Below are 54,910 nucleotides of genomic sequence, written 5' to 3' on the forward strand. Positions count from 1 at the left end.
GATCAGACACCGCCCAGCAGCTGCGCTGCGTGCAGCAGGCCGGCATCGCCCCGGCGCTGCTGCAACAGGCGGGTGCCCGCGTCACTACTGGCCAGTTCGCCACGCTGTACCGCCTGCTGGCGCAGTTGCATGACGATGAAACCCCGGGCATGTTTGCGCGACCGCTGCGCGGCGGCACGCTCAAGTTCCTCTGCCTGAGCCTGATCGGCTCCCCCAGCCTGCTGACGGCGATGAACCGCTTTTGCCAGTATTTCCGCTTGCAGCTGGACGACCTGCACTTTGCGCTGCGGCCGCACGGCCCACTCGTGCAAATTGCGCTGCAGCCACGCACCGAAGCCGTACAGCAGAACCTGTTTGCGCAAAAGATGATGCTGAAGCTGGTGCACGGCATCGCCTCCTGGCTGGCCGGCCAGAAAATCCCGCTGGCACGGGTCGATTTCAGCCACTCGAGGCCGGAACAAGGCGCCGAATCGGTCTTCCTCTATCCCGGCCCGCAGCGCTTTGGCCAGCCGGAGATGGCGCTCTGGTTTGCCCTGCCGCAGCTGCAGATGCCAGTGCGCCAGAATGCGGCATCGATTCCCGGTTTTCTGGCACGCGCGCCGGGCGACTGGATGTTCGTCTCCTTCGCCGAGCACATCATCAGCCACCGTGTGCGCGAATACCTTCAGCCACGGCTGGAGCAGCCCTGCAGCCTGCCCGAAGTCGCCGCCGCCCTGCATTTTTCCAAGCGCACGCTGGCACGCAAGCTGCAGGCCGAGGGCAGCAGCTTCCAGGGCATCAAGGACGCGCTGCGGCGTGATGTGGCGATCCAGCAGCTGACGCAAGGCCGGCTGCCGGTGGCGGCGATTGGCCAGCTGGTCGGCTTTGGTGATCCGACCAGTTTTCAGCGGGCGTTCCGGGAGTGGACGGGGAGTGCGCCGGGGGCGTATCGGAGGCGGCCGGGGTAACCGGTCAGATCAAGCCTGAACCTCTACCGCTCATGCATCATCACTGGTGTCCGGTTCACCGGCAGCCAACTTTTTCACGATCTTGTCAAAGTCGCTTTCAAACAGGCCATCCTGCACCACCCTGTACTTTTCAAACTCACTTTCTGCATGCATCTGGGCCAGTTTTGCAGATATCTTGCCGCTGTCTTGCAGCACTTCCCGATCATCAAACTCAAGGAAAGCATCCAGACGCCGGGACCAGTCTTCCATGCTCATGGGGATCTTGCGACGGGCGCGCTCCTCTGCCAGCTCCAGATAGGCGTTGACGATACGGCCCAATGACTCCAGCTCGTCCTTGCTCAGGTAGTTCTTGGCCACTGCCACGTCAGTTTTCAGTATCTTGCCGTCAGGGGCACCCGCCCACGATGTCAGCCCCATATGCGGTTTGCTGCTATCAGCCCGCTGCTGGATCAGCTCTGCCGCGGTATGGCCGTGGATGGCGTAATGCAGCTTGTTCTGTACTTTGGCGAAGAATGCCTTGGTCGTCGGTGCATCCTTGTTGTAATCCACACTGGTGGCATAAATGTCGGTGATCTTCTGGTAAAAGCGTCGTTCGCTGAGACGGATTTCACGGATTTCTGCCAGCAATCGCTCAAAGTAATCCTCACCCAGGAAGCTGCCGTTTTCCATGCGCTGGCGATCCAGCACATAGCCCTTGATGGCGAACTCACGCAGGACGCCAGTGGCCCACTGGCGGAACTGCGTTGCGCGTATGGAGTTCACCCGATAGCCGACGGAAATGATGGCATCGAGGTTGTAGAACTGGGTCTGATAATTTTTGCCATCACTGGCAGTTATCCGGAATTTCCGGATAACTGCTTCCGCGGCCAGTTCTTCGCTGGCAAAGATGTTCTTCAGATGTTCGCTGATAGTGCGTACATCCACGCTGAACAACTCGGCCATCAGCTTTTGCGAGAGCCAAATAGTCTGATCTTCGTAACGCGCCTCGATGCTCTGCTCTCCCGCCTGGCCGGTGAAGATCAGAAATTCGGCAGTGCTGTTGCGGATCAATGGCTTGCTACTCATGATGGGCACTCACTTGCCAATACAAAACTTCCCAAAAATCTCCCCCAGCAAGTCATCCGGCGAAAACTCCCCGGTGATCTCGTTAAGCGCGTTCTGCCCCAGTCGCAGCTCCTCGGCCAGGATATCCAGCGCCGGCTGCGGGGTGTTGAGATGCGCATCGGCCAGTTCCACATGCGTGGCCACGCGCTCCAGCGCCTGCACATGGCGCTCGCGGGCGATGAACACGCCTTCGGGCGCGGACTGCCAGCCGACGATCTGCAGCAGGCGCTGGCGCAGCACATCCAGGCCTTCACCCGTCCTGGCCGAGATCGCCAGATGGGTTTCGTCCTGCTGGCCGGCAGCAGCCACCGCATCGGCCTTGTTGGCGATATGCAGCACCGGCACCTGCTCTGGCAGCTGTGTTCGTAGCCGTTCGGCGATCAGCGCATCGGCAGCCGCGTAATCCGGTTCGCCCACCCGCGTCAGGTCATGCAGGAACAGCACCGCATCGGCACGCGTGATCTCGCTCCAGGCGCGTTCGATGCCGATCGCTTCCACCTGGTCCACCTCGGCCAAGGCTGTATCGCGCAGGCCGGCAGTATCAATCACGTGCAGCGGCACGCCTTCGATCTGGATCGTCTGCGTCACCTTGTCACGCGTGGTGCCGGCAATCGGCGTCACGATCGCCAGCTCGGCCCCGGCCAGCGCATTCAGCAGCGAGCTCTTGCCGGCGTTGGGCTGGCCGGCAATCACCACCTGGATGCCCTCGCGCAGCAGTGCGCCCTGTTGCGCCTGGCGCCGGATCGCGTTCAGCTGCTGGCGGATACCGGCGAGCTGGCCGGCGGCATCGGCCTGCTGCAGGAAATCAATCTCTTCTTCGGGAAAATCCAATGTCGCCTCCACCAGCATGCGCAGGTGGATCAGCGCATCACGCAGCGTGTGGATTTCCTGGCTGAAGGCGCCACTGAGCGAACGGCTGGCGCTGCGCGCGGCGGTTTCGGTACTGGCGTCGATCAGGTCGGCCACCGCCTCGGCTTGCGCCAGGTCCAGCTTGCCGTTCAGGAAGGCGCGCTCGGTGAACTCGCCCGGTTGCGCCACGCGCATGCCCAGCGCCTGGCCGGCCTGCAGGCAGTGCGCCAGCAGCATCTGCAGCACCACGCTGCCGCCATGCGCCTGCAGCTCCAGCACGTCCTCGCCGGTATAGCTGTGCGGCGCCGGAAACCACAGCGCCAGGCCATGGTCCAGCGGCTGGCCATCGTCTCCCGGGAACGGCATATAGGTCGCCACGCGTGGTGCCAGCTCGCGCGCCAGCAACTGCTGCACCAGCGGCGCCAGGCCCTTGCCGGACAGGCGCACAATGCCCACGGCACCACGGCCGGGCGCGGTGGCAATGGCGGCAATCGGATCGTTATAGCGGCTCAGCATGGCAGACAGGCACCTGGAAAATCAGACATTCCGGCATTGTACGGAGTGCCCTGCACCCACGGGGAAACGCCGGTAGGCGCTGCAGCCGCCATCGGGCATGATTTCGGTAAACGGTCGTTCTTTTATGGGCGATCCCTGCAACCCTCTTGCCCAGATTCCGCCATGTCCAGTTCTTTCGATTCCCGCCCCTGCCTGTTCATCTCCGGTGCCGCTGTCGGCATCGGCCGCGCCACTGCGCGCCTGTTCGTACAGCAGGGCTGGTTTGTCGGCATTGGCGATATCGATCAGGACGGCATGGCGGCACTGGAGCAGGAGCTGGGCAGCCAGAACTGCCTGTGCTTCCGGCTCGACGTCTCGCGCCCTGAAGACTGGAGCGATGCGCTGGCGCACTTCCACGCCCACACCGGCCGGCTGGATCTGCTGGTGAATAACGCCGGCATCATGCTGTCCGGCCCGTTCGAGCAGACCAGTGTGGCGCAGCACCTGCGCCAGATCGGCATCAATGTGCATGGCGTGCTGCTCGGCTGCCACGCCGCCCACCCCTATCTGCGCGATACCCCCAGTGCTCGCGTGATCAATCTGGCGTCGAGTGCTGCCTTCTACGGCCAGGCAGCACTGGCCAGCTATTCGGCCAGCAAGTTCTTCGTACGCGGCCTGACCGAATCCCTCAACATCGAATGGCAGGCTCAGGATATCCGCGTGATGGACCTGATGCCGCTGTTCGTGCAGACCGGCCTGCTGGATGGCAACCAGCCGCTCAGCCTGCGCCGTCTGGGCGTGCACCTGCAGCCGGAAGATGTGGCGCAAGTGCTCTGGCAGGCGGCGCAATGCCCGCGCTGGAGCCGGGTACATTGGCCGGTTGGCCTGCATGCGCGTATGCTGTATAAGGTGATGGCGTTCACGCCCGATTGGCTGAACCGTTTTATTGCCCGCCAGATAGCGACCTGAGGAGACACGATGCCCACCAGTACCCTGCCCAGCAGCGCCGCCAGCGAGCGCAACAAGGATCCGATCCTGGACGCCCTGCGTCCCCTGTTGCCTGAACAGGGCAAGGCACTGGAAATCGGCAGTGGTACCGGCCAGCATGCCGCCTACTTTGCCGCGGCACTACCCGGCTGGCTGTGGCAACCGAGCGACATGGACAAGGAGCTGTTCGAGGCGATTGCCGCACACGCCCGCCTGCAGGAGGCCGCCAACGTGCAGCCGGCGATCGAACTGGATGTGCGTACCAATCCCTGGCCCTTGCCGGCCAAGGCGCAATTCGACCTGATCTTCAGCGCCAACATGCTGCACATCGCCTCCTGGATCTGCTGTCCCGGCCTGATGCAGGGCGCAGCTCGCCACCTGACAGCGGATGGCCTGCTGGTCACCTATGGCCCCTACCTGGAACAGGATGTGCCCACCGCCCCCAGCAACCTGGCCTTTGATGCCGACCTGCGCCAGCGCAATGCCAGCTGGGGCATCCGTCAGCTCGCCGATGTAGAGAAGGAAGCCGGCCGCGCCGGCCTGCAGCTGCGCCAGCGTATCAGCCTGCCGGCCAACAATCTGCTGCTGGTGTTCAGCCGCTGAACTGATTTTCTCCAGCCCCAAGACAACAAGGGCGCCTGCAAGCAGGCGCCCTTGTCATGTCAGGCCGTGATCGTCGGCAGCGGCATCAGCTGACGCCGAGCTTGCGGTTGATGAACCACTGCTGCGCGATCGACAGGATGTTGTTCGTCAGCCAGTACAGCACCAGGCCGGCCGGGAAGAAGAAGAACATCACGCTGAACAGCAGCGGCATGGCCCACATCATCTTGGCCTGCATCGGGTCCGGCGGCGTCGGGTTCAGCCACACCTGCAGCAGGCTGGAGGCCGTCATCAGGATCGGCAGGATGAAGTACGGGTCCGGCGTGGACAGGTCCTTCACCCACAGGATCCAGGGCGCGCCACGCATCTCGATGCTGGACAGCAGCACCCAGTACAGCGCGATGAACACCGGGATCTGGACCAGGATCGGCAGGCAGCCGCCCAGCGGGTTGACCTTTTCCTCGCGGTAGATGCGCATCATCTCCTGCTGCATCTTCTGCGGCTCGTCCTTGTAGCGCGTGCGCAGTTCCTGCACCTTGGGGTTGATCGCCTTCATCTTGGCCATGCTGGCGTAGGCCTTGTGGTTCAGCCAGAAGAAGGCCGCCTTCAGCAGTACCACCAGTGCCACGATCGCCCAGCCCCAGTTGTGCAGGAAGCCGTACAGGAAAGTCAGCAGCCAGTACAGCGGGCGTGCCAGGATCGTCAGCCAGCCGTAGTCCTTGACCAGGTCAAAGTTGGGCGACAGCGCCTGCATGATCTTTTCTTCCTGCGGGCCCACGTACAGCGTGCTGCCCAGGGTCTTGCTGGTGCCCGGCGCCACTTCGCCGACATTGAACAGCTGGCCGGCCGCATACAGGTTCTCGGCCTTGCGCACGTAGTTCTCGCGCGCCGTGCCTTCCGGCGGCAGCCAGGCGCTGGCAAAGTAGTGCTGCACCATGGCCACGTAACCGTCCGGCGCATGCTTCTGGTAATCGGCCTTGCCCTTGTCGATGGACGAGAAATCGACCTTCTGGAACTTGCCTTCATCGCTGTAGAAGGCCGGACCGGTAAAGGTGGAGTAGAAGAAGTTGCCACCCGGGCCCTTGGAGCCGTCACGTACCAGCTGCTGGTAGAGCTGCGGCGCCACCGGTACGCTACCTGTGTTGATCACCTCGTGCTGCACGTCGATGGCGTAGCTGCCACGCTTGAAGCTGTAGGTCTTGGCCAGCTGCACGCCACCCTGCGGTGCCGATTCGAAGCGCACCACCAGCGTGTCCTGGCCGTCGGCCAGGCTGCGCTCGGGCGTGACCAGCGTCATCGGCGTCACGTGGCTGGGCAGCGTACCGCCGCTCAGGCCGCTTTGCACCATGTACTGGTAGGACTGGTTGTTCTGCAGCAGATGGATCGGCGTGCTGGTCGGATCGTTCGACAGCTCGGGGTACTTCAACAGCTGGGCACCGATCAGGGAACCACCATTGCTGTCAAAGGTCAGCTGGTAGACATCGGTCGTCATGTCGATGCGCTGGCCTGCCACGGCGCCGGCCGGAGCCGCAGCACCTGCTGCACCGGCAACCGCCGTGCCCGCAACAGCGGAGGCGCTGCCGGCAGGTGCCGAAGCGGTAGCCGCCGGCGGCGTGCTGGTCGGGAAGAACGTGGCCTTGCGGCCGTTGTGGATCTGCCACTGGTCCCAGAGCAGGATCAGCGAGAAGGCAAAGATGATCCACAGAATGGAGCGACGGATATCGTTCATCATGGGCGTGAGGGGGTTGAAGTCGGGCTGTCGCCGCGAGTGGGGGAAGGCGCAGTCCCGGCACCCGTGAAACGGGTGAACAGGCGCGGCGGCTGCTCGGGTACCGGATCGCATCCGCCCTGGCACCAGGGCTGGCAGCGCGCCAGGCGCGCCACCATCAGGTAGCTGCCAGCGGCCGCACCATGCCGTTCCAGCGCCTGCATGGCATACGCGGAACAGGTCGGCTCGAACCGGCAGCCATTGCCCAGCCAGGGGCTGAGCAGCAGACGGTAGGCCTTGATGCAGGAGATGAGGATGCGCTTCATGGTGTGCCCTGCATTGTGCCAGATGGATGTTGCAGTGCGTCAGATGGCGCAAGCGGCACGGCAGGCGGCTGCGCTAGCGGCTGCAGGCGTCGCCAGTCGGTACGCGCAAACAGCTGCTGCAGCTCGGCACGCACCGCCTGTTTCAGGGCGTCGGAGCTGGCGCTGATGAACTGGCGCCGGTCAAAGCCGGCGCGCAGGCGCAGTACGATGGCTGTATGCAGGGGCAGCTCAGACGCCAGTTCGGCCGTGATGGCACGCATCTGGCGCTTGATCAGGTTGCGCGTGACGGCGCGCTTGGCCCAGCGCTTGGGTACCAGCACCCCCATAGCGATAGCGCCGTCTGCGAACAGGCGGCGCTGACACGGCTGCGCGCCCTGCGGCGCAGTCCCGGAAGCGGGACGCCACTGCAAGGCGTGCAACACGAAATGGGGCGTGCGATACAGCACAGTTCCCTGCATCACGGCCTGGAACTGGGCCGGTTGGCGCAGGCGCTGCATGCGTGCCGGAGTGCTCATGGCCGCAGGCGGCTAGTGCCGGCCAGCGTCCGTGCAGACTCAGACGGCCAGGCGCTTGCGGCCCTTGGCGCGACGTGCGTTGATCACGGCACGGCCGCCCTTGGTCTTCATGCGAACCAGGAAGCCATGGGTACGGGCGCGGCGGGTCTTGGAAGGCTGGTAAGTGCGTTTCATGGGGAAAATCCTCAGGTCATGTAGTTATTAGCAAGGCCAGACGACACGCGCCCCGGAGCACCAGGACCCGGCCTGCAACCGCCACAATGGCAACTGCCCAGCCTCTGTTCTCCCGTAAAATTTCGGGAAAGCCTGTGATTATCACAAAAAATCCGCATCTGATCAATCACTTATCCCGGTATGGCGGTGCACCGGGGCGAAAAAACCACCCCGGATTGCCTGCCCCGGCCTAAAATGCTGCTTCCGCGGCACAGATCAGGCTCCGCCCTGCCCCCTGTGCGCTGTCAGGCCAGACACAATGGCCCGACGGCAGGCTCGCTCCCGCGCCCTGCCGTATCCAGGCATGATTCCCACAACAAGATTTGCTCATTTGCCATTCCGACATGTCTGCAGAAGCCCTTCCCTCCGCCGGAGAATCCACTGACGCTGCCCTGTGGCACGCCTGCATGGACGTGCTGGCCCAGGAAGTGCCGCCGCAACAGTTCAACACCTGGCTCAAGCCGCTGCTGGCGCGCCCTGACGCCAACGGCAACGGGCTGGTGATCGAGGTCGCCAACCGCTTCAAGCTGGACTGGATCCGCAGCCAGTTCCTGCAGCGCATGGAAGTGGTGCTGGAACAGCTGGCCGACCGCCCGGTGCCGATCGAACTGACGATCGCCGCCCGCGCCCCGCGCCCGGCGGTGGCACGCGCCGCCGTGATCCAGGCCGCACGCCAACAGCAGCAGGGAGCCGCGGGCCATGCCGCCCCGGCACCGGTGCCGGACCTGGCCGTATCGATTCCGGTACTGGCAGCCGACCAGCTACCGGTCAGCCATGCCCCGCAATACGACTCCCGCCTGGATCGTGACCGCACTTTCGACAACCTGGTCGAAGGCAGCGCCAACCGCATGGCGCGCACCGCCGCGCTGCACGTGGCGAGCCAGCCCGGCATCAAGTACAACCCGCTGTTCATCTATGGCGGCGTCGGCTTGGGCAAGACGCACCTGCTGCAGGCAGTAGGCAACCAGCTGCTGCAACAGGATCCACAGGCACGCGTGCTCTACATCCACGCCGAACAGTTCGTGAACGACGTGGTCGCCGCCTCGCGCCGCAACTCCTTCGACGAGTTCAAGTCGCGCTACCACTCGCTCGACCTGCTGTTGATCGACGACGTGCAGTTCTTCGCCGGCAAGGAAAAGACGCAAGAAGAATTCTTCAACGCCTTCGAGGCGCTGCTGTCCAAAAAGAGCCACATCGTGATGACCAGCGACACCTATCCCAAGGGCCTGGCCAACATCACGCAGCGCCTGGTGTCGCGTTTCGATTCCGGCCTGAGCGTGGCGATGGAGCCGCCGGGCCTGGAAATGCGCGTCGCCATCCTGATGAACAAGGCGCAGGCCGAGGGCCAGGAGCTGTCCGAGGACGTCGCCTTCTTCGTCGCCAAGAACGTGCGCGCCAACGTGCGCGAACTCGAAGGCGCGCTGCAGAACATCCTCGCCTACTCGCGTTTCAGCGGCCGCGCCATCGACATCCAGCTGGTGCGCGAAGCGCTGCGCGACCTGCTGTCGATCAAGAACCGCCAGATCAGCGTCGAGAACATCCAGAAGACGGTGGCCGACTTCTACAAGATCAAGATCGCCGACATGCACAGCAAGAAGCGGCCGGCGCATATCGCGCGTCCGCGCCAGATCGCCATGTACCTGGCCAAGGAGTTGACGCAGAAGAGTCTGCCCGAGATTGGCGACATGTTTGGCGGGCGCGACCACACCACCGTGCTGCACGCGGTGCGCAAGATCGCCAAGGAACGCAGCAACGACCAGGACCTGAACCAGCAGCTGCACGTGCTGGAGCAGACCATCAAGGGCTGATTCCCGGCCCTGCCGCAGCCGCCCTCAGTGGCCGCCGATATCGTGCGAGAGCTTGTGGTGGATGCGCCGCGTCAGCCACCAGACCAGCAGCAGCACGAAGGGAATCGACACGCCAGCCACGGTTTCCGGTTGCCAGGGCAGCAGTCCGGCTCCCTTGGCCGCCTTGGCGGCATACAGCACCAGGCTCACCATGTAATACGAGATCGCCGCGATCGACAGGCCTTCCACCGTGGTCTGCAAGCGCGTCTGCAGTTCCTGGCCACGCGTCAGCTTGTGCAGCAGCTGCTGGCTTTGCTGTTCGGCCGAGATATCGATGCGCGTGCGCAGCAGGCCGCTGCTGCGGCTGATGCGTTCGGACAGCATGCTCAGGCGCTCTTCGGACGCGGCCACGGTCGCCATGGCCGGCGAGGTGCGGCGCTGGATGAAATCGCGCATGCTTTGCGTGCCGCGGATCGGCTTTTCGCGCAGTTCATCCATGCGGGCGCGCACCAGCGCAAAGTAGGCGCGGCTGGCCGAATAGCGCCAGGCATGTTCGGCCGTGGCACGTTCCACGCTGGCAGCCAGCGCAATCAGCCGGTCCAGCAGTTCTTCCTCGATCGCCTCGTCCTGCTTCATCTGGCCGGTGATGGTGACCAGCTCCTGCTCGGCCTGGTGCAGAAACGGACCGAGCTGCTTGGCCGTGGGCAGGCCACGCAAGGCCATCAGGCGGTAGGTTTCCAGCTCCAGCAGGCGCAGCGCGATCCGGCCGGCGCGTTCGGCACTGGTGGCCTGCGGCGCCAGTACCAGCATGCGCTCGAACCCATCCGGCCCAATCTGGAAGTCACTCAGGCCCCAGGAATGGCCCTGCCCCAGCTGCGCGCCAAACAGGCGCACTGGCTGCTGCGGGTCGCCATGCATGGCGGCAAACCAGCGGCGTGCGCGCTCCATGCGATCCTCCGTCTGCGCCGGATCCAGCTCGTCGTGCAGCATCCAGAGGTCGATGGCGGCAATCGTCTGGCCCGGAATACCGGCCAGCCAGCGCCGGATTTCCGGATCGATACCTGGCGGCTGCGGATCCAGTCCGGCACAGCAACCGGCCGGCAGCGGCAACAACAGCACATAGCGCGTAAATTCGGTATGGCGCTCCCACTGCAGCACCTGGCTGGCCTGGCCGCTGCTGGCCGCCGACAGGCGCATGCGCGCAAAGCTGCTGGCCAGGTCGGCCTGCGTCAGGCCTGACTGGCCCGGCAGGGTCTGCAAGTGCGCCAGCTCCTGTTCGCGGCTGTTGTCGGCCGCATGCCGCACCGCCACATACAGCACACGGGCTGGCAGCGTGATCAGCGGCATCGGGCGCGCATGCACCTCGTCGTGCACGACACGGCGCAAGGCATCATCGGGGGGCGGGCGCAGCATGTCCATGGCAGGGATCAGGATGGTGGCGAGGGGAAAATCCATTCTAGCGCCTGTTGTCCCGAGGCATCATCCGCACCGGGCCTGTCCGCAAGACCCGCCGGCCACGCACGGAATTGGCCAGCACCGTCGCAGGCACCCCTTTACAATAGCCGCCATGCTCCAAGTCAAACACGATCTGCTCGCCGCACTCGCGGCCGAGCTGGAAAAACTCAGCCCCGGCGCCGGTGCGCGCGCCGCCTTCGAACTGCCCAAGCAGGCTGCCCATGGCGACTGGGCGACCAACGCCGCCATGCAACTGGCCAAGCCGCTCAAGCAGAACCCGCGTGCGCTGGGCGAACAGCTCAAGGCCGCGCTCGAGGCTCAACCGGCCTACCAGCAGTGGGTCGCCGCGATCGAGATTGCCGGCCCCGGCTTCCTCAACATCCGCCTCAAGCCCGAAGCCAAGCAGCAGGTGGTGCGCGAAGTGCTGGCCGCTGGCAGCGCCTTCGGCAGCCAGCCGGCCCGCGCCGACCAGGTGCTGGTCGAATTCGTCAGCGCCAACCCGACCGGCCCGCTGCACGTCGGGCACGGCCGCCAGGCCGCACTCGGCGATGCCATCTGCAACCTGCTCGCCAGCCAGGGCCTGCAGGTCACGCGCGAGTTCTACTACAACGATGCCGGCGTGCAGATCGACACCCTGACCAAGAGCACGCAGCTGCGCGCCAAGGGCTTCAAGCCAGGCGACGACTGCTGGCCGACCGATGCCGACAACCCGCTGGCGAAAAACTTCTACAACGGCGACTACATCCACGATATCGCCCAGGCCTTCCTGAACCGCGAGACGGTCAAGGCCGATGACCGCGAGTTCACCGCCAACGGCGATGTCGAGGACTACGACAACATCCGCCAGTTTGCCGTTGCCTACCTGCGCAACGAGCAGGACAAGGACCTGCAGGCCTTCCGCCTGCGCTTTGACAACTACTACCTGGAAAGCAGCCTGTATAGCAGCGGCCGCGTGGCCGATGCGGTGCAGAAACTGATCGACAACGGCCATACCTACGAGCAGGATGGCGCACTGTGGCTGCGCAGCACCGACTTTGGCGACGACAAGGACCGCGTCATGCGCAAGAGTGATGGCGGCTACACCTATTTCGTGCCGGACGTTGCCTACCACATCGCCAAGTACCAGCGTGGCTTCCACCAGGCGATCAACATCCAGGGCACCGACCACCACGGCACCATCGCGCGCGTGCGCGCCGGCCTGCAGGCCGCCAACGTCGGCATTCCCCAGGGCTTCCCCGATTACGTGCTGCACACCATGGTGCGCGTGGTGCGTGGCGGCGAAGAGGTCAAGATCAGCAAGCGCGCCGGCAGCTATGTCACGCTGCGCGACCTGATCGAATGGACCAGTGCCGATGCCGTGCGCTTCTTCCTGCTGTCGCGCAAGCCGGATACCGAGTACACCTTCGACATTGACCTGGCGCTGAGCAAGAACAACGAAAACCCGGTCTACTACGTGCAATACGCACACGCCCGCATCAGCTCGGTGCTGGCGCAATGGGGCGGCGATGTCGCCACGCTGGCCCAGGCCAACCTGGCCGCGCTGGATACACCGGCGGCACAGGCGCTGCTGGTCAAGCTGTCCCAGTATCCCGACATGCTGCGTGCGGCCGCGACCGATTTTGCCCCGCATGACGTGACTTTCTACCTGCGCGAACTGGCCTCCAGCTACCATAGCTACTATGATGCCGAACGCATCCTGGTAGATGACGAAGCCACCCGCACGGCGCGACTTGCGCTGGTTGCCGCCACGCGTCAGGTGCTGGCCAACGGACTGGCAATGCTGGGCGTGAGCGCCCCTGAAAAAATGTGAGCCCCAACGCATGACCAAGGCAGTACAACACCGCATCCCCTCCCGCCCCCTGCGCCGCGCCCAGCGTGGCATCGGCCTGGTCGGCTTTATCGTCGGCCTGGTGGTCGGCCTGGCCGTCGCCCTGGGTGTCGCCGTCTATGTCACCAAGGTGCCCTCGCCCTTCAGCGACAAGAGCTCGGTGCGCACCACTGAACAACAGGCCGCCGAAGAAGAGGCGCTGAAAAAGTGGGACCCGAACGCCGGCCTGCAGCCGGGCAAGACCAAGCCGGCACCGGCTGAAGAGCCTGCCACCACGCAGGAAGAACCTGACACGGCAGCGCCGCAGGATGAGCCCGCCACCCCCGACGAACCGCCGGCAGCCGAACCCGAGCCGCGTAGCGAGCTGAAGCCCGACAGCAGCACCCCGCCGGCCGTGCTGGGTGATCGCGACCAGGAACTGGAGCAGGCACGCAAGGAAGCCGAAGCCAAGCTGGCCGCCGACAAGGCACGCGAGCAGGCCCGCGCCAAGGCGCGTGCCGAAGCAGAGGCGAAAGCCAAGGCTGACGCGGAAGCCAAGGCCAAGACCGATGCCAAGGCAAAAGCAGACGCCGCTGCCAAGGCCAAGGCTGACGCAGCCGCCAAAGCCAAGGCCGATGCTGCGGCCAAGGCCAACCAGTCCAACGATCCGATCGGTGCCCTGGTGGAATCCCGCACCAAGCCGGCAGCCACTCCGGCTCCGGCTCCGGCCCCCAAGCCGGCCCCGGCTCCGACCGCCAGCAACGAGCCTTTCGTCTATTTCGTGCAGGCCGGCGCCTTCCGCAATGCCTCCGAAGCCGATGCCCAGAAGGCACGCCTGTCGCTGCTGGGCATGAACCCGCGCGTCACCGAGCGTGATCAGGCTGGCCGTCCGATCTACCGCGTCCGCCTTGGCCCCTACAACAGCAAGGCCGATGCCGACAGCGCGCGCAACCGCCTGGAGAACGCCGGCGTGACCGCCGCCCTGGTGCGCGTGCAACGCTGATCCGCCCAGGCTGTTACACCCCCATACACCGGCAGCGGCACTTTCCGGACGGGAACCGATCAGAATCCAGGTTCCCGCCCGACCGCTTCCGGGCAAGACCCACTGGAGACCACCTCATGCAACGTCGCGAATTCACGCTTGCCGGCATCGCCGGTGCCACTGCCGCCGCTACCGGCCTGGCCACCCTGTCGCTGCCGGCGCAAGCCCAATCGGCCAGCGATTACACCGCTGGCAAGGACTACATGGTGCTGCGCAAACCGGCAGCCACCAGTGCCCCGGCCGGCAAGGTCGAGGTGATCGAGTTCTTCGGCTACTGGTGCCCGCACTGCAACAGCTTTGATCCCGAATTCAACGCCTGGATGAAGTCGGCCCCCTCCTTCATCCACTTCCGCCGCGTACCGGTCGCCTTCCGCCCGGAAATGGCACCGATGCAGCGCCTGTTCTATGCGCTGGAAGCCGTCGGCATGGTCGGCCGCATGCACGGCAAGGTGTTTGAGGCCTATCACAAGCAGCGCATCAACCTGACTACCGATGCCGCCATCCTGCAATGGGCCGCGCAGCAGCCCGAACTGAAGGACGGCCGCTTTGCCCAGGCCTACCAGTCCTTCGGCATGTCGGCCAAGCTGAACCAGGCCAACCAGCTGGTCGAGGCCTATGCCATCGACGGCGTGCCTTCGCTGGGCGTGGCCGGCAAGTACTACCTGGACGGCCAGACCGCCAAGGGCCTGACGCGCGGCATCCAGATCGCCACCGCCCTGGCGACGCAGGAACGCCGCTGATTGCCTTCCACAGCCGGGCTTGCCCGGCCCGGTCCGCACCAGATTACAATCGGTGCAGACTTTCTGCCCGATGCCCATGACACTCCTCACCAGTTCCCGGCTTCTTTCCCTGGCTGCAGCCTGCCTGCTGGCCGCGCCCGTGCTGGTGCAGGCCGAAACCGCCGACCGCTACAAGCCGCTGAACGTGGAAGCGGACGCCATGCAGTACAACGATGCCAGCAAGACCACCACCTTCACCGGTCGCGTGGTGGCCACCAAGGGCACCATCGTGCTGCGTGCCGGTACCGTGCGCGTGCAGCAGGATGCCCAGGGCAACCAGACCGTCACCCTGCTGGCCGGTCCGGGCGAACAGGCCCTGCTGCGCCAGAAGCGCGATGGCCTGAACGAGTACATCGAAGCGCAGGCCAACGAGATGGTGCGCAATGACCGCACGCTGCAGACGCAGCTGATCGGCAATGCCCGCATCCGCCGCCTGGTCGGCTCCACCGTGGCCGACGAGGTCGTTGGCCACCGCATCACCTACAACGAGCTGAACGAGACCTATAGCGTGACTGGCGGCGCCTCCACGGCTACCGGTGCCGCCAATGCCGTTCCGGCAGGCCGCGTGCGTGCCACGATCGTGCCGCTGAACCAGTCCGGGAGCCGTCGATGAGCCAGGCTGCGGCAAGTGCCGAGACCAGCAAGTTGCAGGTACGCCAGCTGCAGAAGACCTATGGCAGGCGCAAGGTCGTGACCGATGTCTCGCTGGACGTGAGCACCGGTGAAGTGGTCGGCCTGCTCGGCCCCAATGGTGCCGGCAAGACCACCTCCTTCTACATGATCGTCGGCCTGATCCGTGCCGACGGCGGCCGCATCGCGATTGGCAACAAGCAGGTCGAGAACCTGCCGATCCACGAGCGCTCGCGCATGGGCCTGAGCTACCTGCCGCAGGAAGCCTCGATCTTCCGCAAGCTCAACGTCGAGGACAATATCCGCGCCGTGCTGCAGCTGCAGGAAGACGAGCGCGGCAAGCCGCTGGACCGCAACGAGGTCGAGCAGCGCCTCAACGCACTGCTGGCCGACCTGAACATCGAGCGCCTGCGCAAGTCGCCGGCACTGGCGCTGTCCGGTGGCGAACGCCGCCGCGTCGAGATTGCGCGCGCCCTGGCCACGCAGCCGCGCTTCATCCTGCTCGATGAGCCCTTTGCCGGCATCGACCCGATTGCCGTGCTCGACATCCAGCGCATCATCCGCTTCCTCAAGCAGCGCGGTCTGGGGGTGCTGATCACCGACCACAACGTGCGCGAAACGCTGGGTATCTGCGACCACGCCTACATCATCAGCGAAGGCCGCGTGTTGGCCTCTGGCACGCCCAGCGATATCGTCGCCGATCCCGATGTGCGCCGCGTCTATCTGGGCGAGAACTTCAGCATGTGATGCGCATTTGCTGACAACTGCCTTTATCTGCATGCTATCTGTCCTGTTATCCGTCACCTGCCTCGCGTCAGGTGACATCGCAGGCAGCCACCCGGAAGCCGGCTGATGAAAGCCGGTCTGCAACTCCGTATCAGCCAGAACCTGGCGCTGACGCCACAGCTGCAGCACGCGATCCGCTTGCTGCAGGCTTCGACCCAGGAGCTGCAGCAAGAGCTGGAGCAGATGCTGGCCGAGAATCCGTTTCTGGAGCAGGCCGAGGAGGATACCGGTACGGACGACCAAGCCGATCCGCCAGCAGCAGCCACCAGTCATGCGGAAGACGCAGCCGAACGCCTTGACCGCGACGAGGACTGGTCTGGGCGCGATGCCTGGGACGACTGGTCTTCAGGCGCCAACGAACGCGATAGCGCAGACAGCCACGCATCCAGCCAGGCCAGCGAAGAGCAGCTCCATACCCGCTGGGCCAGCCACCAGCCTGATGATGACGAGTCGCCCTGGTCCGGCAAGCCGCAGCCCGACAAGCTGAGCACCCACTTGCACCAGCAGGCGCTGGCCTTGCGGCTGGATGCCCTGGACCGCGCTGCCCTGTATGCGCTGGTCGAATCCTTGAATGAAGACGGCTATCTGGAAGACAGCCTGGACGAGCTGGCGCTCGCGCTGCAGCAGCAGATTCCGGACAGCCTGCTGGATAGCGACCAGGAAACCCTGCACGACCACTTGCGCATCGCACTGGGTCTGCTGCAGTCGATGGAACCGCCTGGCGTTGGCGCGCGCGACCTGGCCGAATGCCTGCGACTGCAGCTGCTGGCGCTACCCGCCAGCCAGACCGATGCCGCCACGCGCCAGATTGCACTGGACCTGTGCGCGCAACCGCTGGAACTGCTGGCGCGACGCGACCTGCGCACGCTGGCACGCCTGACCGGCCATGGCCAGCCTGCGCTGCGCCAGGCACTGCAGCTGATTGCCCGCCTCGAGCCCAAGCCAGGCCGCCGCTTTGCCACTGCCGAGCAACAAGTGGTGATTCCCGATGTTCTGGTGCTGCGCGCTCCGGCAGGCCAGCAGTCTCCCTGGCTGGTGCGGCTCAATCCAGCGGTGCTGCCGCGCGTGCAGGTACAGGACAGGTATGCGGGCGTGCTGCGCCAGTACCAGGGCGAAGCGGTGCAGGCACTGCAACAGCAGCTGCAGGAGGCGCGCTGGATGGTCAAGAGCATCCAGCAGCGCTTTGACACCATCCTGCGCGTCAGCCAGGCGATCGTGGAGCGCCAGCAACGCTTTTTCGAGCAAGGTGTGCTGGCCATGGAGCCGCTGGTGCTGCGCGAGATTGCCGAGGCGCTGGCGCTACACGAATCCACTGTCAGCCGCGCCACCAGCGCCAAGTACATGCAGACACCCTGGGGCACTTTCGAACTCAAGTATTTCTTTGGTTCCGGCATCGGCACCGATGACGGTCAGGCCACCAGCAGCACCGCCGTGCGCGCCCTGATCGGCCAGCTGATTGCCGATGAAGAGGTACGCAAGCCGCTCAGTGACCAGCGCCTGGTCGACCTGCTGGCGGAGCGCGGCATCCAGTGTGCCCGCCGCACCGTGGCCAAGTACCGTGAACAGCTCAAGCTGCCGCCGGCACATTTGCGCAAGTCGCTGGACTGAGCGCCAGAAACAGGCATGCCCGCACAAGGCGGGCATGATCCGATGGCCGTGCTGCCCCTGACAGGGCAGACAGGTGTTTCTTAGAACGGAATATCGTCGTCCATGTCACCAAAGCCACCGGCGTCGCTCATCGGCTGCGCGGCCGCGGGGGCAGCCGCCGCCGGTGCGGCTGCCGGAGCCGCCGGGCGTGCAGCCATCGGAGCCTGCTGACGCGGTGCCGCGGCACGACCACCGCCGTAACCGCCACCGTAGCCGCCCTCATCGTCACCATAGCCGCCGCCCTGGCCGCCCATGCCTTCACGCTTGCCCAGCATCTGCATCTGGTCTACGCGGATTTCAGTAGCGTAGCGATCCTGACCGGTGGCCTGGTCCTGCCACTTGCGCGTGCGGATGCTGCCTTCGACATAGATCTGGCTGCCCTTGCGCAGGTACTGGCCGACGATTTCGGCCAGACGGCCGTTGAACACCAGGCGGTGCCATTCGGTGTGCTCGCGCATTTCACCGGATTGCTTGTCCTTCCAGCGGTCGGAAGTGGCCAGCGTGACGTTGGCGACCTGGTCACCACTGGGGAAGGTACGGATTTCGGGGTCGCGGCCGAGGTTGCCGACGAGAATGACTTTGTTGACAGATGCCATGACGATGTCCTGGAGGCTTGGCCCTTGCCGGTGTAGCGAATGGTGACCAAGGGAGTTGGAGATAACCGGCGATGCCCCATGCCGGGACACGCCGGAGTGCATGATACCCCGGAGCCATGCTACAGGATAGTGGCACTATTATATAAGAAGAAAATACTATTTTCTACTGTTTTTTGCGTGTGCGCGTGCCGGCACCGGCATGTTCCAGGCGATCATCAGCCACAGCAGCATCAGGGCGATGCAAGCCAGCGTCACCGCTACCGGGCCGTCCTGCTTGAGCAGGAAACCACCCACCGCACCGCCGACAAACAGGCCGAGTGACTGCACCGTGTTGTACACGCCTAGCGCCATGCCGCGCAACTGCTCCGGTGCCTGGCGCGACACCAGGCTGGGCTGCGAGGCTTCGAGGATGTTGAAGCCGGTAAAGAACACCAGCAGCAGCACCGCCAGATGCCACAGTGCCGGCAGCTGCTCGCCTTGCAGCTGGTCATTGATCCACCACAGCGCCAGCTGCACCAGCAGGATCAGCACCATGGACAGCTGCAGCATCAGGCGCAGCTTGCCGGCACGCTCCATGCGGAACAGCAGCGCGCCCATCAGCACAAACGAGCCGAGTACCGCCGGCAGGTAGACCTGCCAGTGCTGCGGCTGCTCCAATCCGGCCTGTACCAGCAGCGCCGGTACCACCATCCACATCGCCAGCTGCACCGCATGCAGCACGAACACGCCGGCATTCAGGCGCAGCAGCGCCGGATGCTGCAGCGTCTGCCACAGGCTGCCGCGCGAGGGAGCTGCGCCCAGGCGCACCGGCTCGTCGGGCACCAGCAGATACAGGCCGGCAATGCCGAGCAGCGCCAGCACCGCCACCAGCCAGAACATGCCGGACAGGCCGATCCAGCCCGCCAGCAGCGGCGAAATCACCAGCGCCAGCGAAAACACCAGGCCAATGCTGCCGCCGATGATGGCCATCGCCTTGGTACGCACCTCGTCACGCGTGAGATCGGCCAGCAAGGCCGTGACCGCAGCCGATACCGCACCGGCGCCCTGCAGCGCCCGGCCGATCAGCAGGCCGTCAATGCTGGTGGCCAGCGCGGCCACCACGCAGCCCGCGGCAAACACCAGCATGCCCAGCGTGATCAGGCGCTTGCGGCCAAAGCGGTCGCTCGCCATGCCCAGCGGCAGGTGCAGCAATGCCTGCGTCAGGCCGTAGATACCCATGGCCAGGCCGATATTGGCTGCCGTGGCACCCTCGTAGCTGGCGGCCGCCAGCGGAAACACCGGCACCACCAAGAACAGGCCCAGCATGCGCAGGGCGAAGATCAGCGCCAGACCGAGGCTGGAGCGCCGCTCGCTGGCCGTCATCCGGCTGCTTTCTGCAACCGGGATGGAAGAAGTTGAAGTCACGACACGCTATCCTTGCTTGACCGGTGCACGCACTTGCTGCCGTGCACCAAACCGCCATTGTCCCGCAAATTGCCGCTGGCGGCTTGCGCTAGATCTCGACCTTGGAACCGAGTTCGACCACGGCATTGCTGGGCAGGCGCAGGAAGTCGGCCGCACCACTGGCGTTGTGGTGCATTTGCGCGAACAGCTTTTCGCGCCAGGGGGCCATGCCATCGCCCAGCGTCGGCACCACGCTGTCACGCGACAGGAAGTAGCTGGTCTGCATCGGATCCAGGCAGCAACCCTGCTGCTGCAGGGACTCCAGCGCCAGCGGCAGGTTCACCGCATCCATATAGCCATAGTGCACCACCACCTGCCAGCAGTCATGCCCCAGCGCCTGCATCTCCAGCCGCTGTTCGGGATCGACCCAGGGCACTTCGTGGCTGCGCACCGTGACAAACAGGTTCTGCCGATGCAGCACCTTGTTGTGCTTGAGGTTGTGCAGCAACGCATTCGGCACATGGCCGGCCTGCGCCGTCAGGAACACCGCCGTGCCATCCACGCGCGCTGGCGGTGCCTGGAATACCGATTCCAGAAAGCCGCCCAGTTCCAGCCCTTCGGACAGCAGCTTGCGGTTGAGCAGGTTGCGGCCATCGCGCCAGGTCAGCATCAGCATGAAGATGGAGCCGGCAATCACCAGCGGGAACCAGCCACCATGCACCAGCTTGAGCAGATTGGAGGCCCAGAAGGCGATATCGATGACGAAGAAGAAGCTGGTGGCACCCAGTGCCAGCAGCAGCGGCATGCGCCAGGCGTAACGGATGACGAAGAAGGTCAGCACGGTGGTGATCAGCATGTCGGTGGTGACGGCAATGCCATAGGCCGCCGCCAGGTTGGACGAGGAGCGGAACAGCGCCACCGCCAGCGCAATCATAACAAACAGGCCCCAGTTGACCAGCGGGATGTAGATCTGGCCGCTTTCGCGCGCGCTGGTATGCATCACCTGCAGCCGTGGCAGGTAGCCGAGCTGGATCACCTGCTTGGTGACGCTGAAGGCGCCGGAAATCAGCGCCTGCGAGGCGATCACGGCGGCACAGGTGGCCAGCACCACCAGCGGGATCAGCAGCCATTCGGGTGCCAGCATGAAGAACGGGTTTTGCACGGCGGCCGGGTTGTCAAGCAGCAGCGCGCCCTGGCCGAAGTAGTTGAGCGTGAGCGCCGGCATGGCAATGCTGAACCAGGCGATGCGGATCGGCCGCTTGCCGAAGTGGCCCATGTCGGCATAGAGCGCCTCGCCACCGGTGACGCACAGCACCACCGCCCCGAGGATGATGAAACTGGTGCCGGGGTTCTCCCAGATGAAGGCCCAGGCATAGTGCGGACTGATGGCGCGCAGGATTTCCGGGTGGTCGACGATGTGCAGCACGCCGAGCGCGGCAATCACCAGGAACCAGAACACCATCACCGGGCCAAAGAAGCGGCCGATGCCGGCGGTGCCGTATTTCTGCATGCTGAACAGCAGCAGCAGGATCAGCAGCGTGATCGGGATCACGTAGGTGCGGAAGCCGGACGACACCACTTCCAGGCCCTCGACGGCCGACAGCACGGAAATCGCCGGGGTGATGACGCCATCGCCATAGAACAGGCAGGTGCCAAAGACGCCGACCAGCAGCATCACGCGGCGCAACCGCGGCCGGTCCTGCACCGCCTGCGAGGCCAGCGTCAGCATGGCGATCAGGCCTCCTTCGCCATTGTTGTCGGCGCGCAGCACCAGTGTCACGTACTTGAGCGAGACGATGGTGGTCAGGGTCCAGAACAGGATGGAGAGCACGCCATAGACATTGGCGTAGGTGAAGGCGACATGGCCGGAGCCGAAGACTTCCTTGACCGCGTAGAGCACGCTGGTGCCGATGTCGCCATAGACGATGCCGATCGCGCCCAGGATCAGGGCGGGAAGCGAGGACTTGTGCGCAGAATGCTGATGCACGATCTAACAATCCGCCGGCCGGGGGCGCAGCAGTGAATGCCTCCAGTAATGGCTGGTGGTGTGCTGGGCCATGCTGTAACAGCATGCACACACCGTGGCGTATTCTGCATCAATTCTGCCTCTTGCAGTGCATCTGCTTCCAAAACGCAACAGGCTGCCGAAGCAGCCTGTGTCGTGATGCTGCCGTCAGGCAGCGTCAGGCGCGGCGCAACATCCGTGCCAGGAAAATCACCACGACCGCACCCACTGTGGCGGTGACGATGCTGCCGATGGCACCCGTAGCGCCCAGCCCCAGCAGGCCGAACAGGAAACCGCCGAGCAAGGCACCAACAATGCCGAGCCCGATATTGGCCAGCACGCCGTAGCCGCTGCCTTTCATGATGAGGCCGGCCAGCCAGCCGGCAATCAGGCCGATGATGAGCCAGTACAGAATCGACATATCACTTCTCCCTTGTGTTTGCAGGCGGGCCGCTTGGGCGACCCCGGATGTCTGCAGTATCCACGTGCAGCAGTGCCGACGCTGTAGGACAGGGGCGCAGGCCGCTGTCGCGCTCAGGCCGGCATGGCGTCGAGCAGGCGCTGGCGCGTGGCTTCGGCCTCGCGGCGCGCGGCGGCCGCGTAGTCATCGCCAGAGCTGGCGTAGAGGATGGCGCGCGAGGAGTTGACGATGGCAAAACCGCTGCTGCGGATGCTGCCGTCGGCAGCACGCGTACCGCGCCAGCCGGCCTGGATGGTGGCTGCGGCATCACCGCCCTGGGCTCCAACGCCGGGAATCAGCAGCGGCACGCTGGGCGCCAGCTCGCGCACGCGCGCCAGTTCCTGCGGGTAGGTCGCGCCCACCACCAGGCCGAGCTGGCCGTTCAGGTTCCACGGGCCTTGCGTCTGGCTGGCGATATGCTCGTACAGCAGCGGCTGGCCGACAACGTCGCGCAACGGCTGCGCCTGCAGGTCATTGCCGCCGGGGTTGGACGTGCGGCAGAGCAGGAAGGCGCCCTTGCCATGGCGGCGCAGATAGGGCTCGACCGAATCGAAACCCATGAAGGGCGACAGCGTGACGGCATCGCAGCCATAGCGCTCGAAGGCCTCGATCGCGTACTGCTCGGCGGTGCTGCCGATGTCGCCGCGCTTGCTGTCGAGGATGACCGGCACCTGGGGCGCCACGGCGCGGATGTGCTGCACCAGGCGTTCCAGCTGTTCCTCGGCGCGGTGCGCAGCAAAGTAGGCAATCTGCGGCTTGAAGGCGACCGCCAGATCCGCGGTGGCATCGATGATGGCAGCGCAGAAATCGTAGATGCGGCCGGCATCACCCTGCCAGGGTTGCGGGAAGCGCGCCGGGTCGGGATCCAGGCCGACGCACAGCTGGGACTGGTTGCGCTGCTCGGCAGCGGCAAGCATTTCGAGGAAGGTCATGACGGGATTCCGGAATCAGGAGAGGAAACAGGGCTGCGACGCTGCTGCAGCAGGTCGGCGGCCAGGCACAGGTCGGACCAGGCACGCGGCTTGGCTTCGGGGTGGCGCAGCAGGAAGTCGAGCGGGTAGCTGACCACCACGGGAATATCGGCCAGGACGGGCTGCAGGTCGGCGTCTTCGGGTGGCAAGTGGATGCGTGCCGGCTGGCCACGCAACTGGCCGAGCGGCTGTTCGCTGCGCAACAAGGCCCAGGCGGCGGCACGGCCCAGCGCCACGATCAGGTCCGGCTGGTACAGCGCGATGTCGCGGCGCAGCCAGGCCGAGCAATGGCCGACTTCGGCCGGGGTGGCGACGCGGCCTTCGGGCGCGCAGCGCGTGGCGTGCACGCGGCGCACCTGCGCGGCGGGCAGACGCAAGGCAGCCAGCATCTGTTGCAGCAGCTTGCCGGTATCGCCCTGGGCCGGCTGGCCGCTGGCGTTTTCAGCAGCGCCGGGGGCATCGATCACGAACAACCAGCGCGGGCCTTCCGCCGGGATCGGCGTGGCGTCCCAGACGCTGTGCTGGCGCGTGCGGTGCAATTCACAACCTTTGCAGCTGTCGGCGAGTTGCTGCAGTTGCGGCAGCGATTGGCCTTGCAGCAAGGGCAGTGGCTGCAGACCGGTATCGGTAGCGGCGAAGGCCGCAGGCGTGGCAACCGGCGCGGGCGGGCGCGGGCGGATCGGCTCGGGCACGGGAGCGGGCACCGGGGTCGGCACAGGCGCAACCACAGGCTCTGCTGCCGGCGCGATAGCATCGGCGACGGCAGCGACCGGTGCTGCGGCCTCGGGCAAGGGCAGCCAGACGCGCACGCCCATCTCGGCCAGCATGGCGCGCTGGCGGCGATCCAGCATCAGGGCCATGGCGGCAGGCCGCTGGCGTGGCGGCAGGAAGGGGAAACGGAGCGTGTTTGCATGAGAGTGCCTATTGTCGCAAAGAATCGCCACCCGGGCTGGGGGCGATTCCGGGGTGCTTCAATCCGGCAGCTGCAGGCACATCACGGTCGCAGCCTCGCGGCCGCCGCCTAGTGCCGGGTAGTAGTCCTTGCGCCGCCCCATCTCCACATAGCCCCAGCGCTCGTAGACCTGGCGCGCACGCGGGTTGCTGTCGCGCACTTCCAGCCAGATCTGGCGCGCGCCATGCAGCACCGCCCAGGTCTGCAGCTGGCGCAGCAGCAACTGGCCCCAGCCCTGCCCCTGCAGCCGCGGGTGCACCGCCACATTCAGCAAGTGCGCCTCTTCCACGCCCAGCAACGCGACAAAATAGCCCGCCAGCACTTCGCGATCACGCTCGGCGCGCAGGCGCAGCAGCTGCACCGTGTAGCGGCCGCTGCTGTCGTCCAGGATGCTGATGAAGTTCTGCCGCGACCAGGGCAAGGGGTAGGCGGCCTGTTCCAGCGCCAGGATCTCGTCCAGATGCGCACGGTGCGCCTGGGTGAAGCGCACGCCAGTCTGCGGTATGGCTTCGTGCTGCATCAGGCCTTGCCAGCTGCTGCCTTGGCGGCTTCGCGCTCGGCCGTGGTCTGTGCCACCTTGTTGCGCACGTAGCGCGGCAGTGCCAGCGCGGCATCCACGGCCTGGCCTTGTTGCAGCAAGGCCGGCGCCAGCCGCAGCATGGCATCGGCCACCGGCATGGCGTGCGCCACCTGCAAGGGCATGCGCTCGCCATAGACCGCTTGCACATTGCCGGCACACCGCGCATCGGCGGTCAAGCCGGGCACGGCCAGCAGGTCTTCCGGGCGTGCCAGCACGGCATCGTGCAGCGGCTCCCAGTGCGGTGCACCATCGGGCAGCGGCTGCCAGCGCCAGCCGGCCACGTAGATCTCGTCCATGCGCGCATCAAGCAGCGCCCAGACCGTGTCGCCCGGCTGCAGCGGATGGCGGCTACGGTAGTCTTCGGCCGTCACCATCAGGGTATCCAGCGGCAGCAGCGGCAGCTCCGCCCCCAGCGCCAGCCCCTGCGCCACCGAGCAGGCAGTACGCAGCCCGGTGAACGATCCCGGACCGGCGCCAAAGGCAATCGCGTCGAGTTGCGGCAGCGTCAGGCCGGCCTGCTGCAAGAGCTGCAGCAGCACCGGAATCAGCGTGGCAGACGATTGGGCCGATCCGGCGCCGGCATATTGCTGCAGCGCAGGCGGCTCGCCGGCGATGGCGCAACCAGCGGCCCACTCGCCTACGGCGATCGTCAGCTCGCTGGTGCCGGTATCCATGGCCAGCAGGTGCAGGGGGGCCGCCGCATCCCACTGGCGCAGGACGGGCAGCGTGGAGGCATCGGCAGGGGGTGAAACAGCGTCGCTCATGATGCCCCGCATTGTTCCACAGTCGCGTGGCGGCCATGGCATGATGCGGACAGATTCCCGGAGATTTCGCCTGCCATGTCCCAGCCTGTATCGACCCTCTCCCTGAAACAGCGCCTGCGCCGCTATCTGTCCGTGCTGTTGCCGCTGACGCTGCTGACACCGCTGCCTGTCTCGCAGGCGCAACCACTGGCGCTGCAGGCCCCGGCCCAGCCCTTGCCGGTCGAGGTAACGGCACCGCTGCAGCGCGTGGGCATGCCGCTATCGCAAGTAGCCCTGCTGGTGGCTCCGGCCGATGGCGGCCTGCCGCTGGTCAGCCACAACGTGACGCAGGCCATGAATCCGGCCTCGGTGATGAAGCTGGTCACCACCGGCATCGCGCTGGACCAGCTCGGCCCCGGCTTCCGCTGGAACACGCGCCTGTGGAGCGATGGCAGCGTGCGCCAGCAGGTGCTGCAGGGCAATCTGTATGTGCAAGGCAGCGGCGATCCCGGCCTGGTGCAGGAGCGGCTCTGGCTGCTGCTACGGGCGCTGCGCGAACGCGGCGTGCAGCGCATCAGCGGCGATCTGGTGCTGGACAACAGCGTGTTCCAGCTGCCCGCGCGTGATCCCGGCGCCTTCGATGGCGAGACGTTGCAGCCCTATAACGCGCAACCGGACGGCCTGCTGGTGAACTACAAGTCCTTTGTGCTGCAGCTCCAGCCCGATGCCAGCCAGAACATGGCCCAGCTGCGGCTGGATCCGCCGATGGCCGACAGCGGCATTCCGGCCAGCCTGCCGCTGGATGCCGGCAGCTGCAACGGCTGGATCGCCCAGCTGGAAGCACGCAGCCAGGCACAGCGCCAGATTGCACTACCCGCCAGCTACCCGGCCAGCTGTGGCGAGCAGCAATGGCTGGCGGCCTGGCCGCAGCCGCAAGAACAGGCCGGCAAGGCCATCCTCGGCATGTGGCAGAGCCTGGGTGGCCAGCTCGAAGGCCGGGTACGCTACGGCAGCACGCCGGCCGCCCTGCTGCGCGGCACGCCGCTGGCCAGCAGCGAGTCCGAGCCACTGCCCCAGGCGGTACGCAACATCAACAAGTTCAGCAACAACGTGATGGCCCAGCAGCTGTTCCTGACGCTGGGCGTGCAGCGCTATGGCCAGGGTCATTTTGCCGGCGCCCAGGCCGCGGTGCAGGACTGGTGGCAGCGCAAGCTCCGGCCTTATGCGCCGCCAACGCCGGTGAACGGCTCCGGCCTCTCGCGTGATGGTCGCATCACCGCGGCATCGCTTGGCGGTTTGCTGCAGTACATGTGGAGTTCGCCGATGATGCCGGATTTTGTCGCCTCCTTGCCGATGTATGGCATGGACGGCACGCTGCGTCGCCAGGCCACCGGCCTGCCCGGCCGCGCCCATCTGAAGACCGGCACCTTGCGCGATGCCAATGCGCTGGCCGGCTATGTCACTGGCCTGGATGGCCGCCGCTACGTGCTGGTGGCCATGGCCAATGGCGCCGAAGCCGGCCGCGCCCGTGACGCCTTCTACCAGCTGGTGGAATGGACCGCGATGCAACCGGGCACGCGCTGATGGCCGATCTCGGCACGCTGGCCGGTTATGCGGCCGCCACCCTGACCACCATCAGCTTTGTGCCGCAGGCATTGCACAGCTGGCGCACGCGCGACGTCGCCGGTATCTCGCTTGGCATGTACAGCCTGTTCACGCTGGGCGTGGCGCTCTGGCTGGCCTATGGCCTGTGGCTGCATTCCTGGCCGATGGTGATTGCCAACAGCATCACGCTGCTGCTGGCCAGCATGATCCTGGGCCTGAAAATCCGCTACCGGCACGGCAAGCCGCCGACATTCGGAGACAGATAAAGGAAATTACGCGCTTTTGCCGCGTATTGACTACAAGAAGGCCAACTCAAGCCGCTGCAGCGCGCTGCAGGCGATCGGCCACGCCAGCCCAGTCGGCATGCGCCGGCACCGCTTCGACCCAGATCTCGCGCACGCCCTGCGCATCAAAATCACGCAACTGGGCAAACAGCTGCTGCGCGGTAGCAGCGGCATCGTCCGGCATGGCGACCCGCTGCGCCATGCCCGGCAAGGTCGTACGGCTCCAGATAACGACATCTGACGGCAAGTTACCGTCTTTTGCACGCTCTTGCAGCAATTTTGTCGGCATCAGCACGACCCGCGCCTGCGGTGCATAGTGTGCCGTCAGCGTGCCCGAGGCGCGCGGCGCCGCCTGGCGCGTGGCGGCTTCGTGCGGCAGCAGCACGCGGATGCCGGTACGCGCCTCCACCATTTCCGGCGTGATGATGCCGGGGCGCAGCAGCACCGGCTGGCCGCGCGTGCAATCGATGATGGTGGATTCAATGCCAACCTGGCAGGCACCGCCATCAAGCACGGTCAGACTGTCGCCAAACTCCTGCTGCACATGGGCGGCGGTGGTCGGGCTGACACGGCCAAAGGTGTTGGCGCTGGGTGCAGCCACGCCCTTGACGCCCAGTGCCGCAGCAAGCTGCAGCACCGCATGCGCCACCGGGTGCGAAGGACAACGCAAGCCAACCGAATCCTGCCCACCGGCAGCCGCCTGCGCCATGCCATCGCGGCGCGGCACGATCACGGTGAGCGGCCCCGGCCAGAAGGCCTGCATCAGGCTGGCGGCATGGGTGGGTGCCTGTTCCAGAAAGTCTGGCGCCACAAAGGCTGCGGCGCTGGCCAGATCCGGCACATGCACGATCAGCGGGTGGCTGGCTGGGCGCTGCTTGGCGGCAAAAATGGCGGCCACGGCGGCATCGTCATCGGCGCGCGCCGCCAGGCCGTAGACAGTCTCGGTCGGCAGGCCGAGCAGCTGGCCATCAGCCAGCACCTGCGCGGCCTGCTGCAGCGCCTGCTGGCGCTCGTCAGCGGCGATGTCCGGGGTAGCTTTCAGCAGCATCTGGTATTTATCGTCTGCGAACTGCCGCCATCAGGCGGCAACTTGCAGGCGTTCGTAGGGCAGGCCCAGAATCTGCGCGACTTGCGCTGCCTTGTCCTGCAACATGTCCACGCTGGCGGCGGTGATGGTGACATGGCCCATCTTGCGGCCGCGCTTGACGTCCTGCTTGCCGTACAGGTGCAGGTGCACGCCGGGCAGGCGCTGGATTTCTTCCCAGGGCGGAATGCGCTGTTCACCAGCGGCATCGGACCAGACATCGCCCAGCAGGTTGAGCATGACCGAGGGGCTGTGGTGGCGCGGCTGTACCAGTGGCAGGTGCATGGTGGTGCGCAGCTGCAGCTCGAACTGGCTGTGCTCGCAGGCATCGATGGTGTAGTGGCCGCTGTTGTGCGGGCGCGGCGCCATCTCGTTCACCACCCAGCTGCCATCGGCCAGGATGAAGTATTCGACACAGAGCACGCCCACGTATTCCAGGCCGGCGGCGATGCGGCCGGTGGCCTCGACCAGCTGCTGCGCCAGGTGCTCTGGCACGGCCCCGGGGAAGGCATAAGTAGTGGCGAGGATACCGCCATGGTGCACGTTGCGCTGCGGCTGGAAATGCACCAATTGACCCTGCACGTCACGTGCCACGATCACCGAGCACTCCAGTGCCAGTTCGAGTTTTTTCTCGAGCACGCAAGGCACGCGACCCATCTCGACCCAGGCCTGCACCAGTCCGGCACGATCCTGCACCACCGACTGGCCCTTGCCGTCGTAGCCCATGCGCGCCGTCTTCAGGATAGCGGGAAACATGGCGTCGGTCACGTCCTGCAGCTCGGCGTCAGACGCGATGCTGGCAAACGGAGCGCAGCGCACGCCGCAGCGCGTGAAGTGCTCCTTCTCCTGCACGCGATCCTGGGCAATCGCCACGGCATGGGCCGGCGGCGATACCGGCTTGCGCTCGGCCAGCCAGGCCAGCGCGGCAGCCGGCACGTTCTCGAATTCGGTGGTGATGCCATCGCAGGCATCGGCCAGCTGCTGCCAGCCGGCGGCATCGTCATAGGCCGCCACGACCTGCTGCTGGCTGGCCTGGCCGGCCGGGCCATCGGCCTGCGGGTCCAGCACCACGGTGTCATAGCCCATGGCCTGCGCTGCGTGCACCAGCATGCGTCCCAGCTGACCGCCACCCAGCACGCCCAGCGTGGTGTGCAGGCTGTCGGTATCGCTGTCAGCGCGCACGGTCTGTACCATGCCTGCGTCCTGTTCGCTCATCAGACCGTGCCTTTCTGCTGGTTGACCGGCAGCGCCATGGCGCGTGCGGCTTCGGTCTGGCGCTGGCGGAAATCATCCAGCTTCTGGCGCAGCGCCGGATCGTGATTCGCCAGCAGCGCCACGGCAAACAGCGCGGCGTTGGCAGCACCGGCCTGGCCGATGGCAAAGGTGGCGACCGGCACGCCCTTGGGCATCTGCACGATGCTGTGCAGGGAATCCACGCCCTGCAGGTGGCGCGAGGCCACCGGCACGCCGAGCACCGGCACGGTCGTCTTGGCAGCCACCATGCCCGGCAGGTGCGCCGCACCGCCGGCACCGGCGATGATGGCCTGCAGGCCGCGTTCGGCAGCCGTTTCGGCATAGGCAAACATGTCATCGGGCATGCGGTGGGCGGATACCACGCGCGCTTCAAAAGCAACGCCGAATCCCTGCAGGATCTCGACGGCATGCTGCATGGTGTCCCAGTCGGAATTGGATCCCATGATGACGCCTACTTGCACCTGGCTCATTGGCTGACTCCTGTTGTCTGGATGGTTGCGGATGTGCAGAAACACGAAAAGCCGGTTGCCCTGACGACCACCGGCTGGCACGGCTTGAAATACCGGCCACACATCCCACATGAATAAAACGTGCCTGCAATAGGCCACAATCCCTCTATTGTAAGGTTGGGCACCCTGTCCAGCCAAGCCCCCTCCCCAGCCCTTTCGCCACACCATGATCGATATCACCACCGAAAACTTTGAATCCGACGTCATCGTCGCCTCGCAAACCACCCCCGTGCTGATCGATTTCTGGGCACCCTGGTGTGGCCCTTGCAAGCAGCTGATGCCGGTGCTGGAAAAGCTGGAGACCGATTACGCCGGCCGCTTCACCCTGGCCAAGATCAACGTCGATGACGAGCAGCAGATTGCCGGCATGTTTGGCGTGCGCAGCGTGCCCACGGTGATCCTGATGGTCAACGGCCAGCCGGTCGACGGCTTTGCCGGCGCCCAGCCCGAAGGCCAGATCCGCGCCCTGCTCGACAAGCACCTGCCGGCCCCGGAAGAAGTCGCGGCCCAGCAGGAAGAAGACGAAGCCCAGGCTGCGCTGCAGGCCGGCGATACCGATACCGCCCTGGAAAAGCTGCAGCACGCCGTCGCCACCGACCCGGCGAATGACGATGCGCGCTTCGACTACATCAAGCTGCTGCTGCAGCTGGATCGCCTGGACGATGCCAAGGTCGCCTTTGCCCCGGTGATTGCCAAGGCGGCCAGCGTGCAGCGCCTGGGCAGCCTGCAGCAATGGATGGATGCGCTGGACGCCAGCGAGAGCGGCGAAGATCTGGCCGCGCTGGATGCCCGCATCGCCGCCAACAAGCGTGATTTTGACGCCCGCTTCGCGCGTGCCCAGCGCCTGATGGCCAGCCAGCAGTGGACCGATGCCATGGATGAACTGCTCGAGATCCTGATGCGCGACAAGACCTGGAACGACGGCCAGGCGCGCAAGAGCTATATCGCCATCCTGGACATCATCGAACCGCCGGCCGTGGCCGTGGCCGAAGGCCAGATCCCGCCCGAAGACCCGACCGTGGCCACCTACCGCCGTCGCCTGAGCAGCGTGATCCTGAGCTGATCGCCCCTATCCGATGACCAAAGGCGCCTGATGGGCGCCTTTTGCATGCAGAAGCCGGGTTTTACTGCCGTACGCGGATCAGCTTGCCGTCCGGGTTGTCGGTGACCACGTAGAGCCAGCCGTCCGGTCCCTGCTTCACGTCGCGGATACGGTGGCCGACCTTGTCGAGCAGCTTGTGCTCGGCCACCACCTTGCCGTTCTTCAGCTCCAGCCGAGCCAGATACTGGAACTTGAGGGCGCCCACCATCAGGTTGCCCTTCCAGCCCGGATAGCGCTCGCTGGTGACAAAAGCCATGCCGGATGGAGCGATGGACGGATCCCAGAAGTGCAGCGGCTCTTCAACGCCGGGCAGGCTGGGCTTGCCGGTGCCGATCGGGCCGCCACCGTAATCGACACCCTTGCTGGTTTCCGGCCAGCCGTAGTTCTTGCCCGGCCTGGGCAGGTTGATCTCGTCGCCGCCCTGCGCGCCATGCTCGTGGATCCAGTACGTGCCATCGGGTGCCAGCGTGGCGCCCTGCGGGTTGCGGTGGCCATAGCTCCAGATTTCGGGCAAGGCATCGCGCCGGCCAAAGAAGGGATTGTCACGCGGCACCGAGCCATCCTTGCCCACGCGAACCACCTTGCCGTGGTGGTTGCCCAGCCGCTGCGCATCATGGCGCTGGCTGTAGCGATCACCCAGCGTCAGGAACAGCGTGCCGTCGGGCTTGCCAGCCACCGTGCGCTCGACAATGCGGCAGCCGAAATGCAGGCTGCTGCGCACCTTGGGCTTTTGACTGAAGATCACCTTCACGTCCTGCAGGCTGCGGTTGTCGGCCGACAGGCGTGCACGCGCCAGCGCGGTGCTGTTGCCACCATTGTCACCGGCTTCGGAAAAGCAGAAGTACAGCGTGCGGTTGCTGGCAAAGCCGCTGTCGGTGATGACGTCCAGCAGGCCGCCCTGGCCGGCATCGACCACGCGCGGCACGCCGGTCACTGGCGCTCCGATGCGGCCATCGGGCTCGATCACGCGCAGCCGGCCGGGTTTTTCCGTCACCAGGAATCGGCCACCAGGCAGAAAGGCTACCGCCCAGGGACGTTCCAGGCCACTGGCAATGGTCTGGCCAGTAGCCGCTTGCGCCAGCAACTGCGGGCTGCTAGCCAGCAGCGCCGCCGCCAGTGCGGCGGAACGCCAGGGAGTCAGATGATGTGGCATGGGCGATCTCCGTCAGGACACTACCGGAGCCGCCACGGGGTCAGCCCTGGTAATTGGGGTAATCGGTATAGCCTTCGCGGCCGCCACCGTAATAGGTGCGGCGATCCGGCTGCTCCAGCGGCCAGCCATGCTGCAGGCGCTGCACCAGATCCGGGTTGGGGATGAAGGGCTGACCAAAGCCTACCAAATCGACCAGCCCCTGCTGCAACAAATGGTTGCCCACCTCCAGCGTCATGGCACCAGCCACGATGATGGCGCCGCGCGGGAAGGCCTCGCGCACCTTGCGCAGAAAGGCTTCGTTCTGGCCCTCGGCATCGGGACGGCCCTGGCCATTGCTTTGGTCCATCAGGTGCACATAGGCCAGCTCGCGCTCGTCCAGCTTGCGGATCAGCTGCAGGTAAGTCTCCTCGAGCTGGGCGTAATCGGGCATGTCATTGAAGCGGCCCCAGGGTGACAGGCGCACGCCGACCTTGCCCGGTGCCGTGGCAGCCACCACGTTGTCCACCACTTCCAGCACGAAGCGCAGGCGATCGTCCATGGTCTGGGCGCCGTACTGGTCGGTGCGGTCATTCACCAGCGGGTTCATGAACTGCTCCAGCAGATAGCCGTTGGCGCCGTGGATTTCCACGCCGTCAAAACCGGCGCGGATAGCGCGGCCAGCGGCCTTGCCGAAATCGAAGGCGGTCTCGCGCACCTCGTCGGTCGTCATCGCATGCGGCTCGGTGGCCTGCACAAAACCGGGCTTGCCATTCAGGTCATAGGCAAACACCTTGGTGTCGGCCGTGCGGGCGGTGGAGCTGTGCGGCTTGCGGCCGTGCAGCAGGTTCTGGTGCGAGGCGCGGCCCACATGCCAGAGCTGGGCGAAGATGGCGCCGCCCTCCTCATGCACGGCTTGCGTGACATGGCTCCAGCCCTCCTGCTGTTCGGGCGTGTACAGGCCCGGCACGTACAGGTTGCCATTGGCCATTTCCGATACCGGCACGCCTTCGCTCACGATCAGGCCGGCACTGGCGCGCTGGCGGTAATAGAGCGCGGTCAGGTCATTCGGCACGGCATCCGGGTTGCGCGCACGGGTCATCGGGGCCATGACGATACGGTTGCGCAGCGGCAGGCCAGACAGCGTGTAGGCATCGAACAACTGGGGCATGAAAATCTCCTGGGATCTAACGGGAATCAGGGGGCATCATGACAGATATTGCCTGACCCCACATGACAAGGGCTCCCGCCGGAGCAGGGAGCCCTGGGAGACGATCAGCGCTACCGACTTACAGGCGCGCGCACTGGTCTTCCTTGTTGCCGTCAACGCGGTTGTTGCCACCGGTCGGGCGCTGGCTGTTGCCCTTGCACTGCAGGTTGCCATCCACGCGGTTGCCCTGCACCGCGATGCTGCCACGGTTGCCCATCAGCTGGATGTCGCCATCGACCCGATTGCCGCGCAGGCTGATGCGGCGGCCCTTGTCGAGCTGGATATTGCCGTCGATCGTGCTGTTGCGCACCGTCACCGAGGCCGCACCCTGGGACTGGATGTTGCCGTCGATGCGGCTGTTGGACACCACGCAGCTGGCACCGCGCGGCACCTTGATATCGCCGTCAATGGTCTGGTTGCTGATGGTGCCGCGACAGATGCGGTCATCGGCATGGGCAACGCCGGTGGTCGCCAGCAGGGTGGTGGCCAGCACGGCCAGGGGAACGAAACGGCTTGCAATCGACATGGGAATCTCCTGGTTGGGATCACGGGCGTCGGCCTGCAGCAGGCGGCCCGGAAAGCCGGAATGGCTCCCTGATGGATGTGGCCAGCAGGCGCAAAGTTCCGGCTTGCGGCTGCCAAGTGGTAACAGGACATGCCAGCGTCCGCGCAACGCACAGGGGAAATCCCTTATATTCCAAAGTCATATTCAAACAATATCTTTATATGATTTAAATGGCATATAAAGCCATGGATTTGCTAGAATCGTCCTCCTTGACAGGGAGGCCGCTACCCGCGGCACAGACAGATGATAGAACTCGACTCGGTTTTCAAGCGTTACCCCGCCCCACACGGGTCTGGCTGGTTTGACGCGGTACACCCCACTTCGCTGCACATCCGCGCGGGTGAAATCTTTGGCCTGATCGGCCATTCCGGCGCTGGCAAATCGACCCTGCTGCGCCTGCTCAACCTGCTGGAGCGGCCGGATGGCGGCTCGGTGCGCATCGGCGAGCAGACCCTGACCACGCTGGATGCGGCCGGCCTGCGCCAGGCGCGCCAGCACATGGGCATGGTGTTCCAGCAATTCAACCTGATGGCCAACCGCACCGTCGCCGGCAACGTGGCCTTTCCGCTGCAGATTGCCGGCTGGAGCAAGGCCGATATCGACAAGCGCGTGGCCGAATGCCTGGAGGTAGTGGACCTGGCGCACCGCGCGCAGCACTACCCGGCGCAGCTGTCCGGCGGCCAGAAGCAGCGTGTCGGCATCGCACGGGCGCTGGCGCCCAACCCCAAGGTGATCCTGGCTGACGAACCGACTTCGGCGCTGGATCCGCAGACCACGCGCGCGGTACTGGACTGCCTGCAATCGATCAACCAGCGCTTTGGCGTGACCATCGTCATCGTCACGCACGAGATGCGCGTGGTGCGCCAGCTGTGCCACCGCGCCGCCGTGATGGACCAGGGCCGCGTGGTCGAGATCGCCGACGTACGCGATGGCGAGTTCCGCATGCAATCGCCGCAGGCACTGGCGCTGCTGGCAGAGGAGGCTTGATCATGGACGATTTCAGCAACAACGAAGAAACCTTCAGCTGGGCTGCCGCCTGGGAGCACCTGGCCGGCATGCAGGATGAAATCATCCAGGCTGCCATCGAAACCGCCATCATGCTCGGCATCGGCCTGACCGCCGCGGTGCTGATCGGCCTGCCGCTGGGCATCCTGCTCTACCTCACCGGCAAGGGCCAGATGTACGAAAACCGCGTGCTCGGCGGCGCGCTGAGCTGGCTGGTCAACCTGGTGCGTTCCTTCCCCTTCATCATCCTGATGGTGGTGCTGAGCGGCTTCACGCGCTGGGTTGCAGGCACCTCGATCGGCCCGCTGGCGGCCGCCGTGCCGCTGTCCTTTGCCGCGATTCCCTACTTTGCGCGCCTGGCCGAAACCTCCCTGCGCGAGATTCCGCGCGGCGTGCTCGAAGCCGCCCAGGCCATGGGCGCGAGCCCGCTGCAGATCATCGTCAAGGTGCTGCTGGTCGAGGCACGCTCCGGCCTGGTTGCCGGCTTCACCATCCTGACGATCAGCTTCCTGAGCTATTCCGCCGTGGCCGGCGTGGTTGGCGGTGGCGGTATCGGTGACCTGGCGATCCGTTACGGCTACCAGCGTTACGACACCGTGGTGCTGGTCGCCATGTCGCTGCTGCTGATCCTGATCGTGCAAGTGATCCAGGTGTCCGGCAACCTGATCGCGGCGCGCCTGGACAAGCGCTGATTCCCATCCCATTTTTTACAGGAAACCAACCCATGAACATCCGTACCCTGCTCAAGGCCTCGCTGGCCACCGCCCTGTTCGCCACCCTGGGTGGCCATGCCCTGGCCGCTGATCCGGCGAAAAAGGAAATCGTCATTGGCACCACCGTCGGCGACTTTGGTGACCAGGTCAAGGAAAGCATCCGCCCGATCCTGGAAAAGAAGGGCTACAAGGTCAAGCTGGTCGAATTTACCGATTACATCCGCCCTAACCTGGCACTGCAGGAAGGCTCGCTGGACGTCAACGTGTTCCAGCACCAGCCCTATCTGAACCAGTTCCGCGCCCAGCACAAGCTGACGCTGACCTCGGTATTCGTGGTGCCGACCGCGCCGATGAACCTGTACGCCGGCAAGAGCAAGCGCCTGGAAGACGTGAAGAACGGCAGCACCGTGAGCGTGCCGAACGACCCGACCAACCTGGCGCGCGCGCTGGTGGTGCTGCGTGACCTGGGCTGGATCACGCTCAAGCCCGGCATCAAGACCACCACCGCGTCCGAGCGCGACATTGCCAGCAACAAGTACAACATCGTGCTCAAGCCGCTGGAAGCCGCGCAGCTGCCGCGTTCGCGCGCCGATGTGGACTTTGCCATCGTCAACGGCAACTACGCCGTCAGCAGCGGCATGAACCTGAAGGACGGCCTGTTCCAGGAACGCAGCAAGGCCTATCTGAACGTGGGCGTGTTCCAGAACAAGAGCCTGAATACGCAGTGGGCACAGGACGTCATCGCCGCCTACCGTTCGCCCGAGTTCAAGGCCTACGCGCTGAAGCGCTTCCCCGGCTACAACTACCCGGCAGGCTGGGTCAAGTAAGTCCAACCCCATCCTGAAAAACAAGAAACTGAAGGAGACATCATGACACTGCGAGATTTGCTCAAGGCCAGCGTGGCCGCTACCCTGCTGGCCGCACTGGGCCAGCCGGCCCTGGCCGCTGATCCGGCGAAAAAGGAAATCGTCATCGGCACCACCGTGGGTGATTACGGCGACCAGGTGAAAGAAGGTATCCGCCCGATCCTGGAAAAGAAGGGCTACAAGGTCAAGCTGGTCGAATTTACCGACTACGTCCGCCCGAACCTGGCGCTGCAGGAAGGTGCGCTGGATGTCAACGTGTTCCAGCACCACCCCTACCTGAGCAAGTTCCGCGCCCAGCACAAGTTGACGCTGACCTCGGTATTCCACGTCCCGACTGCGCCCATGAACCTGTACGCAGGCAGGAACAAGCAGCTGCAAGACGTCAAGTCTGGCAGCATCGTGAGCGTACCGAACGATCCGACCAACCTGGCGCGCGCCCTGGTGCTGCTGCGCGATCTGGGTTGGGTGACGCTCAAGCCTGGCATCAACCCCGTCACGGCCTCCGAACGCGACATTGCCAGCAACAAGCACAACATCGTGCTCAAGCCACTGGAGGCAGCCCAGTTGCCGCGCTCCCGTTCCGATGTCGACTTTGCCATTGTCAATGGCAACTACGCGGTCAGCAGCGGCATGAAGCTCAGCGACAGCCTGTTCCAGGAGAAAAGCAAGGCGTATGTCAATATCGGCGCGATCCGCAATGACAACCTGGACACGCAGTGGGCCAAGGACGTCATCGCCGCCTACCGCTCGCCCGAGTTCAAGGCCTACGCGCTGAAGCGCTTCCCTGGCTACAACTACCCCCCGGGCTGGAACAACAAGTAAGCTGTACCCCCACAACGCAACATGCCACCCTTGGGTGGCATGTCTGTTTCTGCGGCAAAGGACGCTTACTGCATCAGCTTCTGCAACGCCTCCCGGTACTTGGCGGTCGTACCGTCAATCACCTCCTGCGGCAGCTGCGGCGCCGGAGCCACCTTGCCCCATGGCTTGCCATCCACCGTGGCGGTGTCCAGCCAGTCGCGCAGGAACTGCTTGTCGTAGCTCGGCGGGTTCTGGCCAGCCTCGAACGCGGCCTGGTAGCCGTCCTGCGGCCAGTAGCGCGAGCTGTCGGGCGTCAGCACCTCGTCCATCAGCGTCAGCGTGCCGTCGGCATCCAGGCCAAACTCGAACTTGGTATCGGCAATGATGATGCCCTTGGTCAGGGCGTAATCGGCTGCGGCCTGGTACAGCGCGATGCTGATATCCCGCATCTGTGCCGCCAGCTCCTTGCCGATGGTGGCTTCGACCTGCTCGAAGCTGATGTTCTCGTCATGTTCGCCGACTTCTGCCTTGGCCGCCGGCGTAAAGATCGGCTCGGGCAGCTTGCTGGCATTCTGCAGGCCCTCGGGCAGCGGCACGCCGCAGACGCTGCGGCTCTGCTGGTATTCCTGCCAGCCACTGCCGGCCAGGTAGCCGCGCACCACCGCCTCGACCGGCAGCGGCTTCAGGCGCTTGACCAGCATGCTGCGGCCCTGCACCTGCGGCACTTCGGCGGCGCTGACCACGCTCTCGGGGGCATCGCCGGTCAGATGATTGGGCACGATGCCCTTGAGCTTGTCAAACCAGAACAGCGCCATCTGCGTCAGCAGCGCACCCTTGCCCGGAATCGGCTCACCCATGATGACGTCGAACGCGCTGATGCGGTCGCTGGCCACCATCAGGATGCGGTCATCGCCCACGGCGTAGTTGTCGCGCACCTTGCCGCGCGCCAGCAGCGGCAGGGACTGGAGGGAAGAGGTATGCAGGGCGTCGGGTTGGCTCATGGTTCAGGCAGTAAAAAGGACATGCGCCCCAGCGGGGCGGATGTCCTATTATCCCTGATGCGCGCTCGGCTGGCGCAGCATCAGGCCTTGTCGGAACCGCCCAGTACCTGGCCTTCAACACGCTCCCAGGCGGCACGGCTGGCATCACTAGCCTGCTCCCAGCTCAGGCGCGATCCGGCCTTGAGCTGCTCCCAGTCGGTGCGCAAGGAGTTTTCAGCCTCGGCCCAGGTCTGGCCTTCATAGCGACGGCGTCCCTGGTAGCCCAGACGGTAGGCCGGCGCAAAGTCATCGTCGTAGTTGTAGTCGTTCACATAGTGTGGCTGCTGCTGGTAGTTGTCCTTCCAGTAGCTGTAGTCGGGGTCGGTGGCATCGACGGCGGCATAGGCACCCACGGCGCCGGCCACAGCACCAATCACGCCGCCTACCAGCGCCCCCACCGGGCCGCCCACGGCAGTACCGATGGCAACGCCGCCCGCCGCACCAGCCACGGCGCCGCCGCCTGCGGCCACGCCGGACACTTCTCGCTTGGCTTCCTCCGGGGTAATCGCCTCCTGGGCGATCGGACGCGGGTCCTGGGAAGGCTGGCCGATATCGCTATTGCTCATGATGTTCTCCTCGCTAGGTGGAATCGGAATCCACAACCGGCTGGTCATGGGGAAACTTGCTGATTCCAGTGTGCGTGCAGACGCATCCCCGGCCTGCCATCCGATGCCGACGATGCCTGTCAGCCAATTCCTATAGCGGGCGGGCAGCAAAAAGCCCGCGCCAGCTGCCATCTGTGCATCCACAGGGGCAGCCATACGCGGGCTGGAGCGATACCGGCAGTCTGGTCCTGCCGGTCAGCCGTCGATCAGTTGACCTTCTGCTTCAGGTCACCCTTGGCATACATCTCGGCCATCACGAACAGCGGGATGCCCTTGATCTTGGCGCCCTGGCCTTCGCAACCGAATTCCAGGTAGCGCTGCTTGCAGATCGCCTTGGCCGCTTCGCGCGCCGGCTTCATCCATTCGCGCATGTCGAACTTGGAGGGATTCTCGTGCATGAACTTGCGCACGGCACCGGTCATCGCCATGCGGATGTCGGTGTCGATGTTGATCTTGCGCACGCCGTACTTGATCGCTTCCTGGATTTCCTTGACCGGCACGCCGTAGGTCTGCTTCATGTCACCACCGTACTGGTTGATGATGTCCAGCAGGTCTTGCGGCACGCTGGAGGAACCGTGCATCACCAGGTGGGTGTTGGGGATGCGCGCGTTGATTTCCTTCACGCGGCTGATGGCCAGCACGTCGCCGGTGGGCGGGCGGGTGAACTTGTAGGCACCGTGGCTGGTACCGATGGCGATGGCCAGCGCGTCCAGCTGCGTGGCCTGCACGAACTGGGCGGCTTCTTCCGGGTCGGTCAGCATCTGGCTGTGCTCCAGCTTGCCAACGGCGCCCACGCCATCTTCCTCGCCGGCTTCACCGGTTTCCAGGCTGCCCAGGCAGCCCAGCTCGCCCTCGACGGTGGCGCCAATCTTGTGCGCCATTTCCACGACCTGCCTGGTCACGGAGACGTTGTAATCGAAATCGGCCGGCGTCTTGCCGTCGTCACGCAGGGAACCGTCCATCATCACGGAGCCAAAGCCCAGATCCAGCGCGCCCTGGCAGATCGCCGGGCTGGTGCCGTGGTCCTGGTGCATCACCAGCGGGATGTGCGGGTAGGCTTCGGCAGCGGCCTGGATCAGGTACTTGATGAAGTGCTCGCCTGCGTACTTGCGCGCGCCGGCGCTGGCCTGCAGGATCACCGGGGCACCCACTTCGTCGGCAGCCGACATCACGGCCTGCACCTGCTCCAGGTTGTTGACGTTAAAGGCCGGAATGCCGTAGCCGTTTTCGGCAGCATGGTCCAGCAGTTCGCGCATCGATACGAGTGCCATGGGATGATTCCTTAGAAGTTGAAAACCGGAAGCAGGCTGGCGCAGGGCAAGCCCGCCCTGCACGCGGCAGGGAATCCGCCCATTTTACCCAAGCCCTGCCCGCAAGGCCAGCCAACAACCCCTTACTGCACGCGGCAGACCTGCAGCATGTTGGTACCGCCCGGCGTGCCCATCGGCTCGCCGCAGGTGAGCACATAGGTATCGCCCTGCTGCACCACGCCCTCGCGCAGCAGATGCGTCTCGACCTCGCGCAGCACGGTATCGCGTACCAGGTGCGTCTCCGTCAGCAGCGCATGCACGTTGCGGAACAGGGCCATGCGCCGCTGCGAGGCCTGGCGCGAGGTCATGGCATAGATCGGCGTGCGCACGCGGTAGCGGCTCATCCACAGTGCCGTGGAGCCGGATTCGGTCAGCGCCACCAGCGCCCTGGCGTTCATGTGGTGGGCAGTAAACAGCGCCGCCATGGCGATCGACTGGTCGATGCGGCTGAAGGTCTTGCCGGTGAAGTCGGCATCGAGCTCGAACTTGTCATGCGCCTCGGCGGCGATGCAGATATTGGCCATTTCGCGCACCGTTTCCAGTGGAAAGCGGCCGGCGGCGGTTTCGGCCGACAGCATCACGGCATCGGTACCGTCGAGTACGGCGTTGGCCACGTCGCTGACCTCGGCGCGCGTCGGCACCGGGTTCACGATCATGCTCTCCATCATCTGGGTGGCAGTGATCACCACCTTGTCGTGCTCGCGCGCGAGCCGGATCATGTGTTTTTGCAGCGCCGGCACCGCAGCATTGCCGACCTCGACCGCCAGGTCGCCGCGCGCCACCATGATCGCATCGCTGGCCTGCAGGATTTCCGGCAGGCGCGGAATCGCCTCGGCGCGTTCGATCTTGGCAATCAGGAAGGGGCGGTGGCCGTACTCGGCCCCGGCCATATGGCACAGGTGGCGCGCCATTTCCATGTCGGAGGCGCTCTTGGGAAAACTCACCGCCACGTAATCGGCCTGGAAGCTCATGGCAGTGCGGATGTCCTCCATGTCCTTGGCCGTCAGCGCCGGTGCCGACAGGCCGCCGCCCTGCTTGTTGATGCCCTTGTTGTTGGACAGCTCGCCGCCCAGCAGCACCGTGGTGTGCACCGCCTCGCCCTGCACGCGGTCCACGCGCAGCGTGATCAGGCCATCGTTCAGCAGCAGCGTGTCGCCAGGGCGCACATCGCGCGGCAGCTCCTTGTAGTCCAGGCCGACGCCCTGCAGATCGCCCGGTTCGGTGCGGCTGGCATCCAGCACAAAGCTGGCACCCGGCTCCAGCACGATCCGGCCTTCGGCGAACTTGCCGACGCGGATCTTCGGGCCTTGCAGGTCGGCCATGATGGCAATCTCGCGGCCGACACGCTGTGCCGCCTCGCGCACCAGGCGTGCGCGATCGATATGGTCCTGCGCCACACCGTGGCTGAAGTTGAGCCGCACCACGCTGACGCCCTCGCGGATCATGGCTTCGAGCATCTCGGGCGTGCTGGAAGCAGGGCCGATGGTGGCAACAATCTTGGTGGCGTGGCGCAGCATGGAGGTCTCCGTGGCAGACAGCCGCCGCTGCGGCTGCTTCCGGGATTCTGGCACGACTGTGTGACGCCGGGGCTAGGGGCTGACGCTAGTGAAAGGTATCCCGGCAGCATCACACGCAACAAAAAACCCGCCGCAGGAACTGCAGGCGGGTTGTACATCAAGGCAGGCTGGCGATCAGGCCGGCACCACCGTCATGTCGGTACGCGGCACGCTGGTGGCGACGCCGTCAAAGTCGGTCCAGCACTGCTGCTGGAAGTCGTACAGCTTGCACTTGCCGGCGGTCTCGAAGTACCACTTCCAGGAGAAGGGCTGCACCACGATGCGGCCGGGCAGCAGCTCTTCCAGGCGGTGCTGGGCGTTCTTCAGCTGGTACAGCGGAATCGTCATATCCACATGGTGTGCAGTGTGCTCCATGATGTGGTGCATGGCGGCGCCAATCTTGAACGGGAAAGTCAGGTGCACGGTGGTGGAAACGAACGGCGCTGCCTTGCCCCAGGCCGACTTGTCGTTCTGCCAGCTCACCTTCTCGTGCGTGTGGTGCACATAGACGACGAAGCCGATCATGTAGAACCAGAACATCAGCGGAGCAGCCATGCCGAACAGGAAGGCCTGCCACACCGGCTGTTCGAAGGCCAGCGCCAGCAGCGTGATCGCCACGGCCCAGACCAGCCAGAAGACCAGCACCAGGATGTTGTCCCAGATGAAGACGGAACGGCGCGTCGGCATGTACTTCTTGTTCGGGAAGAACTCGCGGTGCCACCAGATCTCGATCATGTAGTAGATGCCGGCACCCCAGCCGCTGCGGTAGATACGCTGCAGCAGGCGCTTGGTCGGCGACAGCGCGTCGTACTCTTCCTTGGTCAGCGGCTCCCAGACGAAGTCCACGCCCTTCAGGCAGGTGTAGCCGTGGTGGATCACGTTGTGGCCCACGTCCCACAGGCTGTAGGCGGTAAGCGAAGGCATGAAGGCGATGCGGCCCAGCCACTTGTTGAGCTGGCGGTTCGGCGTCAGACTCATGTGGCAGGCGTCGTGGCCAATGATGAACAGACGGCCGATGACAAAGCCGGCAGCCAGACCGCACACCAGCTGCAGCCACCAGGCTTCAAACAGCACGGCGCCGGCGATCAGCGCAAAGAACAGGGCAAAATCGATGACCAGCAGCACAAAGGCGTGCCAGTTGTCGCGTTGGGCAAAGGGAGCGGTCCAGGAACGGATGACCTTGCGATGGGGCATCGGCTGGTCGGGAGTGATCGGCTGCGCCGTATCCACGGTCGCTTGCTGGGAAGTCTCGGTCATATCTCTCACATCTCAGTGCGGGCGGCAGTCGGCAAGCGTCTGCACTGGAAGAAGGGCCTGCAGCCACGCACTGATGTGGCTGCTACCCTCACGGGCGCGCGCCCATGAACCTCTCATTGTATGAATGATGAGAATATGAGGCCAGTCTTGGCCTTACCGCAGTGCAGCACAAACCCCTTGTGATTCGTCCACAGGGACTGCAGGCCCCGATTCTGCAGCTTTTCTGCAACAGTTAACGTCGCAATCGCACCACCGTGCTTTTTTAGCAAAAGCCAGAAAGCCCGGTTGACGGGCCTTGTGGCAGGCCCCAGGCGGAGCCTGCAAGCCGGATCCTTACGCCGCGGCGCGCTTGCCCAGGATCTCGAATGCCGGCAGCGTCTTGCCTTCCAGCACTTCCAGGAAAGCGCCACCACCGGTGGAGATATAGCTCACGTCCTTGTCAATGCCGTACTTGGCGATCGCCGCCAGCGTGTCGCCGCCACCGGCGATGCTGAAGGCATCGGAAGCGGCAATCGCGCGCGCGATGGTTTCGGTGCCGTTGGCAAACTGGTCGAACTCGAACACGCCGACCGGGCCGTTCCAGACGATGGTGCCGGCAGCCTTGAGCTTGTCGGCCAGCAGTTGCGCCGTCTTCGGGCCGATGTCCAGGATCATGTCGTCTTCAGCCACGTCCTTGGCGTCCTTGATTTCGGCAGCGGCATCGGCAGCAAAGGCCTTGGCGGTCACCACATCAACCGGGATCGGCACTTCGGCACCACGCTCCTTCATCTTGGCGATCACCTTCTTCGCCTCGTCCACCAGGTCGCCTTCGGCCAGCGACTTGCCGATGTGCAGGCCTTCGGCCAGCATGAAGGTGTTGGCAATGCCACCACCAACGATCAGGCCATCCACCTTGTCGGCCAGGCTTTGCAGGATGGTCAGCTTGGTGGAGACCTTGCTGCCGGCCACGATGGCGATCAGCGGGCGCTTGGGGTTGGCCAGGGCGGTGCCGATGGCGTCCATCTCGGCCGCCAGCAACGGACCGGCACTGGCGATCGGCGCGTACTGCGCAATGCCGTAGGTCGTGCCTTCGGCGCGGTGCGCGGTGCCAAAAGCGTCATGCACGAAGATGTCGCACAGCTGGCCCAGCTTTTCGGCCAGTTCCGGCTTGTTCTTCTTTTCGCCCACGTTCAGGCGGCAGTTTTCCAGCAGCACCAGCTCACCCGGCTGCACCTCGACGCCATCCAGCCAGTTGCTGACCAGCGGCACGTCGCGGCCGAGCAGCTCGCCCAGGCGCGCTGCCACCGGCGACAGGGAATCTTCCGGCTTGAATTCGCCTTCCGTCGGGCGGCCCAGGTGGGAAGTGACCATGACGGCGGCACCGGCGTCCAGCGCCATGCGGATGCAGGGCAGCGAGGCGCGGATACGGGTGTCTTCGGTGATGTTGCCCTCGTCGTCCTGCGGCACGTTCAGGTCGGCACGGATGAAGACGCGCTTGTCCTTGGCCTGGCCGTTGGCGCACAGATCGGAAAAACGGATGAATTGCATGGAGTGTCCCTGTAAGAATGATGAAAATCCTGTGACTGAGGCCATTATAGAAAAGCTGGCAGCCCCTGCTGCCGCTGCGTACGCGCCTGTACACTGGAAGCAGCACGACCACGAGAACAAGGAGTACCCGCATGAAGATCCTGATCGCCATCGACGGCAGCCAAGTGTCCCACCACGAGGTGCAGTACGCGCTGCAACTGGTGCGCAACGGCCTGCGCGCCAGCGTGGTGCTGGCCAACGTGCAGGAATCGCCCAGCACCTACGAACGCCTGACGGCGCAGGGCAACGAGGAAATGCTGGCCAACGTGGCCTATGGTGCCGGCACCGACGCGCTGGCCGACTCGGTACGCCTGATCGAGCAGGCCGGTGTCAGCTACGTCACCGAAGTGATCAGCAGCGGCAATCCGGCGCAATCCATCATCGAGCTGGTGCACCTGCACGGCTGCGACCTGATCATCACCGGCACGCGCGCCCAGGGCATGCTGCGCAACATGCTGGGCGGATCGGTCTCGCGCGAGCTGATTGACGATGCCCCGGTGCCGGTGCTGGTGGTCAAGCTGCCCGATCCGATCCTGTCCGAACCCTGAGGCTTACTGCTCGACGCGCTTGCCGTCCTGGAAACGGTACAAGGTCACGGCCGGCTTCTGCAGCTCGCCACGCGGCGTGAAGCTGATCTCGCCGGTCAGGCCCTGGTACTGCAGCGCCGCCAGCTTCGGCAGATAGACCTTGGGATCAGTGGAATCGGCCTGCTTCATGGCCGCCACCAGCACCTGGGTGGCATCGTAGGAGTACGGGCTGTAGATCTGGAACTGGCCGCTGTAGGCCTTGTTGTAGCGCTGCAGCCAGTCCTGGCCGCCCTGCATGCGTTGCACCGAAATGCCGCCGGTGGCACAGATCACGTTCTGCACGGTAGCGACGTTGCCGGACAGCTCGGGCATGCGCTCGGTACACAGCGGATCGCCACCGAGCAGCTTGACCTGGCTCATGCCGAGCTGCTGCATCTGGCGCAGCATCGGGCCGCCTTGCGCATCCAGGCCACCAAACATGATGGCATCCGGGTTGCGTGCCTTGATCGAGGTCAGGATCGGCATGAAGTCGGTCGCCCGGTCATTGGTGAATTCGCGCACCACGACTTCCATGCCGTTCTGCTTCGCGGCCTCCTCGAAGGTATCGGCCAGGCCCTGGCCAAACGCCGTGCGGTCATCGACGATGGCCACCGTCTTCACGCCCTGCTGGGCGGCGCTGGCCGCTACCGCTTCGGCCAGCTGGTTGTCGTTGGCAATCACGCGGAAGGTGGTGTTGTAGCCGGCCTTGGTCACGTCCGGGTTGGTCGCTGCCGGCGTCACGTGCGGGATGCCGCACTTGTTGTAGACGTCCGCAGCCGGAATCGTGGTGCCGGATTGCAGGTGGCCGACCACGCCGGCCACCTTGGCGTCACACATCTTCTGCGCCACGGTGGTGGCCTGGCGCGGGTCGCCGGCATCGTCCTCGGCCACCAGCTTGAAGTGCACCGGCTTGCCGCCAATCACCGGCTGGCTGGCGTTGATGTCGTCAATCGCCATGCGCACGCCGTTTTCCACATCCTTGCCAACGTGGGCAATGCCACCGGACAGCGGGCTGACGGTGCCGATCAGCACCTCGACTGCATCGGCGGGTGCGGTGACGGTGGCCGAAGCGGCAGCGGAAGCCGCACCGGCTGCCGGAGCTGCCTCCTGCTTCGAGCAGGCCGCCAGTGACAGCATCGCGCCAAGCGCGCACAGGGACAGGGCAAAAGGGATGCGGGAGGAAGAGGTCATGAGCAGTCTCGCAGGCTAGTCCGCGGGGCAAGGCGCCCCAAAAGGACTAGTTTACGCCAGCACGTGTGCTACCAGCCCAGCCCCAGATGCAGCGGCAGGTACACCGCCATGCCGACCAGGATCGTGCCCATGACGCTGCGCCGGCGGAAGTACCAGAGCGCACCAGCCAGTGCGCCATACAGGCGGGCATCGTTCCAGCTGGCCAGTTCGCCTTGCGTGACGGCAATTTCCGGGATCACCAGGGCCGCCAGTGCCGCCACCGGCGCGTACTTGAGGCTGCGCTGGAACCAGGTCGGCATCGGCAGATTGCGCCGCGAGATGAAGAAGAAGCTGCGCGAGACAATCGTCACCAGCGTCAGGCCGATGATGATGAGGATGGTGAGCCAGTCGGTCTGGCCCGGTACGCTGATAATGCTCATGGGCGCCCCTGGCGGCGCTGGCGCGCTTCCTGCTCTTCCACATGGCGGCGCAGCACGGTGTATTCCAGCAGCAGGCAGATGCCGACCGAGAGCAGGATCGCCACCACCAGGTTCAGCTTGAGTGGCAGCGCATAGGCCATTACCGCCACGCCACCGGCCAGGATCGCCGTGAGGATGCGCATGCGGCTGTCCAGCATCGCGCACATCACGCCCAGCACCGCCAGCGTGCCGGCAAAACCCAGCCCCCAGGATGTCGGCAAGGTACTGGCCAGCAGCACGCCAGTCAGGCAGGCGACACACCAGTTGACGTAGTTGGCCGCCGTATTGCCAACATACCAGGCGACCTGCTCGCCTCGCAGCTGCGGATCGTGCGTGGCCGGATGCGGATGGCGCTGGGTGAACAGCACGTAGTTGACGTCACCCGACAGGTAGCCAAACATCATGCGCTCCCGGAACGGCAGGTGCATCACGTAGTTGCGCAAGTGCGCGCTGAACACGACAAAACGCAGGTTGACGCAGAACGCCGCCACCAGGATCACCCAGACCGGCGCACCGGCCACGATCAGCGGCAGCGCCGCCAGCTGGGCAGTACCGGCAAACACCAGCACTGTCATCAGCATGGCCTCGAACAGGCTGAGGCCGGAATTGCTCATGGCGACACCCGTCATCAGGCCCCAGGAGGCAATGCCGAGCGCGATCTGGTAGTAGTTGCGCCAGCCCTCGCGGAAGGCCGGCTGGCGGATCATCGCCGGCGACAGGACAGGCGGCTCCAGCGCGCGGTCGCGCGGCGCCAGCCCGGAGGTGGAAACGGCAGTGCTCATGGAAGTACAGGGAGTTCAGTCGGCCTGCTGGCCCAGCACGGTTCCTGCCGGCAGGGCAAAGCCGCGCAGCCAGTCGGCCACCGGCAGGCGCTTGCCGCCAGCGCGCTGCAGCATGGTCAGCCGCAGCACGCGGCCATCGCCACAGGCGACATCGATGCCATCGGCACCACTGGCCAGCACCTGGCCCGGCGTGGCCTGGCTGTCCTGCTCCAGCAGCTGTGCCGCATGCACCTTGACCAGCTCGTGCTGGCCTTCGGCATTCGTTGCCGTGGTGTGCGCAATCGGAAACGGCGTGAAGGCGCGCACGCGGCGCGCAATCTGGTCCGCCGAGTCTTGCCAGTTAATGCGGGCTTCGGCCTTCTCGATCTTGTGTGCGTAAGTGATGCCATCTGCGGGCTGCGGCGTGGCCGGTGGCAGGCCACCGCAGGCAGCCAGCTCCAGCGCCTCCACGATCAGGCGGCCGCCCAGATCGGCCAGCTGGTCGTGCAGACTGGCGGTGGTAGCGGCAGCCGTGATCGGCAGGCGCTCGGTCAGCAGCATGTCGCCGGTATCCAGGCCGATGTCCATCTGCATGATGGTGACGCCGGTCTCGGCATCGCCGGATTCGATGGCGCGATGGATGGGCGCAGCACCGCGCCAGCGCGGCAGCAGGCTGGCATGGATGTTCAGGCAGCCGAGGCGCGGCAGGTCCAGCACCCATTGCGGCAGGATCAGGCCGTAGGCCGCCACCACCATCACGTCGGGCTGCACCTGCAGCAAGGCCTCGCGTGCCTGCGCCGCCTCATCGGCATACTTGCCATCGAGCTTCAGGCCGTGCGGCTGCTGCACCGGAATGCCATGCGCCAGCGCCGTCTGCTTGACCGGCGAGGCCTGCAGCTTCATGCCGCGCCCGGCCGGACGATCCGGCTGCGTCAGCACCAGCGGCACCTCGAAACCGGCCTGCAGCAGGCGCTGCAGCGCCACCTGGGCAAACTCCGGCGTACCGGCAAACACCACTTTCATGGAAGATCCTGCCCGTGCTTATGCCGACTGGCGGGATTTCTGCTCGCGCTCGGCTTCACGCTGCGCCTTGACCAGCTTGGTCTTGATGCGGCCACGCTTGAGCGGCGACAGGTATTCGACAAACACCTTGCCGGCCAGGTGATCCATTTCGTGCTGCAGACAGACCGCCAGCAGGCCATCGGCCTCGATCACGCGGCTGTTGCCCTGCTCGTCCAGTGCGCGCACATGCACTTGCGCGGCACGCTCCACGCCATCGTAGATGCCGGGCACCGACAGGCAGCCCTCGTCACCACGCACGCGCTCTTCGCTGGCCCAGACGATTTCCGGGTTGATCACCACCAGGCGCTGGTCGCGCGATTCGGACACGTCGATCACCACCACGCGCTCATGCACGTCGACCTGGGTAGCCGCCAGGCCGATGCCATTGGCTTCGTACATGGTCTCGAACATGTCATCCAGCAGCGTGCGGATGCGCTCATCCACCTGCGCCACGGGCTTGGCCACGGTGTGCAGCTTGGGATCGGGATAGACAAGAATGGGAAGCAGGGCCATGGAATCACTCGAAAGACAACAGGCCACCTGCAGTGGCCGAATACCGGTATTTTCCCGTGTTTTGCCATTTCCTGCAGCAGGCCGCACGCTTGGCCACGCTGTTGTCAGGCACATGGCGGCAAAATCCGCCGGAATCGCACGATAATCAATACTTTGTATTTAAATTGGATGATTCCGCATGAGCGATGAGGAACTGGTCGCCTGGCTGCAGCTGCTGCAGGCACACGGCATTGGCCCGGACACGGCACGCCGGCTGCTGGCCAGCTTCGGCCTGCCACAACAGGTAGTGGCGCAATCGCGCCATGCACTGGAGCAGGTCATCAGCAGCCGCCAGGTCGAGGCGCTGCTGCATCCGTCCGAAGACACGCTGGCGCTGATCGATCGCACTCGCCAATGGCTGCAACCGCAGGCCGATGGCATTGCGCGCTGGCTGATCCCGCTCGGCAGCCCGGACTACCCGCCACAGCTGCTGCAGACGGCTGATCCGCCGGTGCTGCTCTATGCCATGGGCCAGCGCGACCGCCTGGCACCCAGCCGCTGCATCGCCATGGCCGGCAGCCGCAACCCGACCAGCCAGGGCGCCGACAATGCCCGCATGTTTGCACGCAGCTTTGCGCGCCACGGCTGGACCGTGGTGTCGGGGCTGGCGCTCGGCATCGATGCCGCCGCGCACGAAGGCGCGCTCGACGGTTTTGATGCGCTACAGGAAGCCGGTGCCGCCACCATTGCCGTGGTCGGCACCGGACTGGATCGGGTCTACCCGGCGCAGCATCGCGAACTGGCGCACCGTATCTGCCAGTCCGGCGTGCTGCTGAGCGAGTTTGCGCTCGGCGCGCCACCGCAGGCGCACCATTTTCCGCGCCGCAACCGTATCCTCTCCGGGCTGTGCCACGGCGTGCTGATCGTGGAAGCTGCACCGCAATCGGGTTCGCTGATCACGGCACGGCTGGCCAGCGAACAGGGGCGCGAGGTGTTTGCGATTCCCGGATCGATCCACTCGCCGCAGTCGCGCGGCTGCCATGCACTGATCCGGCAAGGCGCCAAGCTGGTGGAATCCGCGGAAGACGTGCTGGAAGAGCTGCGTCCGCTGCTGCCCGGACCGACGCATGCCACCGGCTGGGCGGCCAGCTCGGTCTCGGTCACGCCGGCCGACCAGCCCCACCCGGTGCTGGATGCACTCGGCCACGATCCGGTCAGCCTGGATGCGCTGCTGGCGCGCACCGGCATGGACACGGCGACACTGCAGGCCGAACTGCTGGCCCTGGAACTGGACGGCCTGGTGGCGCGCCTGCCCGGCGGGCTATTCCAGCGCCGCGCTGCCGGCTAGCCGCGTCAGTCTTCGGAAAAGCCCTTGGCCATGGCGGCACGCTGGCGCGCGGCAAATTCCTCGTAGACGTTGATGCCGCGCAGCTGCAGGATCATGTTGCGCACCGCGGCCTCGACCAGCACCGCGATGTTGCGGCCCACCACCACCTGCACCACCACCTTGGGGATCGGCACGCCGAGCACGTTCTGCATCAGCGGCTCGGTCGGCAGGCGCTCGTAATCACGCTCCAGCGTCTCCTTGCGCACCAGGTGCACGATCATGCGCAGGCGCATGCGGCGGCGCACGGCAATCTCGCCGAAGATGGCACGGATATCCAGCAGGCCGATGCCGCGCACCTCCATCAGGTTCTGCAGCAGCTCGGGACAGCGGCCTTCGATCGTGGTCTGGTTGATGCGGTACAGGTCCACCGCGTCATCCGCCACCAGACCGTTGCCGCGCGAGATCAGCTCCAGGCCGAGTTCGCTCTTTCCCAGTCCGGATTCGCCGGTGATCAGCACGCCCAACCCCAGGATGTCCATGAACACGCCATGCATGGTCTCGCGGCTGGCGAAGTGCTTGGACAGGTAGGTACGCAGCAGGTCGATCACGTAGGCGGCGCGCTCGTCGGTGGAGAACATCGGAATCTGCGCGCGCTCGCACAGCTGCAGCAGCGGTTCCGGCGCCGCTTGCGCATCGGCCAGGATCACCACCGGCGGTTCCAGCGTCAGGATGCGCGCCGTGCGACGCAGCTGGTCTTCCGGCGAGCATTGCGTCAGGTAGGCAACTTCGCGCTGGCCCAGGATCTGCACGCGGTAGGGATGGATGTAGTTGAGGTAGCCGACCAGATCGGCGCCGGAACTGGCTTCGCGCACGGCCACTTCGGCAAAACGGCGCTCGGAAGCACCCAGACCAGCGAGCCACTGCCATTGCAGCGTGGTGCGGAAGGATTCAAACAGGACGTCGGCGCTGATCGCGGTGTGTTTCATGGATGCGGCTCCTGCCATGAAGGAATGACAATGCCTTCATGGTAGCCGCAAGCGCGCAAAAAAATAAGCGCCGCTAATTACAAGGGCTGGACCGATTGCCAGTCGGCCACCAGCTGGTGCAGCTGGGCGGCATCGTGGGTGGTCATGAGCTTTTCGCGCAGATCGGCGTTGCTCAGCATTTCGGCGATTTCGGAGAGGATTTCCAGATGCTTCTGCGTGGCGGCTTCGGGCACCAGCAGGAAGATCAGCAGGCCGACCGGCGTATCGTCCGGCGCGTCAAAGCCGATCGGATGCGCCAGCTGGAACAAGGCGGCCATCGGTGCCTTGAGACCCTTGATACGGCCATGGGGGATGGCAACGCCATGACCCAGACTGGTGGAACCCAGTCGTTCGCGGGCGAACAGGCTGTCGGTAATGACAGCGCGGCTCAATCCGTGCAGGTCTTCGAACAACAGGCCTACTTCCTCGAAAGCACGCTTCTTGCTGGTGACATCCACATTAACAACGACCTGGGTGGCCGGCAGAATGGAGGCGAGTCTGTTCATTGGCTCATACTTTGCAACATCATGCGCACGGCGCAGGCACCCACTCAGTGTTAACCCTGCACTGGCTCTATGAACCGATTCTATATGACAAACATCACATGTGACATATTTACATGATGTTGCGCCGCAGCATTACTGGAGTATTGCTGCGGCGCTGTCGGGCAACCTTATTGCTGCGCCTGCTCCATCACGGTACGCTTTTGCGCCTCGGTGAGCTGGTGCGTCTGCAACTTGTCTTTGTGACGGACGATCTGGCGATCCAGCTTGTCCATCAGGTCATCAATGGCGGCATACATATCGTGCTGGCTGCTTTCGGCATGGATGTCATTGCCCTTGACGCGGATGCTGCACTCGGCGTGCTGGCGGCGATCCTTGTCCTTGTCGTTTTCGATGGACAGGGTGACCTTGGTGTCTACCAGCTGGTCAAAGTGGCGCGTGATGCGCTGCAGCTTGGTGGTGACGTATTCGCGCATGGCAGGGGTGACTTCAAGATGACGTCCAGTGATGGTCAGGTTCATGACTCCTCCTTCGTGGCCCGGTGGGCGATGCTGCCGGAAGCCTGGCTTCCGGCTGTGGGGCGGGTCTGCCGTCGCAGATGACCGCGCTTACGCGAACATGTCCGTACCCCTACTATGCGTGCGTGACAGGAAAAATACAAGAGCGAACGAACGTTCCGTTTCCACATCAAGGGCAAACCCGCAGCAGCGGGTTCAGCCCCAGAAGCCGCGCGCCATCAGGGCGGCCAGCAGCGGCAGCACCAGCATAAGGTGCGCCGTGACCATGATGCGGCGGCGCGTGCTGTTGATCTCGCCGGCGGCCGGCAGGCTGCCGTCAGCCAGGAGCTGGCGGCGCCAGCGCAGAAAGGTCAGCGTGGGGCGGATCGACAGCAGCAGCATCAGCACGAACAGCGTCATCTTCAGATGGAACACCGGATTCGACAGGTAGAAATCCAGCCCCTTGGCGCCCCAGAACAGCCGTGCCAGGCCGGACAGCAGCGTCAGCAGCGCCAGCGAGCCATAGATCAGGTCCAGCCGCGCCAGCCGATGCACCACTTTCGCGTTCATCCACTCCTGGCGGCAGAGCGCAGCCTCGGAGCTGAGGAACACCGTCATCGACAGGATCATCAGGATGTGCAGGTAGGAAAGCGTGGCTTCAAGCATGGGAAATTCCGGTTGTCTGTGGCAGGTGGCGTCACAGTAGCAGCTTATCCACGATAATCGGCCCCATGAGCGGCAATACCCTTGGAACCCTGTTTGCAGTCACCAACTTTGGTGAATCCCACGGCCCGGCCATTGGCTGCGTGATCGACGGCTGCCCGCCCGGCATGGCGCTGTCGGTCGACGACATCCAGCCCGAGCTGGACCGGCGTCGCCCCGGCACCAGCCGGCACGTCACCCAGCGCAACGAAGCCGATCAGGTCGAGATCCTGTCCGGCATCTATGAAGGCAAGACCACCGGCACCCCGATCTGCCTGCTGATCCGCAACACCGACCAGCGCAGCAAGGACTACGGCGACATCCTGCAGACTTTCCGCCCGGGCCATGCCGATTACGGCTACTGGCACAAGTTCGGCATCCGCGATCCGCGCGGCGGCGGCCGCTCCTCGGCACGCCTGACAGCGCCCACGGTGGCCGCCGGTGCAGTGGCACGCAAGTGGCTGTTCGAGCAGTACGGCACCACGTTCCGCGGCTGCATGACGCAGATCGGCGAGATCGCCATCCCGTTCGAGAGCTGGGAACATGTGCCGAATAACCCCTTCTTCGCGCCTTGCGCCGATGTCAGCGCACTCGAAAGCTATATGGACAGCCTGCGCAAGGCCGGCGACAGCTGCGGTGCACGCCTGCGCGTGAGCGCCAGCGGCGTACCGGTGGGCCTGGGCGAACCGATCTACGACCGTCTCGATGCCGATATCGCCCACGCCATGATGGGCCTGAACGCCGTCAAGGGCGTGGAGATTGGCGACGGCTTTGCCAGCGTGGCCCAGCGCGGCAGCTACCACGGCGACTCCCCGACGCCCGGCGGTTTTGCCAGCAACCATGCCGGCGGCATCCTGGGCGGCATCAGCAGCGGCCAGGACATCGAGGTCAGCATCGCCATCAAGCCGACCAGCTCGATCATGACGCCGCGTGATTCGATCAACCTGCAAGGCGAACCGGTGGTGGTCCAGACCAAGGGCCGGCACGACCCCTGCGTCGGCATCCGCGCCACGCCGATTGCCGAAGCCCTGCTGGCGCTGGTGCTGATGGAGCATGCGCTGCGCCAGCGCGCCCAGTGCGCCGATGTGCGGGTGGACACGCCCGACGTCGCGCGCCTCGGCTGAGGACTCCAGCCATGCTGCCCCGGTGGTCGCGCGCCAGGCCGCCGGTTGCCGCGTCTGCTGATACCGTCGGGCACGCCCTGTTGCAGGCGCTGGAGCAGGCCGGCTTTCCGGCAGATGAGCTGCAGGCGGTACGCCAGACCCCGGAGATGTGGCAGCAGCTGCTGCAATTCCAGGCGTGCGGCGGCCAGCTCGCACATGTGGCGGCCGATTTTTCTGCCGCCAACGGCCACCCGGAGCGCATCCTGTTCTACGTGCCCGGGGACCCGGCGCAGCGCATCCATTCGCGTTATTCGACCCTCGCGCACGAGCTCGGCCACGCCCTGTTCCACCCGGAGCAATGGCAGCCGATCAGTCAGTTTGCCAGTGCCGAGGCC

The 54,910-nt window shown here is 65.1% G+C and carries 56 protein-coding genes and 1 pseudogene (2 of these 57 running past the window's edge); 21 read left to right on the plus strand and 36 right to left on the minus strand.

Annotated features, from left to right (window positions below; genetic code table 11):
* On the plus strand, positions 1-947 hold the 3' portion of the coding sequence (locus V1261_RS01870; protein ID WP_329769722.1) for an AraC family transcriptional regulator. Its footprint begins 85 nt before the window's first position; 947 of the gene's 1,032 nt are visible here — the last part of the coding sequence; the start codon falls outside the window, past its left edge; its stop codon occupies positions 945-947.
* 30 nt (positions 948-977) lie between these two features.
* On the opposite strand, the gene V1261_RS01875 is transcribed toward V1261_RS01870, so the two are convergent.
* Both V1261_RS01875 and mnmE read right to left on the minus strand, forming a co-directional pair.
* Positions 978-2,012: a virulence RhuM family protein gene (locus V1261_RS01875; RefSeq protein ID WP_329769723.1), complete on the minus strand. Its 1,035-nt coding sequence runs from the start codon at positions 2,010-2,012 to the stop codon at positions 978-980.
* Between the two features lie 9 nt (positions 2,013-2,021).
* A complete protein-coding gene (mnmE, locus tag V1261_RS01880) occupies positions 2,022-3,416 on the minus strand; it encodes a tRNA uridine-5-carboxymethylaminomethyl(34) synthesis GTPase MnmE (protein WP_329769724.1) in 1,395 nt (464 codons plus the stop codon).
* A gap of 162 nt (positions 3,417-3,578) precedes the next feature.
* Here mnmE and V1261_RS01885 point away from each other — a divergent pair, with 162 nt between their 5' ends.
* Positions 3,579-4,364 (plus strand): SDR family oxidoreductase, encoded by a 786-nt coding sequence (locus V1261_RS01885; protein ID WP_329769725.1) that lies wholly within the window; start codon positions 3,579-3,581, stop codon positions 4,362-4,364.
* 9 nt (positions 4,365-4,373) lie between these two features.
* On the plus strand, positions 4,374-4,985 hold the full coding sequence (locus V1261_RS01890; protein WP_329769726.1) for a DUF938 domain-containing protein: 612 nt from the start codon (positions 4,374-4,376) through the stop codon (positions 4,983-4,985).
* Between the two features lie 85 nt (positions 4,986-5,070).
* On the opposite strand, the gene yidC is transcribed toward V1261_RS01890, so the two are convergent.
* From yidC to rpmH, 4 genes are read right to left on the minus strand one after another with little or no spacing between them, the layout of a single operon-like run.
* Positions 5,071-6,711 (minus strand): membrane protein insertase YidC, encoded by a 1,641-nt coding sequence (gene yidC / locus V1261_RS01895; RefSeq protein ID WP_329769822.1) that lies wholly within the window; start codon positions 6,709-6,711, stop codon positions 5,071-5,073.
* Positions 6,711-7,016: a membrane protein insertion efficiency factor YidD gene (gene yidD / locus V1261_RS01900; protein WP_329769727.1), complete on the minus strand. Its 306-nt coding sequence runs from the start codon at positions 7,014-7,016 to the stop codon at positions 6,711-6,713. Before yidD ends, yidC begins: the two co-directional genes overlap by 1 nt.
* Positions 7,013-7,513 (minus strand): ribonuclease P protein component, encoded by a 501-nt coding sequence (rnpA, locus tag V1261_RS01905; protein WP_405198072.1) that lies wholly within the window; start codon positions 7,511-7,513, stop codon positions 7,013-7,015. Before rnpA ends, yidD begins: the two co-directional genes overlap by 4 nt.
* Positions 7,514-7,570: 57 nt before the next feature.
* Entirely contained in the window at positions 7,571-7,705 is a 135-nt protein-coding gene (rpmH, locus tag V1261_RS01910; RefSeq protein ID WP_012207856.1) for a 50S ribosomal protein L34, read from the minus strand.
* Between the two features lie 383 nt (positions 7,706-8,088).
* On the opposite strand from rpmH, the gene dnaA reads away from it, so the two are divergent.
* The gene (gene dnaA / locus V1261_RS01915) at positions 8,089-9,552 is read left to right on the plus strand and encodes a chromosomal replication initiator protein DnaA (RefSeq protein ID WP_329769729.1); all 1,464 of its coding nucleotides are present in this window, start codon (positions 8,089-8,091) and stop codon (positions 9,550-9,552) included.
* A gap of 24 nt (positions 9,553-9,576) precedes the next feature.
* Here the strand turns inward: dnaA and V1261_RS01920 are convergent, their stop codons facing one another.
* Positions 9,577-10,986: a DUF3422 family protein gene (locus V1261_RS01920; protein WP_329769730.1), complete on the minus strand. Its 1,410-nt coding sequence runs from the start codon at positions 10,984-10,986 to the stop codon at positions 9,577-9,579.
* A gap of 112 nt (positions 10,987-11,098) precedes the next feature.
* Between V1261_RS01920 and argS the strand changes: the two genes are divergently transcribed.
* The 6 genes from argS (at position 11,099) to rpoN (ending at position 17,638) form a co-directional block, all read left to right on the plus strand.
* Complete coding sequence (gene argS, locus V1261_RS01925; protein WP_329769731.1) at positions 11,099-12,796, plus strand: arginine--tRNA ligase; 1,698 nt, start codon at positions 11,099-11,101, stop codon at positions 12,794-12,796.
* Positions 12,797-12,806: 10 nt separating this feature from the next.
* The gene (locus tag V1261_RS01930) at positions 12,807-13,796 is read left to right on the plus strand and encodes an SPOR domain-containing protein (protein ID WP_329769732.1); all 990 of its coding nucleotides are present in this window, start codon (positions 12,807-12,809) and stop codon (positions 13,794-13,796) included.
* A 116-nt stretch (positions 13,797-13,912) separates the two neighbouring features.
* Complete coding sequence (locus V1261_RS01935) at positions 13,913-14,575, plus strand: thiol:disulfide interchange protein DsbA/DsbL (RefSeq protein ID WP_329769733.1); 663 nt, start codon at positions 13,913-13,915, stop codon at positions 14,573-14,575.
* Positions 14,576-14,651: 76 nt separating this feature from the next.
* The gene (gene lptA / locus V1261_RS01940) at positions 14,652-15,227 is read left to right on the plus strand and encodes a lipopolysaccharide transport periplasmic protein LptA (RefSeq protein ID WP_329769734.1); all 576 of its coding nucleotides are present in this window, start codon (positions 14,652-14,654) and stop codon (positions 15,225-15,227) included.
* On the plus strand, positions 15,224-15,991 hold the full coding sequence (gene lptB / locus V1261_RS01945) for an LPS export ABC transporter ATP-binding protein (RefSeq protein WP_329769735.1): 768 nt from the start codon (positions 15,224-15,226) through the stop codon (positions 15,989-15,991). Before lptA ends, lptB begins: the two co-directional genes overlap by 4 nt.
* Before the next feature lie 105 nt (positions 15,992-16,096).
* Positions 16,097-17,638: an RNA polymerase factor sigma-54 gene (gene rpoN / locus V1261_RS01950; RefSeq protein WP_329769736.1), complete on the plus strand. Its 1,542-nt coding sequence runs from the start codon at positions 16,097-16,099 to the stop codon at positions 17,636-17,638.
* 80 nt (positions 17,639-17,718) lie between these two features.
* On the opposite strand, the gene ssb is transcribed toward rpoN, so the two are convergent.
* The 8 genes from ssb to tsaB form a co-directional block, all read right to left on the minus strand.
* Positions 17,719-18,273 carry a single-stranded DNA-binding protein gene (ssb, locus tag V1261_RS01955; RefSeq protein WP_329769737.1) on the minus strand — a complete coding sequence of 185 codons (555 nt, stop codon included), beginning with the start codon at positions 18,271-18,273 and terminating at the stop codon, positions 17,719-17,721.
* Between the two features lie 156 nt (positions 18,274-18,429).
* Positions 18,430-19,635: an MFS transporter gene (locus V1261_RS01960; RefSeq protein WP_329769823.1), complete on the minus strand. Its 1,206-nt coding sequence runs from the start codon at positions 19,633-19,635 to the stop codon at positions 18,430-18,432.
* A 130-nt stretch (positions 19,636-19,765) separates the two neighbouring features.
* Positions 19,766-21,643 (minus strand): potassium transporter Kup, encoded by a 1,878-nt coding sequence (locus V1261_RS01965; protein ID WP_329769738.1) that lies wholly within the window; start codon positions 21,641-21,643, stop codon positions 19,766-19,768.
* A 196-nt stretch (positions 21,644-21,839) separates the two neighbouring features.
* Positions 21,840-22,082 (minus strand): GlsB/YeaQ/YmgE family stress response membrane protein, encoded by a 243-nt coding sequence (locus V1261_RS01970; RefSeq protein ID WP_329769739.1) that lies wholly within the window; start codon positions 22,080-22,082, stop codon positions 21,840-21,842.
* Between the two features lie 113 nt (positions 22,083-22,195).
* Positions 22,196-23,053: an orotidine-5'-phosphate decarboxylase gene (pyrF, locus tag V1261_RS01975; protein WP_329769740.1), complete on the minus strand. Its 858-nt coding sequence runs from the start codon at positions 23,051-23,053 to the stop codon at positions 22,196-22,198.
* On the minus strand, positions 23,050-23,952 hold the full coding sequence (locus V1261_RS01980; protein ID WP_329769741.1) for a uracil-DNA glycosylase: 903 nt from the start codon (positions 23,950-23,952) through the stop codon (positions 23,050-23,052). The genes pyrF and V1261_RS01980 overlap by 4 nt, the downstream gene beginning before the upstream one ends.
* 111 nt (positions 23,953-24,063) lie before the next feature.
* The gene (gene rimI, locus V1261_RS01985) at positions 24,064-24,564 is read right to left on the minus strand and encodes a ribosomal protein S18-alanine N-acetyltransferase (protein ID WP_329769742.1); all 501 of its coding nucleotides are present in this window, start codon (positions 24,562-24,564) and stop codon (positions 24,064-24,066) included.
* The gene (gene tsaB, locus V1261_RS01990) at positions 24,564-25,388 is read right to left on the minus strand and encodes a tRNA (adenosine(37)-N6)-threonylcarbamoyltransferase complex dimerization subunit type 1 TsaB (RefSeq protein WP_329769743.1); all 825 of its coding nucleotides are present in this window, start codon (positions 25,386-25,388) and stop codon (positions 24,564-24,566) included. Before tsaB ends, rimI begins: the two co-directional genes overlap by 1 nt.
* Positions 25,389-25,463: 75 nt before the next feature.
* On the opposite strand from tsaB, the gene dacB reads away from it, so the two are divergent.
* Entirely contained in the window at positions 25,464-26,951 is a 1,488-nt protein-coding gene (gene dacB, locus V1261_RS01995; RefSeq protein ID WP_329769744.1) for a D-alanyl-D-alanine carboxypeptidase/D-alanyl-D-alanine endopeptidase, read from the plus strand.
* Entirely contained in the window at positions 26,921-27,238 is a 318-nt protein-coding gene (locus tag V1261_RS02000) for a SemiSWEET transporter (protein ID WP_329769745.1), read from the plus strand. The genes dacB and V1261_RS02000 overlap by 31 nt, the downstream gene beginning before the upstream one ends.
* Positions 27,239-27,284: 46 nt before the next feature.
* Here V1261_RS02000 and V1261_RS02005 read toward each other — a convergent pair whose 3' ends face one another.
* The 3 genes from V1261_RS02005 to purE are packed head-to-tail and all read right to left on the minus strand — an operon-like array spanning position 27,285 to position 30,064.
* Positions 27,285-28,304 carry an L-threonylcarbamoyladenylate synthase gene (locus V1261_RS02005; RefSeq protein WP_329769746.1) on the minus strand — a complete coding sequence of 340 codons (1,020 nt, stop codon included), beginning with the start codon at positions 28,302-28,304 and terminating at the stop codon, positions 27,285-27,287.
* A 30-nt stretch (positions 28,305-28,334) separates the two neighbouring features.
* On the minus strand, positions 28,335-29,555 hold the full coding sequence (locus tag V1261_RS02010) for a 5-(carboxyamino)imidazole ribonucleotide synthase (protein WP_329769747.1): 1,221 nt from the start codon (positions 29,553-29,555) through the stop codon (positions 28,335-28,337).
* The gene (gene purE, locus V1261_RS02015; RefSeq protein ID WP_329769748.1) at positions 29,555-30,064 is read right to left on the minus strand and encodes a 5-(carboxyamino)imidazole ribonucleotide mutase; all 510 of its coding nucleotides are present in this window, start codon (positions 30,062-30,064) and stop codon (positions 29,555-29,557) included. The genes V1261_RS02010 and purE overlap by 1 nt, the downstream gene beginning before the upstream one ends.
* Before the next feature lie 205 nt (positions 30,065-30,269).
* Here purE and trxA point away from each other — a divergent pair, with 205 nt between their 5' ends.
* On the plus strand, positions 30,270-31,166 hold the full coding sequence (gene trxA / locus V1261_RS02020) for a thioredoxin (protein WP_329769749.1): 897 nt from the start codon (positions 30,270-30,272) through the stop codon (positions 31,164-31,166).
* A gap of 61 nt (positions 31,167-31,227) precedes the next feature.
* On the opposite strand, the gene V1261_RS02025 is transcribed toward trxA, so the two are convergent.
* The 3 genes from V1261_RS02025 to V1261_RS02035 form a co-directional block, all read right to left on the minus strand.
* Positions 31,228-32,358, minus strand: a complete 1,131-nt coding sequence (locus tag V1261_RS02025) for a PQQ-dependent sugar dehydrogenase (RefSeq protein ID WP_329769750.1) — start codon at positions 32,356-32,358, stop codon at positions 31,228-31,230.
* Positions 32,359-32,398: 40 nt separating this feature from the next.
* Positions 32,399-33,505 carry an alkene reductase gene (locus tag V1261_RS02030; protein ID WP_329769751.1) on the minus strand — a complete coding sequence of 369 codons (1,107 nt, stop codon included), beginning with the start codon at positions 33,503-33,505 and terminating at the stop codon, positions 32,399-32,401.
* Positions 33,506-33,623: 118 nt separating this feature from the next.
* Positions 33,624-34,070, minus strand: coding sequence for a right-handed parallel beta-helix repeat-containing protein (locus tag V1261_RS02035; protein ID WP_329769752.1), 447 nt, complete (start codon positions 34,068-34,070; stop codon positions 33,624-33,626).
* Between the two features lie 360 nt (positions 34,071-34,430).
* Between V1261_RS02035 and V1261_RS02040 the strand changes: the two are divergent.
* The 4 genes and pseudogenes from V1261_RS02040 to V1261_RS02055 all read left to right on the plus strand — a co-directional run.
* Positions 34,431-35,096, plus strand: a pseudogene (locus tag V1261_RS02040) (methionine ABC transporter ATP-binding protein); the annotation flags it as partial.
* Between the two features lie 68 nt (positions 35,097-35,164).
* Entirely contained in the window at positions 35,165-35,806 is a 642-nt protein-coding gene (locus V1261_RS02045) for a methionine ABC transporter permease (protein ID WP_329769824.1), read from the plus strand.
* A 32-nt stretch (positions 35,807-35,838) separates the two neighbouring features.
* The gene (locus tag V1261_RS02050; RefSeq protein ID WP_329769754.1) at positions 35,839-36,654 is read left to right on the plus strand and encodes a MetQ/NlpA family ABC transporter substrate-binding protein; all 816 of its coding nucleotides are present in this window, start codon (positions 35,839-35,841) and stop codon (positions 36,652-36,654) included.
* Between the two features lie 42 nt (positions 36,655-36,696).
* Complete coding sequence (locus V1261_RS02055; protein WP_329769755.1) at positions 36,697-37,515, plus strand: MetQ/NlpA family ABC transporter substrate-binding protein; 819 nt, start codon at positions 36,697-36,699, stop codon at positions 37,513-37,515.
* Between the two features lie 65 nt (positions 37,516-37,580).
* On the opposite strand, the gene V1261_RS02060 is transcribed toward V1261_RS02055, so the two are convergent.
* From V1261_RS02060 to V1261_RS02085, 6 genes are all read right to left on the minus strand, one after another.
* Positions 37,581-38,495, minus strand: a complete 915-nt coding sequence (locus V1261_RS02060; RefSeq protein ID WP_329769756.1) for a phosphoribosylaminoimidazolesuccinocarboxamide synthase — start codon at positions 38,493-38,495, stop codon at positions 37,581-37,583.
* Between the two features lie 80 nt (positions 38,496-38,575).
* A complete protein-coding gene (locus V1261_RS02065) occupies positions 38,576-39,100 on the minus strand; it encodes a hypothetical protein (RefSeq protein ID WP_329769757.1) in 525 nt (174 codons plus the stop codon).
* 245 nt (positions 39,101-39,345) lie between these two features.
* Positions 39,346-40,410, minus strand: coding sequence for a class II fructose-bisphosphate aldolase (fba, locus tag V1261_RS02070; protein ID WP_329769758.1), 1,065 nt, complete (start codon positions 40,408-40,410; stop codon positions 39,346-39,348).
* A 122-nt stretch (positions 40,411-40,532) separates the two neighbouring features.
* Positions 40,533-41,966, minus strand: coding sequence for a pyruvate kinase (gene pyk / locus V1261_RS02075; RefSeq protein ID WP_329769759.1), 1,434 nt, complete (start codon positions 41,964-41,966; stop codon positions 40,533-40,535).
* Positions 41,967-42,140: 174 nt separating this feature from the next.
* A complete protein-coding gene (locus V1261_RS02080; protein ID WP_329769760.1) occupies positions 42,141-43,262 on the minus strand; it encodes a fatty acid desaturase in 1,122 nt (373 codons plus the stop codon).
* Between the two features lie 333 nt (positions 43,263-43,595).
* Positions 43,596-44,789, minus strand: coding sequence for a phosphoglycerate kinase (locus V1261_RS02085; protein ID WP_329769761.1), 1,194 nt, complete (start codon positions 44,787-44,789; stop codon positions 43,596-43,598).
* A gap of 131 nt (positions 44,790-44,920) precedes the next feature.
* On the opposite strand from V1261_RS02085, the gene V1261_RS02090 reads away from it, so the two are divergent.
* Positions 44,921-45,376, plus strand: coding sequence for a universal stress protein (locus V1261_RS02090; protein WP_329769762.1), 456 nt, complete (start codon positions 44,921-44,923; stop codon positions 45,374-45,376).
* 3 nt (positions 45,377-45,379) lie between these two features.
* On the opposite strand, the gene V1261_RS02095 is transcribed toward V1261_RS02090, so the two are convergent.
* The 5 genes from V1261_RS02095 to def form a co-directional block, all read right to left on the minus strand.
* Positions 45,380-46,585, minus strand: coding sequence for a branched-chain amino acid ABC transporter substrate-binding protein (locus V1261_RS02095; protein ID WP_329769763.1), 1,206 nt, complete (start codon positions 46,583-46,585; stop codon positions 45,380-45,382).
* Positions 46,586-46,653: 68 nt separating this feature from the next.
* A complete protein-coding gene (locus V1261_RS02100; RefSeq protein ID WP_329769764.1) occupies positions 46,654-47,004 on the minus strand; it encodes an AzlD domain-containing protein in 351 nt (116 codons plus the stop codon).
* Entirely contained in the window at positions 47,001-47,750 is a 750-nt protein-coding gene (locus V1261_RS02105) for an AzlC family ABC transporter permease (RefSeq protein WP_329769825.1), read from the minus strand. Before V1261_RS02105 ends, V1261_RS02100 begins: the two co-directional genes overlap by 4 nt.
* Positions 47,751-47,840: 90 nt before the next feature.
* Positions 47,841-48,827, minus strand: coding sequence for a methionyl-tRNA formyltransferase (gene fmt, locus V1261_RS02110; protein WP_329769765.1), 987 nt, complete (start codon positions 48,825-48,827; stop codon positions 47,841-47,843).
* A gap of 18 nt (positions 48,828-48,845) precedes the next feature.
* A complete protein-coding gene (def, locus tag V1261_RS02115; RefSeq protein WP_329769766.1) occupies positions 48,846-49,379 on the minus strand; it encodes a peptide deformylase in 534 nt (177 codons plus the stop codon).
* Between the two features lie 178 nt (positions 49,380-49,557).
* On the opposite strand from def, the gene dprA reads away from it, so the two are divergent.
* Positions 49,558-50,706: a DNA-processing protein DprA gene (gene dprA, locus V1261_RS02120; RefSeq protein ID WP_329769767.1), complete on the plus strand. Its 1,149-nt coding sequence runs from the start codon at positions 49,558-49,560 to the stop codon at positions 50,704-50,706.
* Between the two features lie 5 nt (positions 50,707-50,711).
* Here the strand turns inward: dprA and hprK are convergent, their stop codons facing one another.
* The 4 genes from hprK to V1261_RS02140 all read right to left on the minus strand — a co-directional run bounded on the left by hprK (position 50,712) and on the right by V1261_RS02140 (position 53,376).
* A complete protein-coding gene (hprK, locus tag V1261_RS02125; protein ID WP_329769768.1) occupies positions 50,712-51,671 on the minus strand; it encodes an HPr(Ser) kinase/phosphatase in 960 nt (319 codons plus the stop codon).
* A 77-nt stretch (positions 51,672-51,748) separates the two neighbouring features.
* Positions 51,749-52,216 carry a PTS sugar transporter subunit IIA gene (locus V1261_RS02130; RefSeq protein ID WP_329769769.1) on the minus strand — a complete coding sequence of 156 codons (468 nt, stop codon included), beginning with the start codon at positions 52,214-52,216 and terminating at the stop codon, positions 51,749-51,751.
* Positions 52,217-52,383: 167 nt separating this feature from the next.
* Entirely contained in the window at positions 52,384-52,734 is a 351-nt protein-coding gene (gene hpf, locus V1261_RS02135; protein ID WP_329769770.1) for a ribosome hibernation-promoting factor, HPF/YfiA family, read from the minus strand.
* A gap of 192 nt (positions 52,735-52,926) precedes the next feature.
* Entirely contained in the window at positions 52,927-53,376 is a 450-nt protein-coding gene (locus V1261_RS02140) for a DUF2214 family protein (RefSeq protein WP_329769771.1), read from the minus strand.
* Between the two features lie 65 nt (positions 53,377-53,441).
* Here V1261_RS02140 and aroC point away from each other — a divergent pair, with 65 nt between their 5' ends.
* Together aroC and V1261_RS02150 are read left to right on the plus strand one after the other, a co-directional pair.
* The gene (aroC, locus tag V1261_RS02145; protein WP_329769772.1) at positions 53,442-54,536 is read left to right on the plus strand and encodes a chorismate synthase; all 1,095 of its coding nucleotides are present in this window, start codon (positions 53,442-53,444) and stop codon (positions 54,534-54,536) included.
* Between the two features lie 11 nt (positions 54,537-54,547).
* Positions 54,548-54,910, plus strand: partial view of a hypothetical protein gene (locus tag V1261_RS02150; RefSeq protein WP_329769773.1) — the start only. 495 nt of this gene lie beyond the right edge of the window; 363 of the gene's 858 nt are visible here — the first part of the coding sequence; its start codon is at positions 54,548-54,550; the stop codon falls past the right edge of the window.

The organism is Brachymonas sp. J145 (genome assembly GCF_036312245.1).
GTDB lineage: Bacteria > Pseudomonadota > Gammaproteobacteria > Burkholderiales > Burkholderiaceae_C > Brachymonas > Brachymonas wangyanguii.

Bases quoted from the DNA above. Each gene is read 5' to 3' on its own strand.
- pyk (WP_329769759.1), bottom strand. From the start codon at position 41,966: ATGCTGCGCCACGCCACCAAGATTGTTGCCACCATCGGCCCTGCTTCC.
- V1261_RS02000 (WP_329769745.1), top strand. From the start codon at position 26,921: ATGGACCGCGATGCAACCGGGCACGCGCTGATGGCCGATCTCGGCACG.
- pyrF (WP_329769740.1), bottom strand. From the start codon at position 23,053: ATGACCTTCCTCGAAATGCTTGCCGCTGCCGAGCAGCGCAACCAGTCC.
- V1261_RS02130 (WP_329769769.1), bottom strand. From the start codon at position 52,216: ATGAACAGACTCGCCTCCATTCTGCCGGCCACCCAGGTCGTTGTTAAT.
- rnpA (WP_405198072.1), bottom strand. From the start codon at position 7,513: ATGCAGCGCCTGCGCCAACCGGCCCAGTTCCAGGCCGTGATGCAGGGA.
- V1261_RS02085 (WP_329769761.1), bottom strand. From the start codon at position 44,789: ATGCAATTCATCCGTTTTTCCGATCTGTGCGCCAACGGCCAGGCCAAG.
- V1261_RS02105 (WP_329769825.1), bottom strand. From the start codon at position 47,750: ATGATCCGCCAGCCGGCCTTCCGCGAGGGCTGGCGCAACTACTACCAG.
- lptA (WP_329769734.1), top strand. From the start codon at position 14,652: ATGACACTCCTCACCAGTTCCCGGCTTCTTTCCCTGGCTGCAGCCTGC.
- V1261_RS02035 (WP_329769752.1), bottom strand. From the start codon at position 34,070: ATGTCGATTGCAAGCCGTTTCGTTCCCCTGGCCGTGCTGGCCACCACC.
- rpmH (WP_012207856.1), bottom strand. From the start codon at position 7,705: ATGAAACGCACTTACCAGCCTTCCAAGACCCGCCGCGCCCGTACCCAT.
- dnaA (WP_329769729.1), top strand. From the start codon at position 8,089: ATGTCTGCAGAAGCCCTTCCCTCCGCCGGAGAATCCACTGACGCTGCC.
- ssb (WP_329769737.1), bottom strand. From the start codon at position 18,273: ATGGCATCTGTCAACAAAGTCATTCTCGTCGGCAACCTCGGCCGCGAC.
- dacB (WP_329769744.1), top strand. From the start codon at position 25,464: ATGTCCCAGCCTGTATCGACCCTCTCCCTGAAACAGCGCCTGCGCCGC.
- hpf (WP_329769770.1), bottom strand. From the start codon at position 52,734: ATGAACCTGACCATCACTGGACGTCATCTTGAAGTCACCCCTGCCATG.
- V1261_RS02080 (WP_329769760.1), bottom strand. From the start codon at position 43,262: ATGACCGAGACTTCCCAGCAAGCGACCGTGGATACGGCGCAGCCGATC.
- dprA (WP_329769767.1), top strand. From the start codon at position 49,558: ATGAGCGATGAGGAACTGGTCGCCTGGCTGCAGCTGCTGCAGGCACAC.
- V1261_RS02100 (WP_329769764.1), bottom strand. From the start codon at position 47,004: ATGAGCATTATCAGCGTACCGGGCCAGACCGACTGGCTCACCATCCTC.
- V1261_RS01970 (WP_329769739.1), bottom strand. From the start codon at position 22,082: ATGTCGATTCTGTACTGGCTCATCATCGGCCTGATTGCCGGCTGGCTG.
- V1261_RS02045 (WP_329769824.1), top strand. From the start codon at position 35,165: ATGCAGGATGAAATCATCCAGGCTGCCATCGAAACCGCCATCATGCTC.
- V1261_RS02010 (WP_329769747.1), bottom strand. From the start codon at position 29,555: ATGAGCGAACAGGACGCAGGCATGGTACAGACCGTGCGCGCTGACAGC.
- aroC (WP_329769772.1), top strand. From the start codon at position 53,442: ATGAGCGGCAATACCCTTGGAACCCTGTTTGCAGTCACCAACTTTGGT.
- V1261_RS02050 (WP_329769754.1), top strand. From the start codon at position 35,839: ATGAACATCCGTACCCTGCTCAAGGCCTCGCTGGCCACCGCCCTGTTC.
- tsaB (WP_329769743.1), bottom strand. From the start codon at position 25,388: ATGAGCGACGCTGTTTCACCCCCTGCCGATGCCTCCACGCTGCCCGTC.
- V1261_RS01930 (WP_329769732.1), top strand. From the start codon at position 12,807: ATGACCAAGGCAGTACAACACCGCATCCCCTCCCGCCCCCTGCGCCGC.
- V1261_RS02025 (WP_329769750.1), bottom strand. From the start codon at position 32,358: ATGCCACATCATCTGACTCCCTGGCGTTCCGCCGCACTGGCGGCGGCG.
- V1261_RS02140 (WP_329769771.1), bottom strand. From the start codon at position 53,376: ATGCTTGAAGCCACGCTTTCCTACCTGCACATCCTGATGATCCTGTCG.
- rimI (WP_329769742.1), bottom strand. From the start codon at position 24,564: ATGCAGCACGAAGCCATACCGCAGACTGGCGTGCGCTTCACCCAGGCG.
- yidC (WP_329769822.1), bottom strand. From the start codon at position 6,711: ATGAACGATATCCGTCGCTCCATTCTGTGGATCATCTTTGCCTTCTCG.
- V1261_RS02060 (WP_329769756.1), bottom strand. From the start codon at position 38,495: ATGAGCCAACCCGACGCCCTGCATACCTCTTCCCTCCAGTCCCTGCCG.
- yidD (WP_329769727.1), bottom strand. From the start codon at position 7,016: ATGAAGCGCATCCTCATCTCCTGCATCAAGGCCTACCGTCTGCTGCTC.
- def (WP_329769766.1), bottom strand. From the start codon at position 49,379: ATGGCCCTGCTTCCCATTCTTGTCTATCCCGATCCCAAGCTGCACACC.
- V1261_RS01875 (WP_329769723.1), bottom strand. From the start codon at position 2,012: ATGAGTAGCAAGCCATTGATCCGCAACAGCACTGCCGAATTTCTGATC.
- mnmE (WP_329769724.1), bottom strand. From the start codon at position 3,416: ATGCTGAGCCGCTATAACGATCCGATTGCCGCCATTGCCACCGCGCCC.
- V1261_RS02030 (WP_329769751.1), bottom strand. From the start codon at position 33,505: ATGCCCCAGTTGTTCGATGCCTACACGCTGTCTGGCCTGCCGCTGCGC.
- V1261_RS01960 (WP_329769823.1), bottom strand. From the start codon at position 19,635: ATGACGGCCAGCGAGCGGCGCTCCAGCCTCGGTCTGGCGCTGATCTTC.
- V1261_RS02090 (WP_329769762.1), top strand. From the start codon at position 44,921: ATGAAGATCCTGATCGCCATCGACGGCAGCCAAGTGTCCCACCACGAG.
- hprK (WP_329769768.1), bottom strand. From the start codon at position 51,671: ATGAAACACACCGCGATCAGCGCCGACGTCCTGTTTGAATCCTTCCGC.
- V1261_RS01885 (WP_329769725.1), top strand. From the start codon at position 3,579: ATGTCCAGTTCTTTCGATTCCCGCCCCTGCCTGTTCATCTCCGGTGCC.
- rpoN (WP_329769736.1), top strand. From the start codon at position 16,097: ATGAAAGCCGGTCTGCAACTCCGTATCAGCCAGAACCTGGCGCTGACG.
- V1261_RS02055 (WP_329769755.1), top strand. From the start codon at position 36,697: ATGACACTGCGAGATTTGCTCAAGGCCAGCGTGGCCGCTACCCTGCTG.
- V1261_RS02005 (WP_329769746.1), bottom strand. From the start codon at position 28,304: ATGCTGCTGAAAGCTACCCCGGACATCGCCGCTGACGAGCGCCAGCAG.
- lptB (WP_329769735.1), top strand. From the start codon at position 15,224: ATGAGCCAGGCTGCGGCAAGTGCCGAGACCAGCAAGTTGCAGGTACGC.
- fba (WP_329769758.1), bottom strand. From the start codon at position 40,410: ATGGCACTCGTATCGATGCGCGAACTGCTGGACCATGCTGCCGAAAAC.
- trxA (WP_329769749.1), top strand. From the start codon at position 30,270: ATGATCGATATCACCACCGAAAACTTTGAATCCGACGTCATCGTCGCC.
- fmt (WP_329769765.1), bottom strand. From the start codon at position 48,827: ATGAAAGTGGTGTTTGCCGGTACGCCGGAGTTTGCCCAGGTGGCGCTG.
- V1261_RS01920 (WP_329769730.1), bottom strand. From the start codon at position 10,986: ATGGATTTTCCCCTCGCCACCATCCTGATCCCTGCCATGGACATGCTG.
- V1261_RS02065 (WP_329769757.1), bottom strand. From the start codon at position 39,100: ATGAGCAATAGCGATATCGGCCAGCCTTCCCAGGACCCGCGTCCGATC.
- V1261_RS02095 (WP_329769763.1), bottom strand. From the start codon at position 46,585: ATGACCTCTTCCTCCCGCATCCCTTTTGCCCTGTCCCTGTGCGCGCTT.
- argS (WP_329769731.1), top strand. From the start codon at position 11,099: ATGCTCCAAGTCAAACACGATCTGCTCGCCGCACTCGCGGCCGAGCTG.
- V1261_RS01935 (WP_329769733.1), top strand. From the start codon at position 13,913: ATGCAACGTCGCGAATTCACGCTTGCCGGCATCGCCGGTGCCACTGCC.
- V1261_RS01980 (WP_329769741.1), bottom strand. From the start codon at position 23,952: ATGGCCCTGATGCTGGATCGCCGCCAGCGCGCCATGCTGGCCGAGATG.
- V1261_RS01890 (WP_329769726.1), top strand. From the start codon at position 4,374: ATGCCCACCAGTACCCTGCCCAGCAGCGCCGCCAGCGAGCGCAACAAG.
- purE (WP_329769748.1), bottom strand. From the start codon at position 30,064: ATGAGCCAGGTGCAAGTAGGCGTCATCATGGGATCCAATTCCGACTGG.